53 protein-coding genes and 1 riboswitch (1 of these 54 running past the window's edge) are annotated in these 57,525 nt (G+C 58.4%); of the genes, 16 read left to right on the plus strand and 37 right to left on the minus strand.

The window, feature by feature from the left end:
• Positions 1 to 347, plus strand: partial view of a tRNA (guanosine(37)-N1)-methyltransferase TrmD gene (gene trmD, locus RQI55_RS15090; protein ID WP_243258116.1) — the 3' portion only. 346 nt of this gene lie to the left of the window's left edge; 347 of the gene's 693 nt are visible here — the last part of the coding sequence; the start codon falls outside the window, past its left edge; it ends in the stop codon at positions 345 to 347.
• On the opposite strand, the gene RQI55_RS15095 is transcribed toward trmD, so the two are convergent.
• Positions 338 to 1,084 carry a sulfite exporter TauE/SafE family protein gene (locus RQI55_RS15095; RefSeq protein WP_243258117.1) on the minus strand — a complete coding sequence of 249 codons (747 nt, stop codon included), beginning with the start codon at positions 1,082 to 1,084 and terminating at the stop codon, positions 338 to 340. The two genes, trmD and RQI55_RS15095, sit on opposite strands and share 10 nt — an antisense overlap.
• A 263-nt stretch (positions 1,085 to 1,347) precedes the next feature.
• Between RQI55_RS15095 and rplS the strand changes: the two genes are divergently transcribed.
• Positions 1,348 to 1,914, plus strand: a complete 567-nt coding sequence (rplS, locus tag RQI55_RS15100) for a 50S ribosomal protein L19 (protein ID WP_192065205.1) — start codon at positions 1,348 to 1,350, stop codon at positions 1,912 to 1,914.
• 118 nt (positions 1,915 to 2,032) lie between these two features.
• Here the strand turns inward: rplS and RQI55_RS15105 are convergent, their stop codons facing one another.
• From RQI55_RS15105 to RQI55_RS15115, 3 genes are all read right to left on the minus strand, one after another.
• Complete coding sequence (locus tag RQI55_RS15105) at positions 2,033 to 2,680, minus strand: LysE family translocator (RefSeq protein WP_243258118.1); 648 nt, start codon at positions 2,678 to 2,680, stop codon at positions 2,033 to 2,035.
• Between the two features lie 108 nt (positions 2,681 to 2,788).
• Positions 2,789 to 3,643: an SDR family NAD(P)-dependent oxidoreductase gene (locus tag RQI55_RS15110; RefSeq protein WP_243258119.1), complete on the minus strand. Its 855-nt coding sequence runs from the start codon at positions 3,641 to 3,643 to the stop codon at positions 2,789 to 2,791.
• The gene (locus RQI55_RS15115; RefSeq protein WP_042615617.1) at positions 3,627 to 3,884 is read right to left on the minus strand and encodes a hypothetical protein; all 258 of its coding nucleotides are present in this window, start codon (positions 3,882 to 3,884) and stop codon (positions 3,627 to 3,629) included. Before RQI55_RS15115 ends, RQI55_RS15110 begins: the two co-directional genes overlap by 17 nt.
• A gap of 2 nt (positions 3,885 to 3,886) precedes the next feature.
• Between RQI55_RS15115 and RQI55_RS15120 the strand changes: the two genes are divergently transcribed.
• The gene (locus RQI55_RS15120) at positions 3,887 to 5,110 is read left to right on the plus strand and encodes an argininosuccinate synthase (RefSeq protein WP_042615618.1); all 1,224 of its coding nucleotides are present in this window, start codon (positions 3,887 to 3,889) and stop codon (positions 5,108 to 5,110) included.
• 48 nt (positions 5,111 to 5,158) lie between these two features.
• Here the strand turns inward: RQI55_RS15120 and RQI55_RS15125 are convergent, their stop codons facing one another.
• Together RQI55_RS15125 and RQI55_RS15130 are read right to left on the minus strand one after the other, a co-directional pair.
• Positions 5,159 to 6,337, minus strand: a complete 1,179-nt coding sequence (locus RQI55_RS15125; RefSeq protein ID WP_311273145.1) for a multidrug effflux MFS transporter — start codon at positions 6,335 to 6,337, stop codon at positions 5,159 to 5,161.
• 17 nt (positions 6,338 to 6,354) lie between these two features.
• On the minus strand, positions 6,355 to 6,825 hold the full coding sequence (locus tag RQI55_RS15130) for a MarR family winged helix-turn-helix transcriptional regulator (protein ID WP_192065197.1): 471 nt from the start codon (positions 6,823 to 6,825) through the stop codon (positions 6,355 to 6,357).
• A gap of 168 nt (positions 6,826 to 6,993) precedes the next feature.
• On the opposite strand from RQI55_RS15130, the gene RQI55_RS15135 reads away from it, so the two are divergent.
• The 5 genes from RQI55_RS15135 to leuB all read left to right on the plus strand — a co-directional run bounded on the left by RQI55_RS15135 (position 6,994) and on the right by leuB (position 13,839).
• A complete protein-coding gene (locus RQI55_RS15135) occupies positions 6,994 to 9,060 on the plus strand; it encodes a M3 family metallopeptidase (protein ID WP_311273132.1) in 2,067 nt (688 codons plus the stop codon).
• A gap of 178 nt (positions 9,061 to 9,238) precedes the next feature.
• Positions 9,239 to 11,059: a translational GTPase TypA gene (typA, locus tag RQI55_RS15140; protein ID WP_042615621.1), complete on the plus strand. Its 1,821-nt coding sequence runs from the start codon at positions 9,239 to 9,241 to the stop codon at positions 11,057 to 11,059.
• A gap of 240 nt (positions 11,060 to 11,299) precedes the next feature.
• The gene (locus RQI55_RS15145) at positions 11,300 to 11,806 is read left to right on the plus strand and encodes a GNAT family N-acetyltransferase (protein WP_243258121.1); all 507 of its coding nucleotides are present in this window, start codon (positions 11,300 to 11,302) and stop codon (positions 11,804 to 11,806) included.
• Positions 11,807 to 11,938: 132 nt separating this feature from the next.
• Complete coding sequence (gene leuD / locus RQI55_RS15150; protein WP_243258122.1) at positions 11,939 to 12,544, plus strand: 3-isopropylmalate dehydratase small subunit; 606 nt, start codon at positions 11,939 to 11,941, stop codon at positions 12,542 to 12,544.
• A gap of 182 nt (positions 12,545 to 12,726) precedes the next feature.
• Positions 12,727 to 13,839: a 3-isopropylmalate dehydrogenase gene (gene leuB / locus RQI55_RS15155; RefSeq protein WP_192065189.1), complete on the plus strand. Its 1,113-nt coding sequence runs from the start codon at positions 12,727 to 12,729 to the stop codon at positions 13,837 to 13,839.
• Here leuB and RQI55_RS15160 read toward each other — a convergent pair.
• From RQI55_RS15160 to RQI55_RS15175, 4 genes are all read right to left on the minus strand, one after another.
• Positions 13,820 to 15,046, minus strand: a complete 1,227-nt coding sequence (locus RQI55_RS15160; protein WP_243258123.1) for a cytochrome-c peroxidase — start codon at positions 15,044 to 15,046, stop codon at positions 13,820 to 13,822. The two genes, leuB and RQI55_RS15160, sit on opposite strands and share 20 nt — an antisense overlap.
• A gap of 102 nt (positions 15,047 to 15,148) precedes the next feature.
• Positions 15,149 to 15,529 (minus strand): hypothetical protein, encoded by a 381-nt coding sequence (locus tag RQI55_RS15165; RefSeq protein ID WP_042615626.1) that lies wholly within the window; start codon positions 15,527 to 15,529, stop codon positions 15,149 to 15,151.
• A gap of 10 nt (positions 15,530 to 15,539) precedes the next feature.
• A complete protein-coding gene (yghU, locus tag RQI55_RS15170) occupies positions 15,540 to 16,436 on the minus strand; it encodes a glutathione-dependent disulfide-bond oxidoreductase (protein WP_243258124.1) in 897 nt (298 codons plus the stop codon).
• A gap of 103 nt (positions 16,437 to 16,539) precedes the next feature.
• Positions 16,540 to 17,853, minus strand: coding sequence for a cobyrinate a,c-diamide synthase (locus RQI55_RS15175; protein WP_243258197.1), 1,314 nt, complete (start codon positions 17,851 to 17,853; stop codon positions 16,540 to 16,542).
• A 92-nt stretch (positions 17,854 to 17,945) separates the two neighbouring features.
• Here RQI55_RS15175 and RQI55_RS15180 point away from each other — a divergent pair, with 92 nt between their 5' ends.
• Positions 17,946 to 19,052, plus strand: coding sequence for a cobalt-precorrin-5B (C(1))-methyltransferase (locus RQI55_RS15180; protein WP_243258125.1), 1,107 nt, complete (start codon positions 17,946 to 17,948; stop codon positions 19,050 to 19,052).
• On the opposite strand, the gene cobM is transcribed toward RQI55_RS15180, so the two are convergent.
• The 3 genes from cobM to cbiE are packed head-to-tail and all read right to left on the minus strand — an operon-like array spanning position 19,031 to position 21,449.
• Positions 19,031 to 19,804, minus strand: coding sequence for a precorrin-4 C(11)-methyltransferase (cobM, locus tag RQI55_RS15185; RefSeq protein ID WP_243258126.1), 774 nt, complete (start codon positions 19,802 to 19,804; stop codon positions 19,031 to 19,033). The genes RQI55_RS15180 and cobM overlap by 22 nt on opposite strands.
• The gene (locus RQI55_RS15190) at positions 19,801 to 20,196 is read right to left on the minus strand and encodes a cobalamin biosynthesis protein (protein ID WP_243258127.1); all 396 of its coding nucleotides are present in this window, start codon (positions 20,194 to 20,196) and stop codon (positions 19,801 to 19,803) included. The genes cobM and RQI55_RS15190 overlap by 4 nt, the downstream gene beginning before the upstream one ends.
• A complete protein-coding gene (gene cbiE / locus RQI55_RS15195) occupies positions 20,193 to 21,449 on the minus strand; it encodes a precorrin-6y C5,15-methyltransferase (decarboxylating) subunit CbiE (RefSeq protein ID WP_243258128.1) in 1,257 nt (418 codons plus the stop codon). Before cbiE ends, RQI55_RS15190 begins: the two co-directional genes overlap by 4 nt.
• Here cbiE and RQI55_RS15200 point away from each other — a divergent pair.
• Complete coding sequence (locus RQI55_RS15200) at positions 21,448 to 22,215, plus strand: cobalt-precorrin-6A reductase (protein WP_243258129.1); 768 nt, start codon at positions 21,448 to 21,450, stop codon at positions 22,213 to 22,215. The two genes, cbiE and RQI55_RS15200, sit on opposite strands and share 2 nt — an antisense overlap.
• Here the strand turns inward: RQI55_RS15200 and RQI55_RS15205 are convergent.
• From RQI55_RS15205 to RQI55_RS15235, 7 genes are read right to left on the minus strand one after another with little or no spacing between them, the layout of a single operon-like run.
• Positions 22,182 to 22,943, minus strand: a complete 762-nt coding sequence (locus tag RQI55_RS15205; RefSeq protein WP_243258130.1) for a precorrin-3B C(17)-methyltransferase — start codon at positions 22,941 to 22,943, stop codon at positions 22,182 to 22,184. The genes RQI55_RS15200 and RQI55_RS15205 overlap by 34 nt on opposite strands.
• Positions 22,940 to 23,722, minus strand: coding sequence for a precorrin-2 C(20)-methyltransferase (locus tag RQI55_RS15210; RefSeq protein ID WP_243258131.1), 783 nt, complete (start codon positions 23,720 to 23,722; stop codon positions 22,940 to 22,942). The genes RQI55_RS15205 and RQI55_RS15210 overlap by 4 nt, the downstream gene beginning before the upstream one ends.
• Entirely contained in the window at positions 23,719 to 24,351 is a 633-nt protein-coding gene (locus RQI55_RS15215; RefSeq protein ID WP_243258132.1) for a precorrin-8X methylmutase, read from the minus strand. Before RQI55_RS15215 ends, RQI55_RS15210 begins: the two co-directional genes overlap by 4 nt.
• A complete protein-coding gene (gene cobG / locus RQI55_RS15220) occupies positions 24,348 to 25,712 on the minus strand; it encodes a precorrin-3B synthase (protein WP_243258133.1) in 1,365 nt (454 codons plus the stop codon). Before cobG ends, RQI55_RS15215 begins: the two co-directional genes overlap by 4 nt.
• Positions 25,709 to 29,056 carry a cobaltochelatase subunit CobN gene (cobN, locus tag RQI55_RS15225; RefSeq protein WP_311273133.1) on the minus strand — a complete coding sequence of 1,116 codons (3,348 nt, stop codon included), beginning with the start codon at positions 29,054 to 29,056 and terminating at the stop codon, positions 25,709 to 25,711. The genes cobG and cobN overlap by 4 nt, the downstream gene beginning before the upstream one ends.
• Positions 29,057 to 29,059: 3 nt before the next feature.
• Positions 29,060 to 30,097: a cobalamin biosynthesis protein CobW gene (gene cobW, locus RQI55_RS15230; protein ID WP_243258198.1), complete on the minus strand. Its 1,038-nt coding sequence runs from the start codon at positions 30,095 to 30,097 to the stop codon at positions 29,060 to 29,062.
• Complete coding sequence (locus tag RQI55_RS15235; protein ID WP_243258135.1) at positions 30,091 to 30,510, minus strand: DUF1636 family protein; 420 nt, start codon at positions 30,508 to 30,510, stop codon at positions 30,091 to 30,093. Before RQI55_RS15235 ends, cobW begins: the two co-directional genes overlap by 7 nt.
• Positions 30,511 to 30,620: 110 nt before the next feature.
• Positions 30,621 to 30,830, minus strand: a riboswitch (cobalamin riboswitch).
• Positions 30,831 to 30,935: 105 nt separating this feature from the next.
• On the opposite strand from RQI55_RS15235, the gene cobO reads away from it, so the two are divergent.
• Positions 30,936 to 31,553, plus strand: coding sequence for a cob(I)yrinic acid a,c-diamide adenosyltransferase (gene cobO, locus RQI55_RS15240; protein ID WP_243258136.1), 618 nt, complete (start codon positions 30,936 to 30,938; stop codon positions 31,551 to 31,553).
• 3 nt (positions 31,554 to 31,556) lie between these two features.
• The gene (locus tag RQI55_RS15245; protein WP_243258137.1) at positions 31,557 to 33,014 is read left to right on the plus strand and encodes a cobyric acid synthase; all 1,458 of its coding nucleotides are present in this window, start codon (positions 31,557 to 31,559) and stop codon (positions 33,012 to 33,014) included.
• On the opposite strand, the gene cbiB is transcribed toward RQI55_RS15245, so the two are convergent.
• Positions 33,001 to 33,966, minus strand: coding sequence for an adenosylcobinamide-phosphate synthase CbiB (gene cbiB, locus RQI55_RS15250; RefSeq protein ID WP_243258138.1), 966 nt, complete (start codon positions 33,964 to 33,966; stop codon positions 33,001 to 33,003). The genes RQI55_RS15245 and cbiB overlap by 14 nt on opposite strands.
• Between cbiB and cobD the strand changes: the two genes are divergently transcribed.
• Complete coding sequence (gene cobD / locus RQI55_RS15255) at positions 33,965 to 34,999, plus strand: threonine-phosphate decarboxylase CobD (protein ID WP_243258139.1); 1,035 nt, start codon at positions 33,965 to 33,967, stop codon at positions 34,997 to 34,999. The two genes, cbiB and cobD, sit on opposite strands and share 2 nt — an antisense overlap.
• Here the strand turns inward: cobD and RQI55_RS15260 are convergent.
• From RQI55_RS15260 to RQI55_RS15290, 7 genes are all read right to left on the minus strand, one after another.
• Positions 34,989 to 36,266, minus strand: coding sequence for an L-fuconate dehydratase (locus RQI55_RS15260; RefSeq protein ID WP_243258140.1), 1,278 nt, complete (start codon positions 36,264 to 36,266; stop codon positions 34,989 to 34,991). The genes cobD and RQI55_RS15260 overlap by 11 nt on opposite strands.
• A 52-nt stretch (positions 36,267 to 36,318) precedes the next feature.
• The gene (locus RQI55_RS15265; RefSeq protein WP_243258141.1) at positions 36,319 to 37,329 is read right to left on the minus strand and encodes a zinc-binding alcohol dehydrogenase family protein; all 1,011 of its coding nucleotides are present in this window, start codon (positions 37,327 to 37,329) and stop codon (positions 36,319 to 36,321) included.
• Positions 37,330 to 37,332: 3 nt separating this feature from the next.
• The gene (locus tag RQI55_RS15270; protein WP_311273134.1) at positions 37,333 to 38,154 is read right to left on the minus strand and encodes an amidohydrolase; all 822 of its coding nucleotides are present in this window, start codon (positions 38,152 to 38,154) and stop codon (positions 37,333 to 37,335) included.
• 2 nt (positions 38,155 to 38,156) lie between these two features.
• Positions 38,157 to 39,170, minus strand: coding sequence for an aldo/keto reductase (locus tag RQI55_RS15275; RefSeq protein ID WP_243258143.1), 1,014 nt, complete (start codon positions 39,168 to 39,170; stop codon positions 38,157 to 38,159).
• Positions 39,171 to 39,246: 76 nt separating this feature from the next.
• Positions 39,247 to 40,188: an ABC transporter substrate-binding protein gene (locus tag RQI55_RS15280; protein ID WP_042615649.1), complete on the minus strand. Its 942-nt coding sequence runs from the start codon at positions 40,186 to 40,188 to the stop codon at positions 39,247 to 39,249.
• An 82-nt stretch (positions 40,189 to 40,270) separates the two neighbouring features.
• Positions 40,271 to 41,293, minus strand: a complete 1,023-nt coding sequence (locus RQI55_RS15285) for an ABC transporter permease (protein WP_042615650.1) — start codon at positions 41,291 to 41,293, stop codon at positions 40,271 to 40,273.
• Positions 41,283 to 42,857, minus strand: coding sequence for an ATP-binding cassette domain-containing protein (locus RQI55_RS15290; protein ID WP_311273146.1), 1,575 nt, complete (start codon positions 42,855 to 42,857; stop codon positions 41,283 to 41,285). The genes RQI55_RS15285 and RQI55_RS15290 overlap by 11 nt, the downstream gene beginning before the upstream one ends.
• A gap of 274 nt (positions 42,858 to 43,131) precedes the next feature.
• Between RQI55_RS15290 and RQI55_RS15295 the strand changes: the two genes are divergently transcribed.
• Positions 43,132 to 43,803, plus strand: a complete 672-nt coding sequence (locus RQI55_RS15295) for a FadR/GntR family transcriptional regulator (RefSeq protein ID WP_311273135.1) — start codon at positions 43,132 to 43,134, stop codon at positions 43,801 to 43,803.
• A gap of 34 nt (positions 43,804 to 43,837) precedes the next feature.
• On the plus strand, positions 43,838 to 45,370 hold the full coding sequence (locus tag RQI55_RS15300) for a UxaA family hydrolase (protein WP_042615652.1): 1,533 nt from the start codon (positions 43,838 to 43,840) through the stop codon (positions 45,368 to 45,370).
• Between the two features lie 77 nt (positions 45,371 to 45,447).
• Here the strand turns inward: RQI55_RS15300 and purH are convergent, their stop codons facing one another.
• From purH to htpX, 4 genes are all read right to left on the minus strand, one after another.
• Positions 45,448 to 47,064, minus strand: a complete 1,617-nt coding sequence (purH, locus tag RQI55_RS15305) for a bifunctional phosphoribosylaminoimidazolecarboxamide formyltransferase/IMP cyclohydrolase (RefSeq protein ID WP_042615653.1) — start codon at positions 47,062 to 47,064, stop codon at positions 45,448 to 45,450.
• A gap of 153 nt (positions 47,065 to 47,217) precedes the next feature.
• Complete coding sequence (locus tag RQI55_RS15310) at positions 47,218 to 48,840, minus strand: heparinase II/III family protein (protein ID WP_192065142.1); 1,623 nt, start codon at positions 48,838 to 48,840, stop codon at positions 47,218 to 47,220.
• Positions 48,841 to 49,131: 291 nt separating this feature from the next.
• On the minus strand, positions 49,132 to 50,520 hold the full coding sequence (locus RQI55_RS15315; protein WP_409233740.1) for an RsmB/NOP family class I SAM-dependent RNA methyltransferase: 1,389 nt from the start codon (positions 50,518 to 50,520) through the stop codon (positions 49,132 to 49,134).
• Positions 50,511 to 51,470, minus strand: a complete 960-nt coding sequence (htpX, locus tag RQI55_RS15320) for a zinc metalloprotease HtpX (protein ID WP_192065138.1) — start codon at positions 51,468 to 51,470, stop codon at positions 50,511 to 50,513. The genes RQI55_RS15315 and htpX overlap by 10 nt, the downstream gene beginning before the upstream one ends.
• A 103-nt stretch (positions 51,471 to 51,573) precedes the next feature.
• On the opposite strand from htpX, the gene RQI55_RS15325 reads away from it, so the two are divergent.
• The gene (locus RQI55_RS15325) at positions 51,574 to 51,774 is read left to right on the plus strand and encodes a DUF1674 domain-containing protein (RefSeq protein WP_243258149.1); all 201 of its coding nucleotides are present in this window, start codon (positions 51,574 to 51,576) and stop codon (positions 51,772 to 51,774) included.
• A 54-nt stretch (positions 51,775 to 51,828) separates the two neighbouring features.
• On the opposite strand, the gene RQI55_RS15330 is transcribed toward RQI55_RS15325, so the two are convergent.
• The 5 genes from RQI55_RS15330 to mnmE all read right to left on the minus strand — a co-directional run bounded on the left by RQI55_RS15330 (position 51,829) and on the right by mnmE (position 57,513).
• The gene (locus RQI55_RS15330; RefSeq protein WP_311273136.1) at positions 51,829 to 52,713 is read right to left on the minus strand and encodes a ParB/RepB/Spo0J family partition protein; all 885 of its coding nucleotides are present in this window, start codon (positions 52,711 to 52,713) and stop codon (positions 51,829 to 51,831) included.
• 100 nt (positions 52,714 to 52,813) lie between these two features.
• Entirely contained in the window at positions 52,814 to 53,608 is a 795-nt protein-coding gene (locus RQI55_RS15335; protein WP_042615706.1) for a ParA family protein, read from the minus strand.
• A 16-nt stretch (positions 53,609 to 53,624) separates the two neighbouring features.
• Positions 53,625 to 54,245, minus strand: coding sequence for a 16S rRNA (guanine(527)-N(7))-methyltransferase RsmG (rsmG, locus tag RQI55_RS15340; RefSeq protein WP_311273137.1), 621 nt, complete (start codon positions 54,243 to 54,245; stop codon positions 53,625 to 53,627).
• A gap of 11 nt (positions 54,246 to 54,256) precedes the next feature.
• On the minus strand, positions 54,257 to 56,134 hold the full coding sequence (mnmG, locus tag RQI55_RS15345) for a tRNA uridine-5-carboxymethylaminomethyl(34) synthesis enzyme MnmG (protein WP_279290548.1): 1,878 nt from the start codon (positions 56,132 to 56,134) through the stop codon (positions 54,257 to 54,259).
• Positions 56,135 to 56,187: 53 nt separating this feature from the next.
• A complete protein-coding gene (gene mnmE / locus RQI55_RS15350) occupies positions 56,188 to 57,513 on the minus strand; it encodes a tRNA uridine-5-carboxymethylaminomethyl(34) synthesis GTPase MnmE (protein ID WP_243258152.1) in 1,326 nt (441 codons plus the stop codon).
• Between the last annotated feature and the right edge of the window lie 12 nt (positions 57,514 to 57,525).

The raw sequence follows: 57,525 nt of genomic DNA on the forward strand, positions 1-57,525 counted from the left end.
AAGGTGTCGACCAGCGGGTGATCGATGCCCGTGCGTTGGAAGAGGTCTGCATAGGCGACTATATTCTGTCAGGCGGTGAACCGGCGGCGCTGACGCTGCTGGATGCCGTGGTGCGCATTCTGCCCGGCGTGATGGGCAACGACCTCTCTGGCGTGCACGAGAGCTTCGAGGGCGGATTGCTGGAGCATCCGCATTATACGCGCCCGCAAGTATGGGAAGAGCGGGATATTCCCGCCGTTCTCACCTCCGGCAACCACAAGGCCATCGAAAAATGGCGCCATGAGCAGGCGCTGGCGCTGACGAAAGAACGTCGCCCCGATCTTCTGGCAAAGCCGCCTCAGGTGTGAACAAAATAATAGATCGACAAGACCAGCCCAACCGCGATGACCAGCATGCGGATGATCCATTGCGGTACGCGGCGCGCAATATAGACGCCGCTATAGCCGCCCAAGGCTGACGCCGGGATCATGATCAGCGCCGCTGGCCATGTCACCACACCACCACTGACGAAAACAACGATGGCAACGGCTGCAATGACGACCGCAAGCAGGTTTTTGAGCGCGTTCAGATGGTGATAGGCTCCACCGACCGTTAGGCCCAGCACCGCCAGCATCATGATGCCCATACCAGCACCGAAAAATCCGCCATAGATCGAAGTGAAGAACTGCCCGGCAAGACTTAGCGGGTTGCCCGCAGAGCGTTCACGCTCCGTGCGCGGCCGCAGCCATGGGCCCGCCGCAAACAACAGCGTGGCAGCCAGAAGGAGCCAGGGCACGAGCTGGCGAAATTCCGGATTATCCAGCGACAGAAGCGCCAGCGCGCCAGCAATCGACCCGGCAATGGAGAGCAGGGCCAGAAAGACGGCGCTTTTCCAATGGGTGCGAATTTCCGGCCAATAGGCGATGACAGACGTCACATAACCGGGGAACTGGACGATGGATGAGGTCGCATTGGCAGAAATCGGCGCAATGCCCGCAATCGTCATGGCCCCGAAGGTCAGAAATGTGCCGCCGCCCGCGATGGCGTTGACCGATCCGGATAGAAACCCACTGGCAAATAGCAGCGTGATAATGAAGACTGACATTACGGCCCCTCCCCGAAGCTTTTCCCTGGATATCCGCTGAACAGATTCGTCGCAATCGCGCCGCTGCCGAGAAAATAATTGTGTAAAAGGGATGACAAATGCGCCGTCTTGCTGTAATGGCCCGCGTGGTACTGGGGTTTACTCCTTTAACCACAAGCAAAGAATGGTGAATTCGCTCCTGCCGCAAGGCATGGTCCCGAGACTTGGTTTCAAGGGATGATCGTTGAGCGCTCTGGCTGTTTCAGAAGAACTCAGAGGTTAATATGGTCAACATTATCGAACAGTTGGAAGCCGAACAGGCTGCCAAGATTGAAGCAAAGCGTACGCTTCCAGAATTTTCTCCAGGTGACACCGTTCGCGTCAACGTGCGCGTAACGGAAGGTACACGTACACGTGTACAGGCTTACGAAGGCGTCGTTATCGCCCGTTCCGGCGGCGGCATCAACGAGAGCTTCACCGTTCGCAAGATCTCCTACGGCGAAGGCGTCGAGCGCGTATTCCCGGTTTACTCTCCGCTGGTTGAAGGCGTAGAAATCGTTCGCCGCGGTAAGGTCCGTCGCGCCAAGCTCTACTACCTCCGCGACCGTCGCGGCAAGTCTGCTCGTATCGTTGAAGACACGGGCGTTCGCGCTCGCAAGCTCAACGACGCTGAGCGTCAGGCTGCTGCTGAAGAAAAGGCACGCATCGAAGCTGAAAAGGTTGCAGCTGCACAGGCTCTGGCCGCTGAAAAGGCCGCAGCAGAAGCTGCTGAAGCCAAGGCAGCAGAAGAAGCCGCAGCAGCTAAGGCCGCTGAAGAGGCTGCAAAGCCTGCAGAAGGCGCAGCTGAATAAGCCTATCCCCTTAGGGTTAGGTTACAGATTGAAAAAGGCCGCATTGGAAACGATGCGGCCTTTTTGCTGTGTGCAGATAATGTGAAGATCGGCATCGTGGCCGTTGCAGCGCCCCGCCCTATTTAGCTTGGGCGAAGAAAATCTTCACGGCAAAGGCCGAGAAAACACCGGCGATCGTGTAATCCAGACCACGCAGCACCTTGCGATTGCTTTGCAGCCAGCCAGACAGACTGTCTGCCGCCACGACAATGCCGATACCAATCGGTAGGGCCACGATGATCGACCAGAGACCGAGGAAGATCAGCTTGCCCGTGACATGCGGGTCAGATGCGCTGACAAATTGCGGCAGGAAGGTCATGAAGAAAATGATGATCTTCGGGTTCAGCAGATTGACCCACAAACCATTGAAAAGAGCAGCACTCTTCGACGCCTTCGCAACCTGCTCTTTCGGGCGCTCCATCACGAAATTGGAGCCTTTGCGTATGGCCTGAATGGCAAGCCACGCGAGATAGGCGGCGCCGCCTGTTTTCAGCACAAGGAAAGCCGTTGGCGAAGCAACGATGAGTGCGGCGACGCCGAAGGCAACCAGCATCGTATGCACTGTAATGCCGAGATTGGTCCCCACCAGCGTCATGAAACCGGCGGCGCGTCCCTCACGCAAGGAGCGGCTGATCCACAGCGTCATATCCGGCCCGGGCGTGACCGCCAGCAACAGAATGGCGAGGGTAAAGGCAATGAGGGTTGGCAGGCTGGGTAGGAATTCCACGGGCGTCACCATGCTCTTGAAGGGTCTGATGCAAATGCATATCGCCGTTTCCCCGGCCTGCCAACAGCCACGGACAAGAATGCCGCGCCCTAGAGCGCGGCATGCGGATCAGCTGTTCAGAAACGACTTGAAGGCGTCGCCATGAGCCTCATGCCAGCGCGACAAGGGCGGCCGGTTTTCCACAATGTCACCCGCTGCCCAGAGAATGCGTTTCTCATCGGTCTTGCGGTTCACCTCACCATCGGGGCACAGAATGTAGAAATCGCCATTGCCGATGGCATCGATCATGAAATCGACCGTCTGTTCCGGCGTCCATGCGCCCGATGGCTTTTCGGTGCGGCCATTGGCGGTCAGGCCGGTAAACACAAAACCGGGTATCAGAAGATGCGCCGACAGATTTCCATCCGGTGAGTTTCGCAATTCGTGCTGCAAAGCCTCGGTAAAGGCCTTCACGCCTGCCTTTGAGACATTATAGGCGGGATCGCCCGGCGGTGTGGTGATGCCCTGCTTCGAGCCCGTATTGATGATGAGGCCCGCCTCGCCATGGGCCAGCATGGCGGGGCCAAACACCCGGCTTCCGTTGACGACGCCCATCAGATTGACGCCCAGCACATTCTCCCAGCTTGCCTGCGGCCCAAAAATCGCGCTGCCGGGCTGAATGCCCGCATTGTTCATCAGCACATGCACGCGCCCGAAACGCTGGATGACAGCACGCTCCAATGCTTCCAGCTCATCGAGCTTCGACACATCGGTTGGAATGGAGACAACCTGCTCATTGCCATGTTCTGCAAGGAGCGCGGTTTGGCTTTGTGCAGCGGCCAGCTTTTCCCCGTCGAGATCGACAAGCACCACGCTCATGCCAAAACTGGCAAATTTCCGGGCGGCAGCAAGGCCGATGCCGGAGGCAGCCCCGGTCACGACGGCAACATTGTTTTTGTGAAATGCGTTATGAAGGATCGTCATTGGTTTCTCCTTTTCGCTGCCGTTTCAAATATTCGGCAGCGACGTCCCATGGAACCATGCGTTCTACTGACGCGATGTGCAGTCTAGACGTGCCGGGCCTGTAAGTCACATGAAGATGAAACTGTTCCATCCGCGCCGCCTTTTGCATTTTTGTTGCACGCGCCGATAAACTCGCTAAAAGTGCCGAAATCCCAAGGAAAATGGCGATATCCTGTGTCGCCGGTACGCAAATGGATTTCATTGATGGCCCTTCCAAAAGACGTAAAGAAAGTCGTTCTCGCCTATTCCGGCGGACTTGACACCTCAATCATTCTCAAATGGCTCCAGACCGAACTTGGCGCAGAGGTGGTCACTTTCACCGCTGACCTCGGCCAGGGCGAAGAGCTGGCACCGGCACGCAAAAAAGCCGAGATGATGGGCATCAAGGAAATCTTCGTGGAAGACGTGCGCGAAGAATTCGTGCGCGATTTCGTGTTCCCGATGTTCCGCGCCAATGCCGTTTATGAAGGCGTCTACCTGCTCGGCACCTCGATTGCGCGCCCGCTGATTTCCAAGCACCTGATCGATATCGCCAAGAAGACCGGCGCTGACGCCATCGCCCACGGCGCGACCGGCAAGGGCAACGATCAGGTTCGTTTCGAACTGTCCGCCTATGCGCTGAACCCCGACATCAAGATCATCGCCCCATGGCGCGACTGGACGTTCAAGAGCCGTACCGACCTCTTGAACTTTGCCGAACAGCACCAGATCCCGGTTGCCAAGGACAAGAAGGGCGAGGCTCCGTTCTCCGTCGATGCCAACCTTCTGCACTCGTCTTCCGAGGGCAAGGTTCTGGAAGATCCGGCTGTCGAAGCTCCGGAATACGTGCATATGCGTACTATTTCGCCGGAAGCTGCGCCTGACAAGGCGACCATCATCAAGGTCGGTTTTCGCAAGGGTGACGCCGTCTCCATCAATGGCGTTGAAATGTCGCCAGCAACGCTTCTGGCAGCCCTCAACGATTACGGTCGCGATAACGGCATCGGTCGTCTCGATCTGGTCGAAAACCGCTATGTCGGCATGAAGTCCCGCGGCGTTTACGAAACACCCGGCGGCACCATCCTGCTGACGGCCCACCGCGCCATCGAATCCATCACACTCGACCGCGGCGCCGCTCACCTCAAGGACGAGATCATGCCGCGTTACGCGGAGCTGATCTACTACGGCTTCTGGTTCTCGCCAGAACGCGAAATGTTGCAGGCCCTGATCGACAAGAGCCAGGAACATGTGGACGGTGAAGTGACGCTGAAACTCTACAAGGGCAACGTCATGGTCACAGGTCGCGAGAGCGACAAGTCGCTCTATTCCGACACGCTGGTCACATTCGAAGACGACCAGGGCGCTTATGACCAGAAGGATGCAGCAGGCTTCATCAAGCTCAACGCCCTTCGCCTGCGCACGCTCGCCAAGCGCAATCTCGGCCGTTAAGATTTAAGCGAAGTGATTTTGAAAGCCCCGGTCACCGCCGGGGCTTTTTCATGCCTGCCTGCGTGACAGCAAGGCAAAACCCACGTAGCTCGCGACTGCGCTCAATTCCATCAACGGAATGATGATACCGAAACTCATGAGCGGCGATCCAAGCAGCGCAGCAGCAACACCCGCTGCAAAACCGGCACTCATCTGAATGAACCCCATCATGGCGGAGGCAGACCCGGCAATATGCGGAAAAGGCGCCATGCCCATGGTGATGACGTAAGGCGTGAGCAGTGCAAGCCCGAATGTCGCCACGGCAACCGGCCCCATGATGGATATGAACGAAGGCTGGATGAACTGCACCGATAGAAAGATCAACACCCCACCCGTCGCGGAGAGGCAAAGACCTGCCACCGCACAGCGCCGATCACCCATTCTGCGCGACATGAACCGCAGGGCAATCGAAGCCAGAAAGTAAGCGCCTGACTGCATCAGCATTCCCACACCAAAGGCTGTCGGTGACAAGCCGACATCATTGATCAGCACGAAGGGCAGCATGGTTGCTTGGGCATAAAGCGCCCCGACAGTGCCGCCGAGCACTAAGGCCGACAGCAGGAAGCGTGGCGACGCCAGAAGCTCGCCGTAGGCGCTGAGCAGGCGAGACGGGCGCAGTCGGCTGCGGTCCGGCACCGTCGTTTCGCGCAGCAACCAGATAACGGCCGTCAGCGAGATCACGCCGAAGGCGAGCATCAGCGCAAACACCGATTGCCAGCCGAAGGCCAGAAGAGACAGGCCGCCAATGGTTGGCCCCGCCGCAGGCCCCACGGCCAGCATGATGCCGATGAGGTTAAGAATGCCGGTGGCCTGATGTCCGCTGAACTGGTCTCGCACCACGGCGCGGGCAACGGTAACACCGACAGACGCGCCTATGCCCTGAATAAGACGAGCGGACAGCAGCATCTCGACATTGGGTGCAAAGGCCGCAAGGGCTCCACCCGCAAGATAGATCAGCAAAAACAGGATCGTCGCCTTGCGCCGTCCAAACGCATCCGACATGGCACCGGCAATCAGCTGGGCAATGGCAAAGCCGCCGAAATAGAGCGTCAGACTCATCTTGATGGCGGATTCTGTTGTTGCGAAGGCTCTGACAAGCTCCGGCATGGCAGGCGTATAGATTGCCATCGACACCGGCCCGATCGAGGTCAGCATGGCACCCAGCATCGCGGTGCGCCGCACGGTCATGGGCGTTGTGGATGCGCTCATTCCGGTTCCCGACTGCTCTTGTCGCTCACCGCAGCCTGCAGGTTCTTCTGCACCAGTGCCAGCAATGCATGAAACGTCGATAGATCGCTCTCGCTGAACCCTTCCGTCGCCTGGCCGATGACGCTATCGACCTCATGGCGAACCGCGACCAGCATGTCCGCCGAACTCTGCGTCAGATAGATGCACTTGGACCGCCGGTCATCCGGGTTGGGCCGACGCTCCACCAGCCCGAGCGATTCGAGCCTGTCGAGATAAGTGCAGACCGTCATGGGTTCGAGACCGATGCGGCTGGCAATATCGGCCTGCTTGCTGCCTTCGATGGCGGAAACTGTCAAAAGCGCCCTCGCCTCGCCCGGTGTGAGGCCAAGGCCAGCATTGCTGATCAGTTTCTCAAAAGCGGTGTTGAGAAAACGTGCGCTGCTATTAAGCAGAAATGCCAGTGTTTCTTTTTCAAGGGAGGTGTTCATGGCGCGCCTGTTTCATAAGCCTCCCTTATAAAAAACTTCGCCACCCGCTGGCAAGGCGGCATGAAAATAGTTTCGCCCGCAAGCCATCTGATCCCCATCAGGCATATTGAAACACCGCCGCAGCCATGCCCATATGCACACAAACAGCATCTGCATGAGGACGAACCGATGACTTCCACAGCCGCGCACTATCCCGCCCTGACCGAATGGAACGGACCAAACGGACTGCCCCGGTTCGAAGCTGTGAAAGATGAGGATTTTGCAGGTGCTTTCGATGCAGCGCTCGCCGCCCATGATGCTGAAATCGATGAGATTGCAGGCAACGCAGACGAGCCAAGCTTTGCCAACACCATCATCGCACTGGAAACAGCAGGCGACTCACTGTCACGTGTTTCGGCCCTGTTCTGGAACAAGGCGGGTGCCCACACCAACCCAGATATTCAGGCCCTAGAGCGGGAAATCGCGCCAAAAATGTCGCGCCACTATTCCAAGATCAGCATGAATGCGGCGCTCTTTGCCCGCGTCGATGCGCTCTGGGAAAAACGCGATACGCTGGGGCTTAACGGTGAAGAGCTGCGCGTGCTGGAACGCCACTGGAAGGGATTCGTCCGCTCCGGCGCCAAGCTGGATCGGCCCGAGCAGGAGCGGCTTGCCGCCATCAATGAAGAACTGGCTGGCCTCGGCGCTAAATTCGGTCAAAACGTTCTGGCCGATGAGAAAGGCTGGAAGCTGATCCTGTCGTCCGAGGACGAGCTTGCTGGCCTGCCCGGCTTCCTGCGTGATTCGATGGAAAGTGCGGCCCGCGAACATGGCGAAGACGGCAAGTTCGCCGTGACCCTGTCCCGCTCCATCATCGAACCCTTCCTCACCTTCTCCGAGCGCCGTGACCTGCGCGAACAGGCCTTCAAGGCTTGGGTCGCACGCGGAGAAAATGACGGTGAAACCGACAATCGCGAGACGGTGAAGCGCACGTTGGCCCTTCGCAACGAAAAGGCGACGCTTCTGGGCTATGCCAATTTCGCCGCCTACAAGCTTGATAACACCATGGCAAAAACACCGGATGCGGTGAACAGCCTGTTGATGCAGGTCTGGGAAAAAGCCGTCGCCCGCGCTGGCGAAGAAGAAGCCGAACTGGCTGCCGTCATCCGCGAGGAAGGCAAGAACCACGATGTGATGCCGTGGGACTGGCGCCATTACGCTGAAAAGTTGCGGGCTCAAAAATTCAACTTTTCGGAAGCGGAACTCAAGCCCTACCTGCAACTGGAAAAAATTCTCGAGGCCTGTTTCGATGTGGCGCACCGCCTGTTCGGCATTCGCGCTGTCGAGCTGAAGGACGTGACCGCCTATCATCCAGATGTCCGCACCTTTGAAATTCGCAACGAAAAAGGCGATCTCGTCGCTATGTTCCTCGGTGATTTCTTTGCCCGGTCATCGAAGCGCTCCGGTGCCTGGATGAGTTCTTTCCAGTCGCAGCACAAACTGCCGCTGAAGAGCGGCGCAACCGGCGAATTGCCGATCATCTACAATGTCTGCAATTTCGCAAAGCCTTCACAAGGCAAGCCAGCACTCCTATCGCTGGACGATGCCCGCACCCTGTTCCACGAGTTTGGCCATGGGCTGCACGGCATGCTCTCCAACGTCACCTACCCTTCCGTATCTGGAACAGGCGTCTCGCGCGATTTCGTTGAACTTCCGTCGCAGCTCTACGAACACTGGCTGACGGTGCCTGAGATCCTTGAAACCTATGCGCTGCATTACGAGACCGGCGAACCGATGCCAAAGGCTTTGCTGGACAAGGTCCTTTCAGCGCAAACCTTCAATGCCGGTTTCAACACCATCGAGTTTACCTCCTCGGCACTCGTCGATATGGCTTTCCACACCCGTGGCACAGTCACAGACCCGATGGCCGTGCAGGCAGAGGTTCTAGCCGCGCTCAACATGCCGAAATCCATCGTCATGCGCCACGCCACCCCGCATTTCCAGCACGTGTTTTCAGGCGATGGCTATTCGGCTGGCTACTATTCCTACATGTGGTCGGAGGTTCTGGATGCGGATGCCTTCGAAGCCTTCGAGGAAACCGGCAATCCTTTCGACGCGGACATGGCGCGCAAGCTGAAGGACAATATTTATTCCGTCGGCGGCTCTGTGGATGCGGAAGAAACCTACAAGCTGTTTCGCGGCAAGATGCCAAGCCCGGATGCCATGCTGAAAAAGCGGGGGCTGGTTACGGCCTGAGTTTGCTTGAGAGTCGGGGCTGACGCATGAAAACTGTCATAATTCTCTGCTATGGCGTTTCTGCAAGGGGCTTATGTGGCAGCCCCCCTTTCATTTTTGCAAAAAAAAGGTTATAGGCCCGCCAGACTAAATTGGCGCATTTTAAGATTTGACGCCCCAACCTCAGAGATATTGAACAATGGCAATTCGCAACATCGCGATTATCGCGCACGTTGACCATGGCAAAACGACGCTCGTTGACGAGCTTCTGAAGCAGTCCGGTTCGTTCCGCGAAAACCAGCGCGTTGCAGAGCGCGTCATGGACAGCAATGACCTCGAAAAAGAACGCGGCATTACCATTCTCGCCAAGGCGACGTCTGTGGAGTGGAAGGGCGTTCGAATCAACATCGTCGACACCCCCGGCCACGCCGACTTTGGTGGTGAAGTCGAACGTATTCTGTCGATGGTGGACGGCGCTATCGTTCTCGTCGACTCTTCTGAAGGCCCAATGCCACAGACGAAGTTCGTCGTGTCCAAGGCGCTCAAGGTTGGTCTTCGCCCAATCGTCGCCATCAACAAGATCGACCGTCCCGATGGCCGTCATGAAGAAGTCATCAACGAAGTGTTCGACCTTTTCGCGAACCTTGATGCCACAGACGAGCAGCTCGACTTCCCGATCCTGTACGGTTCTGGCCGCGATGGCTGGATGAACGTCAACCCGGAAGGTCCAAAGGATGAAGGTCTTGCACCGCTGCTCGATCTCGTTCTGAAGCACGTTCCTGAGCCAACGGTTGAAGAAGGCCCGTTCCGCCTGATCGGTACGATCCTTGAAGCCAACCCGTTCCTCGGCCGCATCATCACCGGACGCATCGCTTCCGGCTCGATCAAGCCGAACCAGGCCGTCAAGGTTCTGGGCCAGGATGGCAAGACCATCGAAACCGGTCGTATTTCCAAGATCCTCGCATTCCGCGGCATCGAGCGCACAGCCATTGAAGAAGCCCATGCAGGCGACATCGTCGCTATCGCTGGTCTTTCCAAGGGCACTGTTGCCGACACGTTCTGCGATCCTTCGGTTACCGAAGCGATGACAGCGCAGCCAATCGATCCGCCAACGGTTACCATGTCCTTCATCGTTAACGACAGCCCACTGGCTGGCACCGAAGGCGACAAGGTCACATCGCGCGTTATCCGTGATCGTCTGTACAAGGAAGCCGAAGGCAACGTTGCGCTGAAGATCGAAGAAGCCGAAGGCAAGGATTCGTTCTTCGTATCCGGCCGTGGCGAATTGCAGCTTGCAGTTCTGATCGAAACCATGCGTCGCGAAGGCTTCGAGCTTGCTGTTTCGCGTCCTCGCGTTGTCATGCAGAAGGACGAGAACGGCCAGACCATCGAGCCGATCGAAGAAGTCGTCGTCGACGTTGATGAAGAACATTCCGGTATCGTTGTTCAGAAGATGTCCGAGCGCAAGGCAGAGATGACCGAGCTTCGCCCATCCGGCGGCAACCGCGTTCGCCTGAAGTTCCTGGCACCAACACGTGGCCTCATCGGTTACCAGTCGGAACTGCTGACGGACACACGCGGCACGGCCATCATGAACCGCCTGTTCCACTCCTACCAGCCGTTCAAGGGCGCCATCGCTGGTCGCGTTCAGGGCGTTCTGCTGTCGAATGGTTCCGGTGAAGCTGTTGCTTACGCCATGTTCAACCTGGAAGATCGCGGCCCGATGATGATCGAGCCCGGCGAAAAGGTTTATGCTGGCATGATCATCGGTATTCACACCCGTGACAACGACCTTGAAGTCAACGTTCTCAAGGGCAAGCAGCTCACCAACATCCGCGCCGCCGGCAAGGATGAAGCCGTGAAGCTGACACCGCCGATCCGCATGACACTCGACCGTGCGCTCTCCTGGATTCAGGACGATGAGCTGATGGAAGTGACGCCAAAGTCCATCCGTCTGCGCAAGATGTTCCTGGACGCCAACGATCGCAAGCGTTTCGACAAGGCAAAGCTGGCTGTCTGATTGCCAACATTACAATAACTATCGAAGAACCCGGCCACTGCGCCGGGTTTTTTATTGTCTGGAATTTAGCCCGCCAGCCGGCTGCACTTAATTTGCGGGATTGAGTCGCACGACACTTGCGCCAATGGTAAATATAGCGTTAATTTTTAAGCCTCATCCACATGAATAGGCTGTGGGTAAGCTTGAAGCCGTTAACCTTTATGGCTGGAAAGTTTCCTGTGGCGGGGTCAGAATCGCGTTATGAAAACGTTATCCATAGAGATTCGCCGAGCAGAGCCGGACGATGCGCGTGCCATTTCCGATGCGCACCGATCGGCCTGGCAGCAGGCCTATGAGGGACTGATCCCCCATAAAGCACTCCGGCAGATGGTGGATCGGCGCAACGAGACGTGGTGGCGCAAGGCCGCGCGCGGCTCCGCAACAATGCTGGTCATAGAAGTTGCGGGCGTCGTCGCAGGCTATACAACGCTTGGCCTCAGCCGTGCCCGTGGCCTGCCCTATGATGGCGAGGTCTATGAGCTTTATCTGCGCCCGGAATATCAGGGCATGGGGCTTGGCTCGTCGCTCTTCCTCGAAGCACGCCGCCTCCTGAAGTCGCTCGGCTGCAATGGCGTTGTGGTCTGGTGCTTGGAAGACAGCGATGTCGCCAACCGCTTCTTCCGCTCCCATGGCGGCAGGGACGTGGCAGAGGGCATGGAAGACTTCGCGGGAACGCAGTTGCGCAAGCTGGGCTTCGCGTGGCGCTGAACGCGCCCCTTAGGAACCGAAGCGGCGTACCGCCTTTGCACGGTTTGGCCTTCAAATAGAACGGGTTTTGCGCTATTGCAGCAAAAGCGATAACGATTGGCTCGGCCATTCGTCCTATTTTCGGAGTGAGAGATGGAAAAGTTTACCAAGCTGACGGGTGTTGCCGCCCCCATGCCGGTCGTCAACATCGATACGGACATGATCATTCCGAAGGATTATCTGAAGACCATCAAGCGCACGGGCCTCGGCACCGGCCTGTTTGCCGAATCCCGCTATCTGGAAGACGGCTCGCCCAATCCCGATTTCGTTCTGAACAAGCCTGCCTACCAGAATGCGCAGATTCTCGTTGCTGGCGATAATTTCGGCTGCGGCTCTTCGCGTGAACATGCGCCTTGGGCGCTGCTGGATTTCGGCATTCGCTGCGTGATCTCCACCAGCTTTGCGGATATTTTCTACAGTAACTGTTTCAAGAACGGCATTCTGCCCATCGTCGTCAGCCCGGAAAATCTGGAAAAGCTGATGGACGACGCTTCTCGTGGCTCCAATGCCGTCGTGACTGTCGATCTGGAGAAGCTGGAAATCAGCGGCCCGGATGGCGGCACGATCACCTTCGAACTCGATGAGTTCAAGCGCCACTGCATGTTGAATGGTCTTGATGACATCGGCCTGACGCTGGAACATGCCGGTGCCATCGAAGGTTTTGAAAAGTCCAACGCCACTGCCCGCCCCTGGGCGTGAGATTTCGCGCCCATTTTGATCTGGCACCCGTACCAAATCACCTTGGACCTTCCTTGAAATAGGCCATCTGCAAGGCTAAGAAGCCTCGTCACGCAATGATTTTGTGTGACGTAGGATTTTTGAATGCGCCCGCCGTTTTGAAACCTCCCCATGGTTTTGCGTCGTGGCCAAGGAGGGTTTTCATGACTATGCGCACGCTTTTCCTGCTGCCCGGCGACGGCATCGGCCCCGAAGCCATGGCGGAAGTCCGCAAGCTGATCGATTATCTGAATGCCGAGAAGGCAGCGGGCTTTACGACGCAGGAAGGCCTGGTCGGCGGCTGCGCTTACGATGCGCATGGCGTCGCCATTTCCGATGCAGACATGGAAAAGGCGCTTGCTGCAGACGCCATTCTGTTTGGCGCAGTCGGCGGCCCGAAATGGGACGGCGTGCCCTATGATGTGCGCCCTGAGGCGGGTCTGCTGCGTCTGCGCAAGGATCTGGAGCTTTTCGCCAATTTGCGCCCTGCGATCTGCTATCCGGCCCTCGCCGCAGCATCGTCGCTGAAGCAGGAACTGGTCGAAGGCCTCGATATTCTCATCGTCCGTGAATTGACGGGCGGCGTCTATTTCGGCGAACCCAAGCAGATCATCGATCTGGGCAACGGCCAGAAGCGCGGCATCGACACCCAGATTTACGACACATTCGAAATCGAGCGCATCGCCAGCGTGGCGTTCGAGCTGGCCCGCACCCGTGGCAACCGCGTCTGCTCCATGGAAAAGCGCAACGTCATGAAATCAGGCGTGCTGTGGAACCAGGTCGTGACGGAAACCCACGCGGCCAAGTTCAAGGATGTGGAACTGGAACATATGCTGGCGGATGCTGGCGGCATGCAGTTGGTGCGCAAGCCCAAGCAGTTCGATGTCATCGTCACCGACAACCTGTTCGGCGACATGCTCTCAGATGTTGCGGCGATGCTCACAGGCTCGCTCGGCATGCTGCCATCCGCGTCGCTCGGCGCACCGGATGCCAAAACCGGCAAGCGCAAGGCCATGTATGAGCCCGTCCACGGCTCTGCCCCTGACATTGCCGGCAAGGGCATCGCCAACCCGATCGCCATGATCGCGTCCTTTGCCATGTGCCTGCGCTATTCATTCAACATGGTGGATGAGGCAACGAAGCTTGAAACGGCCATTGCCAACGTTCTCGACAAGGGCATTCGCACCGCAGATATCGTATCCGACGGCAGCCGTCAGGTCTCGACATCTGAAATGGGCGATGCTGTTCTTGAAGAGTTCAAGGCGCTGTCGGCGTAAATGATGCTGCATGGGCAGGGGGCGTCGCGCCCTGCCCGGCATTATCTTTAGACAAGAGAGGCTCATATCTCTTGTCTGTCAGCGTTTTCAGAAACGCGACAATCGCGTCCACCCGCTTGTCATCAAGCGCCGGAGCCTGTGTCAGCTCGGTCATGGCAATATTCTCAGGCACTTCAGGCACGTCCCACGTCTCACCCGTTTCCGGGTTGATCTGACGGCTGGGCTTCTTGCTTTTGTATTTCACGTAAAACAGCACGACCGTGCGCAGATCCTTGAAGACGCCATTGTGCATATAAGGGCCCGTCACCGCGACATTGCGGAGCGTTGGCACCTTGAACTTGCCGCGCTGTGCCGGATCACCCGCAACAGCAGGGTTCTGCGCGAGACCAAGATCCACCGCATCAGGCTTTGAGCCATTGGCCGCCCGCACAGCCTTGTTGGCGGGAACGCCGATGTTGAAATATTTGTGGTTGGTGAAGACCCCGTCGGACAGCCCGTTGCTGCCCCGGATTTCGTGGCAGGTGTTGCAATTGGTAAATTGCGAGGAGGACATCAACACCCGGCCAAGCTCTTCCTGATCGGTCAGCTTTTCCTCACCGCGCAAAAAGCGGTCATATTTGGAATCAAAGGTTGAGAACGTATCGGAACGCTCAAAGGCGGCCAGCGCCTTGGCCATCGCCGCAAAGGCAGCATCATCGCTCTGGAACACATCGCCACCGAACTGGGTGCCGAAGGCCGTCACGTAATCGGGATTTTCCTTCAGCCGCTTTATAAGCGTGCCCTTGTCCGGCATGCCCATTTCAACCGGGTTCAATGGCGGGCCACCGGCCTGGTCTTCCAGCGTGGAGGCACGCCCATCCCAGAACTGCCCGCCCACATAGTCACCGGCGTCATTCTTGCCGAAGGGTGGCGAGAATTTCGCGTAGGCTGCCGTCGGCACGTTGCGGTCGCCCAAAGACGTCCCGTCATCACCCAGCGAAACATCGTGCCCGACCTTGTCGGTCTCTCGCCCATCGGTAAAGCCCAACGCCTCCATGTGACAGGTGGAGCAGGACATGGTGCGGTTCTTGGACAGGTTGGGATCAACAAACAGCGCCGCGCCCAGCTTTTGCAGCGCTGCCGTGTCTTCGGCATAGGCGTGCCCAATGGTCCCCATACCGAGGGCCAGAATGCACACAGCAACAATGGAATTCTTATACTTCATCATGGCTGAGGCCGGTTGTCGTGGAACTGGGTGCTCTATAGCACCTCAATAAAGCGAAGCACAGAAACTTTCCGTGCCCGCTCCACTTTGCCGCAGCAGATTTTTTCAGTCGATCTGGAAATAATTCTCGAAGGATTCCGGGAAATTCTGCCGTGCCACGCGCTCGTCGATGATGAGCATGGCTTCGTAGGACAAGGGATCGAAATTCTTGTCCGCAGGCAGCACTTCGCGCCCGAACAACAGGCTGAGCCGTGCCGCATCCAGATTGCCGCGCTCAAACGGTTCGTTGCCGAACTGGTGCCAGAGCGCATGCAGGAACGCCGCATCGACCTTATGTTCGGGCGAATCATTACGGGCGCGGCGCGGAATATGCTTGATGGGCGTCACGCCGCGCGGGTTTGCGCGGCGTATGGTGAATTGAATGCCCGTGCTCGGCATGCCGGATGGAAAGCCGCGGTGTTTCGTCATTTCAGGCAGCTTTGCCATCGTTTTTTCCTTATGCTTTGCCGATTTTGTCCTGGGTCTTCGTATCGAAGTCGGACGCATCATGGCGTTCGTGCAATTGTTCCGAAGGGTCGCCGTTCATCTTGTTGACCATACGACCCCGCTTGACGGCTGGACGTTCCGCAATCTCGTCTGCCCAGCGCGTCAGGTGCTTGTAGCTTTTCACATCCAGAAACACATCGGCCTTTGGATAGGACTGCCCGCGCACCAGATTTCCATACCACGGCCAAACCGCAATATCAGCAATCGAATACTGCGAACCCGCGAGATAGCGGTTTTCTGCCAGATGGCGGTCCAGCACGTCAAGCTGTCGCTTCGCTTCCATGGCAAAACGGTCGATGGCATATTTGATGTGGATAGGCGCATAGGCATAAAAATGGCCGAAACCGCCGCCAAGATAGGGGCCGGACGCCATCTGCCAGAACAGCCAATTGATCGCTTCCGTGCGTCCCTTGTGATCCTCAGGCAGAAACGCCCCGAATTTTTCAGCCAGATAGAGCAGGATGGAGCCACTTTCGAAAACGCGCGTCGGCTCTGGCGTGGAATGGTCCACCAATGCCGGAATTTTCGAATTAGGGTTTGCCTTGACGAAATCCGAGCCGAACTGATCGCCTTCACCGATTTTGATCAGCCACGCATCATATTCCGCACCAGAATGTCCTGCGGCCAAAAGCTCTTCCAGCATGATGCCGACTTTCTGGCCATTGGGCGTCGCAAGCGAATAGAGCTGCAGCGGATGTTTGCCGACAGGCAGTTCCTTGTCATGGGTCGGACCGGCGATGGGGCGGTTGATATTGGCGAACTGACCACCATTGCCCTTTTCCCATTCCCACACGTCAGCGGGTTCGTAACCGGCAGGAAAGTTGTTTTCGGGGGATTTCTCGGTCATGAAAATCTATCCTTGTTGAATGGATCAAGCGCCAGCACCCAGCGCATCACCACAATATAGGGAGGCGGCGACATTCCTCCACCACACGATCGATGAGAAAAACTTAACCTTTGGCAATGGCGTGAAAAAACGTGCCCGTCACCAGCCCGCGCCTTCCGCCGGAAGGTCCGAGTGGCTTTCCCTGCCCGTCGGCAATCTGCGCAAAGGCCTCATCGCGTCCGGCATCGGTCACGCGGGCATAATGAAACTCATGACCGCGCAGCACCTCGCCCGCCATGCCTAAAAGACCATCAACGGCAATGGTTGCCTGCCGATAGCCAAGGTTCATCTTGCGCTTGGCAAAGCTGGTGGCATGGGACAAAAGCCCGGTCATGGCATGGCTCACGCCATCGGCATCTTCCAGCCCTTCACCCAGCACCATATAGCCACCGCATTCCCCATGGACCGGCTTTTCTTGCGAAAAGCGCGATAGACCCGCCTTGAAATTCATAGCCGCCGCAAGCGTGCCCGCGTGAAGCTCGGGATATCCACCCGGCAGCCAGCACACATCGCAGGAAGCATCAGGCGCTTCATCGGCAAGGGGCGAAAACGGGATGATCTCAGCGCCCGCCTCACGCCAGTGACGCTGAAGATGGGGGTAGAGAAACGTAAATGCGGCATCCTGCGCCAGCGCGATGCGCTGACCGGGCGGGACGATTGCGGCTTCCACCGAGCCCTGCGGCATGTCCACGGGGCGCGCCAGCGATAGAAGCGCATCAAGATCAATCGCCTGCTCCATCGCATCGGCAAGCCGCTCGATATGCGCGTCGATCTCAGGATGCTCGCTGGCCTGCACCAGCCCCAGATGTCGCTCCGGCAACACCAGCGACGGATCACGCATCACACAGCCCGCTACGGCCAAACCGATTTTTTCAATGGCTTGCGAACACAAGGTCCGGTGTCTTTCGCTGCCAGCGCGGTTGAGCACAACAGCGGACATTTTGACATCGGGATCGTAGTGGGCAAATCCGTGGGCAACCGCCGCAGCCGTCTGCGATTGGCCCGATATATCCAGCACCAGCAAAACCGGTATGCCGAACAGCCGCGCAAGATCGGCGGCAGAGCCCGTCCGGTTTTCCGGCACCACGATGCCGTCAAACAGGCCCATGGCGCTTTCAATCAGCACCATTTCCGCGTCCTCAGCCTGCTGGGCGAACAGATGCCGCAGCAAATCCGGCTGCATGGCCCAGCTGTCGAGATTAAGACCCGGCGTGCCCGCGGCAAAGGCATGGAAACCGGGATCGATATAGTCAGGCCCGGTCTTGATGCCCCGCACTTTCACACCGCGTCTGGCAAAGGCGCGCAAAAGGCCGATGGTGACGCTGGTTTTGCCCGAACCGGACCGTGGCGCGCCGATAATGATCGCCCGTGCCGTCATGGCCTGCCCTTTTTCACGATAAGTGGTCTCGACATTCACACTGCCTGTTGTTTACCGATGACGGCCATAGCCGTAACCGCTATAGAAACAGCATGGAAACGGATGGAAAAAACCTGCGTCGCGGCTGGACGACCGGCGCCTGCGCCACGGCGGCGGCAAAAGCCGCATGCACCGCGTTGCTGACCGGTGATGTTCCATACCTTGTCGAGATCGAACTTCCAAGCGGCAAGCAGGTCGGCTTTTCCATCGCAAGCTCAACAGTTGGCGAGGGATTTGCACGCGCTGGCGTCATCAAGGATGCGGGCGACGACCCTGACGTGACCCATGGCGCACTGATCGAAACAACCCTGCGACGCGGACAGGCGGGCACCGGCATCACCTTCAAGGCGGGCAGGGGTGTGGGCACAGTCACCCGTCCCGGTCTGCCGCTCGCCATCGGCGAACCCGCCATCAACCCCGTCCCACGCACAATGATTGCCGCAGCCATCCGCGAGGTGGCTGGCGATGATGCGGATTTCGAAGTCGAGATTGCGGTGGAAAATGGCGAGGCACTGGCGGAAAAGACGCTGAATGGACGGCTGGGCATTGTCGGCGGCCTCTCCATTCTCGGCACCACCGGCATCGTCATTCCCTTTTCCTGCTCCGCATGGATCCACTCCATCTGGCGCGGCATCGATGTGGCCCGTGCCGAAAAGCTTCCGCATATTCTCGGCGCCACCGGCGATACCTCAGAAAAAGCCGGGCAGGCGCTGCATGGATTGCCCGATACGGCCCTGATCGACATGGGCGATTTCATCGGCGGCATGCTGAAATATCTGCGCACCCACCCGGTGGAAAAAATCACCATCGCGGGCGGCGTGGCAAAGATGACCAAGCTCGCGCAAGGCATGCTGGACGTGCATTCCAAGCGCGGCCTTGCCGACCTCGAGGCACTGGCCAACCTTGCCACCGAGGCGGGCGGCGACGACGCTTTGGCGGAAGCCATCCGGCAGGCCAATATGGTGGCTCACGCCTTCACGCTGGCAGGGGCCGTAGGTATCGATCTTGGTCAGGCAGTCGCGCGCAATGCCTGGAAAACGGCGGCTGGCGCTTTGAAAAGACCGGAGACGGACCTTGAAATCCTCGTATTCGACCGCAGTGGAGCGCTAAAGGGACGCGCCCCCTTCACCCCATCCGATCAGCCGTCTGCATTGCTTTGAGGGTTGCGAAAACGGCGCACATAATCGGTGCTGTAAAGCGCGCTTTCACGAAAATCCTCGGATGCAAGACCCTTGCCGACGAAGATCAGCGCCGTGCGCTCCACCGGCTCTTCCGCGAGCTTTGATTCGATATCGCCAAGTGTTCCGGCAATAACCCGCTCTTCCGGCCACGATGCCCTGACAATGATGGCGACAGGGCAATCGGCCCCATAAAGCGGCGTCAGATCCTCGACCACTTTGGCGATGGCGTGAATGGCAAGATGGATGGCAAGCGTCGCCCCCGTCGCACCAAAGGCCTTCAACGTCTCAGTCTCCGGCATCTTCGACGCACGGCCAGACACACGGGTCAGCACAAGGCTCTGCGCGACTTCCGGCACCGTCAATTCGCGCCGCAACGTGGCGGCAGCGGCGGCGAAGGAGGGAACGCCCGGTGTTACGGTATAGTCGAGGCCCAGACGCTCCAGACGGCGGATCTGCTCGCCCATGGCGCTCCAGATGGACAGATCCCCGGAATGCAGCCGCGCCACATCCTTGCCTTCGCGGGCGGCGCTCACAAATTCCGCCTCGATCTCGTCAAGCGAAAGTGCTGCCGTATCCACGATGCGCGCGCCTTCAGGGCAATGTTCCAGCAATGCCTTGGGTACCAGCGATCCCGCATAGAGGCAAACGGGAGACCTAGCGATCAGATCGCGCCCGCGCACCGTGATAAGATCAGCAGCACCCGGACCGGCACCGATAAAATGAACCGTCATTCGTTCTCTCCTAAAGTGGCTTCCTCTTCCAAAGTGGAAAGCGCCACCGTCATATCGCCAATCACCATGCGCGGTGCAACCAACCGTGAACCCGGCCCCAGTGCCGCAAGCGCCGCTGCTTCGCTGAGACTTGGGGACCCCGAATGTTTGAGGCTCGTTGCCGATTGCGTTAGCGTTCTGGCACCTGCCATTTCGAAATCCGCCTGCGCCACCACGACAAAGGCCATGCCGAGCCGTGTTGCGGCCTCCAGCAGAGCCGGCTCGTCCGATTTCATCGGTGCCGTTGCCATGAAATCGATGGTGACGTGGTGCGTCCGCGCCGCCTCTTCCAAAGCGGCAATAACCGCATCAACGGTGACACCCTGTCGGCACCCAATGCCCGCGACAATCACGGCTTAACCCACGCCCATTGCGTGACCGGCATCGAAGGCCGCCAGCCCTGCATGGACCCGACAGGCGAAGCGCGTGTCACCTCAAGCCGGATCAGCGAACCGCCCAGACGCGCCTGCGCTGCCAGCAAAACCGCATCCATTTCCAGCGTCACCGCATTGGCAACCAGCCGCCCGCCGGGCCTTAACGCTGATACCGCCGCCTCCAGCACACCCTCTTCGCTGCCGCCACCGCCAATGAAAATCGCATCCGGCGTCGGCAATCCCACCAATGCAGAAGGCGCTGCGCCCCTGACAATCTGAAGCGCCGGCACACCGAAGGCCTGCGCATTGCGGTTGGCGCGTTCGGCCCGCTCCGCATGCTGCTCGATGCCAATGGCCCGCAGGGACGGATGCGCCAGCATCCATTCGATACCGATGGAGCCGGAACCAGCGCCGATATCCCACAACAATTCCCCGAAACGCGGAGCAAGCGATGATAGCGTCACCGCACGGATCTCCCGCTTGGTCATCTGCCCATCATGCTCAAACAGCGCATCATCCAGCCCCTGCGCAAACGGTAAAATGCGGGGCTTTTCATCCGCAACCACCTCGATGGCGACGAGGTTCAGCGGATCGATATCAACAAAAGAAAAATCAGCCGCTGTAGCCTGCCTGCTCCTCTCCCTCGGCCCACCCAAGGCTTCCAGCAGAATGAACGTTGAGCGCCCGAAACCGGCCTCCGCCAAAAGAGCGGCCAAAAGGGCAGGGGTCTTTTCATCCGCTGTCAGTACGAGAAGCTTCGCACCCGCATGCAGATGCGGGCGGATCAAATCAATCGGGCGACCATGCAGGGAAACGCAGTCGGTTGCCTGCAACGCCCAGCCCAGCCGCGATGCCGCCAGCGAAAAGGCTGATGGGGCAGGGTAGGCGATGGTTTCGTCCACATGCACATGCTTGAGCAGGGTCACGCCCACGCCATAGAGAAACGGGTCACCGGATGCCAGAACGCAGACCTTTCGACCCCGCAGCGCCACAATATCCACCATCTCCACCTCAAACGGCACCGGCCATGGCCGCACCTCACCTCTAATGGCGTCTGCCGCCAGTGCCAGATGCCTGACACCACCGAAGACGAAGTCAGCACCCTCGATGGCAAGCCGCGCATGGGCACTCAAGCCGCCAATGCCATCTTCGCCAATCCCGACGATGGAAAGCCAGCGCGCCGCCTTCTTTTCAGTGGATGCGGCATCCATTCCGGCATATTCAGAGACCATGATACGCTCCATACTCATTCTCGGTGGCACAGCGGATGCCCGCATCATGGCTGGCAAGCTGGCGGACGAATCCGGCTACCGGTTGTTGCTGTCCATGGCGGGCCGCACCCGCGATCCCGTGCCGCAACCGGTGCCGATGCGCAGCGGCGGCTTTGGTGGGGTGGATGGCCTTGCCGCATTCATCGCCGAGAACGGCTTTGATCTCCTGGTAGACGCCACCCATCCCTATGCGGCTCGAATATCCGCCAATGCCGCGAAAGCCGCTGAAATCGCAAACGTGCCGCTGATTGCTCTGGATCGACCCGCTTGGGAAAGACGCGATGGCGATGACTGGCAGGACGTGGCCAATGTCGAGGCAGCGGTTCAAGCTCTGGGACCAGACAGCCAACACGCCTTTCTGGCCCTTGGCCGTCAGGAACTGCCGCCTTTTGAAGCCGCGCCCCAGCACCATTACATCATTCGCAGTGTCGATCCCGTAGAGCCGCCTTTGCGGGTGCCGCACGCCCGCTACATCACGGCGCGCGGTCCGTTTGCGGTGGAGGACGAAATCGAGCTCCTGCGAGAAAACCGCATCGGCTTCATCGTCTCCAAGAACTCCGGCGGCACCGCTGCCTATGCCAAGATCGAAGCGGCGCGAAAGCTCGGCGTCACGGTGCTGATGATAGCGCGCCCGCCGCGCCCAACCGGAATGACGGTGCCCACGATCAACGCTGCGCTGGCCGCAATCCGCCATCAGCTCTCCCTTTTGGATGAGCGTGGCGAATAGACCAGCGGCTCTGCGCCCGGTCTGTCGATCAGGCGCGTTTCCACCGAGCCGACGATGATGCAGGTTGCCATATCCGCCATGTCGCTTCGTGCATCGGCAAGCGGAACAACGCGCATGCGCTCATCCACCCGCCCGGCGGCCCGCCCGAAAATGACCGGCACCGTGCCCGGCAGATGAGCCCGCAAAACATCGAATGCCGTTGTCAGCTGGTGCGGGCGCGCCTTGCTCACCGGGTTGTAGAAGGCCATCACGAAACCGGCCTCAGCCGCCAGAACCAGACGCTTTTCAATCAGCGACCAAGGTTTCAGATTATCCGAGAGCGAAATGGCGCAGAAATCATGCCCCAGCGGCGCACCGGCCTTGGCCGCCACCGCCAGCATGGCGGTCACACCCGGAACAACACGAAAATCGATGCCACGCCAATCGGCAGGACCGTTTTCGATGGCCTCGCAGACGGCAGCCGCCATGGCGAAGACACCCGGATCACCACCTGAGACAACACAGACCTTTCCACCCGCAGCGGCCAGCGTCAGCGCCGCCTGTGCGCGGCTCAACTCCTCACGATTGTCAGAGGCATGGCGGCGCTGGTGCGGCTGCAAGGACAGGCGGTCGAGATAGGGAATATAGCCGAAAAAATCATCCGCCTCGCGCACCGCATCCAGCGCTTCGGGCGTGATCTGCCCCAGATTGCCGGGGCCAAGGCCAACAACGGTCAGCTGCCCGCTCACGGCGTGTCTCCATGAACAGGCCGGTCTTTCCAGCCCGGCACCAGAACCAGCGAGAAATAGGGAGCAGGGGAGCCATCATGCTCGGCAAGCCGCATGGCATGACCATTGGCCATTGTGCCGCGCTCCACATAAAGCGCGCCCTGCAGCTTACCCGCGCGCTCTAAAGCCCGGCGAATTTTTGGCAGATTGCGACCAACCTTCATGATCACAGCGCCGTCCGTACCCGACAGCCGCTCTGTCAGCACTTCCTCACCCAGCGTGCCGGGAAGAACGCTCAAGATGTCGTCGCCCTGCACCAGCGGCAGCCCCGCCATGGACCAGCAGCCGGACATGGCCGTGATGCCGGCCACCACTTCCGCCGGATAGGTTGGTGCAAGCCGCAAATGCAGATGCATATAGGAGCCATAAAACAGGGGATCACCTTCCGAAAGCACGGCAACGCTGCGCCCGGCATCCAGATGAACGGCGATATCCTTAGCCGACTGATCGAAAAAGCCCGCGATAGCACCGCGATAATCATCGCCGTTCTTGTCGCTTTCCACCGTGACAGGATAGACCAGCGGCATTTCCACCGTGCCGGGGCGGATAAAGTTTTCGACGATGCCGCGCCCGTTGCCCGTACTGCCCCTCTTGCAGAAAAAGGCCAGCACATCGGCAGTCTCGATGGCCCGCACGGCCTTCAACGTCAAAAGCTCAGGATCTCCGGGGCCGGTACCGACGCCAATCAGCTTGCCTTTCAACGTCTTGACGGGCTCTGGCTCAAACATCGCAGCACTCATAGGCCCGGCCTCGCCACGGCATTCACAGCCGCTGCCGTCATCGCAGAACCACCCAGGCGCCCCTTGACGATCGCATAGGGAATGCCAAGCGGGCTTTCCTCCAGCGCATCCTTGGATTCCATCGCACCAACGAAACCAACCGGCATGCCGATAATGGCGGCGGGGCGAGGCGCCCCGCGTTCCAGCAATTCCAGCAGATAAAACAAAGCGGTTGGCGCATTGCCAATGGCAACGACAGCGCCCTCCAGCTTGTCACCCCAGAGGTCGATTGCAGCCGCTGACCGGGTGTTGCCGATGGTCTTCGCCAATCCCGGCGTGCGCGGATCGCGCAAGGTGCAGATCACTTCATTACTGGCTGGCAAACGCGCGCGGGTCACGCCATGCGCCACCATTTCCGCGTCACATAAAACAGGCTTTCCAGCGATCAGGGCACCGCGTGCCGCATCGACGAAATCGGGCGAGAACCGAAAATGCTGTGCCGATTCCACCAGCCCGCAGGCATGGATCATGCGGATGGCAATTTCAGCCTGATCCGGCGTGAACGCAGACAAGTCCGCCTCTTCGCGTACCATCGCAAAAGAGCGTTCATAGATCGCGTTACCATCGCGGATATAGTCGTATTCTATCATCGATCTTCCTGTCGGAGCGCCGCGACAATGCGGTCCTTGCCAAGACGGGCAAGCAGGGCGCGGGCATTTTCTCCGGGCTTATGTTCTTTTTCGTATAATCCGGCAAGCCGCGAAAGTGCTGCACGCTGCTCAGGAAAGGGCAAAATCACATCCGCAGGGTCTCCGGCACGCCCGCTATAGCGAAAGGCGAGCCCACCGGCAGAGCCTGAAAAGGTGAGCGGCGCAGATGCCGGATGCGCGCAGCCCTTGCCGCAACCGGACAGATGCAGCGACAAAGATCCATCGAGCAGACCGGACATGTGCCGCGCCGCATAATCGCCAAGCTCATGGGTGGCGATATAGGCCGAGGCGCATGCTGGCTTTCCCGAGCAGACAGCGATGGAAGAACGCGGGTCTTTCGCATCCGTCACAAAACCCGCCTGACGCGCATGGTCGAGAAGCCCGGAACATGCTCCTTCTTCACCCACGAAAAACAGGGCATGCGCCGGGCCGGGCCTAACCGTCCTGATCCCCAACGTGGTGGCCTGGGCGCATAGACTGGCCAGTCCATCTGCCGAAATCTGCCCGAAGGCTGGCGCAACAGACACCGCAAAGACGCCGTCTGACAGACGCGCCAAACCGTAATGTTGTGGTTCAAACACCTCTGAAGCGTCGGAGAAGCTGACATCCTCGACCAGCCGACCCGCGCAGATCGCCTTCACCGTTTTAATGTCCAGATCGCGCCCGCGTGCATCCGATCCCCGGTCAGCGAGGCAGGAGAGGAGATCGATCACGACATCGGCTGCATCTTTCTCACCCAAAGCACCGGCCCGCAGCGCCTTGTCTTGCGTGCCGCCGAGCATCAACAGCCACCACACATCGCGTCCAGACTTCACGGCATTCAAACGAATATCGGCCAACAGGCCACCCATCGAGACGTGCCCGCCGCCATCAACAATCACGGACATTTTTGCCGCAAGCCGCTCGTGCAAGTCTTGGGCAGCGGCATGCTGACATATCCGGTCCATGATGCCGCGCGGATCGGCAATGGCTGTCTCGTCAAACCCTGCCAAGGGCGAGATTTCCACGGCAAGACCCTGCCGCACCGGCAGGCCAAGCGCTGAAACATCGCGCTCCAGCAAAGCGGCACTCTCGGGCGTCAAACCGCGAAACTGCACCCCGCCACGGGCGGTGATATCTAGCAGACCATTGCCGTGTCGCGTTGCAAGGGCGCACAGAGTTTGCATATCCCGTGGTGATATCGCGTCGGTCAATGCCACGCGAGATAAAAGCCCGTCACCGGTCTGCATCGGTGCAGATAAAGCAGGGCAGACGCCCCGGCGCGAATAAGGCTGGACTCTATCAAGCTGCGCATTGCTCATGCGCTGGCCCTTGCCGCATCAGGCGCAATCAGCATTTCCAGCTCGGCATCCACCGCATTGCGGCGGCTGTGCCAGAGGCTGCGATGGCGGGCAGACAGAAAACGCCGCGCCATGGCCTCTGCCGCCTGCGGGTTTTCCCGCAGAATAAACTCACGCACCTCATCATTGCCGAAATAGGCGTCGTAAAGCGCATCGATCAGGGATGACGGCACCGCATGGGTCGTTTCGGCAAATCCGATCAGCCGATCCACCGTCTCGGCAAATTCCGAGGCACCGCGTGGTCCGTGGCGCATCTGCCCGGCGATGAAAAGTGGATTGATGGCACGGGCGCGCACCACTCGCGTTATGGCCTGCGCAATGGAACGCGCACGGGGCCGGGTCGGATCAGTCGTATCCAGCGCCACCACATCTGCCGATTGGCCAAGTGTTGCTTTCGCTGCCGCAAACCCGCCGATGAAAGCCACATCGGAAGACCCATCCAGAATATCCCGTCCGGGATCATCGCCGGTGTGAACCAGCAATTCGGCTTTTTCCACCTGGCCGGCAAAGCTGCCATCGGCATAAACGCTGAGACCATCGGCACCGCCATAGGCATGGCTTGCCGCGTCGAGATAGGCTTGGCCCAGGTCTTCACGCTCATCCCAGCGACCACTCGACAGCTTTTCCTCAATGCCCGCACCATAGGTACCCGGAGCAGAGCCGAAAATCCGTGCCGGTATATGGCCAAGCTGTACGGCCTCTTCGCCCAGAGGGTTGTCGCCAGACGCTTCCTCGCGGCGCGCAATCGACTTGGCGGCAGCGTCCAGCAGCGCAATCAAAGCCGGGAACATATCCCGGAACAGGCCGGAAATACGAAATGTCACATCCACACGCGGCCGCCCCAGCACGGCTGGCGGCAGCACTTCGATGCCGGTCACGCGGCCCGTCGCCATATCGTGGATGGGTCTGGCACCCATCAGATGCAGCGCCTGCCCCACATCTTCGCCACCATTGCGCAACGATGCCGAACCCCAGAGATCGAAGACGATATGTTTCGGCCAATCGCCATGGCTTTGCAGATGGTGGCGCAGAACTTCCTCACCGGCCATGCGGCCAAGCTCGAAGGCCGTCCGGGTGGGCATGGTGCGAGGATCGGCAGCATAAAGATTGCGCCCGGTGGGCAACACATCCAGCCGCCCGCGTGCAGGCGCACCCGATGGTCCCGGCGCAATATGCAGCCCATCCAGTGCCGACAGAAGTGCGGCCTTTTCCGCCAGCGCACTCTGCTGTCGCAGCGAATCCGGCTCATCATCCGCACAGCGGCCAAACACATGCTGGCCATCCTTGATGGCAAAATCCTTGAGATCACATAGAAACGCGTCGATTCGGGACAGCGCCGTATCGGCATCATCGCCCATGTCGATGCCCGCATCGGCTGCCAGCCCGGTCTCCTGAGCCTTCTCGACAATCAGCTTGGCCAGCCGGTCGCGGCGGCGACGGTCCAGCCCATCCGCCTGCGCATATTCATCAACAAGCTGCTCAAGCGCCATCTGATCCGGCGATAGCCCGGCCTCGATCAGAACAGGCGGAACATGGCCGATGGTAACCGCTGCAATGCGCCGCTTGGCCACCGCTGCCTCACCCGGATTGGACACGATGAAGGGATAGATGACCGGCAGCCCACCCGTCACGATTTCGGGAAAACAGGCCTGCGATAGCGCCACCGTCTTTCCCGGCAACCATTCCAGCGTGCCATGGGCACCGACATGGATGATGGCATGGGCTTCAAACCCCTGCTGCATCCACGCGCCAAACGCCACAAGCGCATGGCGTGGCGGCAAGGTCGGGTCGTGATAATCCACACGCCGGTCTTCATTGCGGCCACGATCCGGCGCAAGCGCCACCGTCACAGCGCCAAACTGCGCGGACCGAAAGCAGAATTCTCCACCTTCGAACACATCATCCTCGGCCACATCGCCCCATGTATCGTCAAGCGCCTGACTGGCAGCCGATGGCATGGATGCGCGAAACGCGCCGTAATGATCGGCTCCAAACGACGCGGTGCCAGTTTCGATACGGTCCAGCAATTCACGCGCCGTCTGCGGAATATCGGCAACCGAATACCCGGCATCCCGCAAATCCCGCAGCATTTCCAGCACGCTCTGCGGCACATCGAGACCCACGGCATAGCCGGTGCGCCCCGGTGCTGCGCCGGGATAATCCGGCATCAAAATGACGATACGCCGCTGCGAGGCGGCTGCATGTTTCAGCCGCAGAAAGGCCGAGATGCGGTTGGCAACCTGCTCGATGCGGTCAGGCTCCGGCGTGTTGACAAGGCCTTGCCCGCCATTGGGGTCAGGTTGCTTGAACGAGATGACCCCGGCCAGCATCCGCCCATCCAGTTCCGGCAGCACCACATGCATGGCAAGGTCGGATGGGTTCAGCCCGCGCAGATTGTCCACCCAGCCATCGCGCCGCGTGGTAGCCATGATGACCTGAAACGCCGAAACACCCAGCCGCGCAAACAAGGCTGCGCCGTTCTCATCCGTCTGGCTGGCAAAGGCGGTGGCGGCGATGATGGCGTCAGGTTTCAGAACCCGAAGCGTTTCCTCCAGAAAATGAATGGCATCATGATCCTTCAACCCGCTGACGAAGATCGGCAACGGCGCAAAACCGCGTTGGCGCAACGCCTCAAACAAAGCATCAATGGGCGCAACATCTGCGGCCAGCAGCATGGAACGATAAAACAGGATGGGCAGCAGAGGGGCATTATCAGGGAAGCCGGAAAGCGCCTCTTCAAGCGCCACAAGGCCTTCGCCCGGGCGATAAAAACCGGATTTGGGCAGCGGTTCCGCCACCATATCAGGCCAGGCATCTCCCTTTGCAAAGGCTGAAAGCCCCGCCGCAACACGCGCCATGTTGTCAGCCCCGCCTGCGCGGAAAAAGGCGAGGATGGCTTTCAGCGTCTCAAGATCAACCGTGGAAGCAGCCTCAAGCTTCTCGTCACGCTCGCTGCATTCACCGGGCAGAAGCACCAGCTTTATGCCCCGTTGCCGTGCCATTCTGGAAAGCTGATCCACGCCATAGCGCCAGCGATCCGCACCGCCGAGAATCCGGATAAGGATCAGCTTGGCGTGTTCTGCCGTCTTCTCCATCCACAGGTCGACGGACATGGGGTGGCGAAGCTCGGACAGGTTGGCGCTGACCATCGAGACGCTGTCGCCATCAACAGCCCATCCACGCTCCAGCCCGGCCAGATCGCTCGCCGAAAAGGACATCACCACCACATCCGCCCTCGGCTGGTTGAGATCAACCGGCTCGATCAGGTCGTCCAGAGACGAGGATGTGGTGGCGAGAATATGCATGGATCAGGCTGCCAGCATCCGCTCGATCTTTGCGCGGTCGAGACCCTTCTCACCGATCACGACCAGACGGCTGCGACGCTCTTCACCCGCACCCCAGGGGCGGTCGAAATAGTGGTTGACCCGCGAACCCACGGCCTGAACCTGCAAACGCATTGGTTTTGACGAAACCTCCACAAAACCCTTGATGCGCAGCACGTTTTCGGACGCTGCCGTTTCGGCGATCCTTGCTGCCAGCGCATCCGCATCCGTCACGGCATCCAGTTCCACAACAAAGCTGTCGAACTCGTCGTGGTCGTGGTCTTCCTCGTCATCATGGTGCGTGTGGCGGTTGTCGATATCCTCTTCAACGGCCAGACCCAGACCGATCAGCACAGCCGGGTCGATCACGCCGTTGGATGCAACGATGATCTTGGCAGCCTTGGGCAAATGGGCATTGATATGCGCCTTGGCCCGCTCCAGACCCTCGGCATCCAGCAGGTCGCCCTTGGTCAGCACGATAAGATCGGCGCAGGCAATCTGGTCTTCGAACACTTCTTCAACCGGGTCGTCATGGTCGAGCGCCTCGTCATTCTGGCGCTGGGCAGCAAGGGCCTCCAGATCATGCGAAACCATGCCTTCGGCGAGCGCCGCGCCATCGGCAACGGCCACAACAGCATCCACTGTCACGCGGCTTTTGATGGCTGGCCACTGGAAGGCCTGCACCAGAGGCTTGGGCAGCGCGAGACCCGATGTTTCAATCAGAATATGCTCAACGCGGGGCTCGCGGCTCAAAATCTGCTCGATAGCCGGCTGGAAATCATCCGCCACCGTGCAGCAAATGCAGCCATTGGCCAATTCCACGATGTTTTCTTCCGGGCAGCTTTCAATGCCGCAGCCTTTGAGAATCTCGCCATCGATACCGACATCGCCGAACTCGTTGACGATGATGGCCAGCCGCTTGCCATCCAGTTTCTCCAGCAGGCCACGCAGCAAGGTGGTTTTGCCAGCGCCCAGAAAGCCGGTGATGATGGTGCAGGGAACGCGGTCTAGCGTGGTCATGATGTCTCCTCGGTAAAATGCAAAGGGGGAATGCGGGCCACAAGGCCGCGCTTCAAACTGTCAGGCCGTCCGCGCCACGGCATCAGGCCATCAGGCGCAGACGCCAGAAGACGTGCGCCGACCAGAAGGTCGCCAGCATCGTCTTGGGTCAGGGAACCGAACATATAGGACCAGCCATCGGCGCTGCGCATGGCGGCACTGAGGCCGCGCTTGCAATTGGCAAGGCAATTGACGCTGCGCACATCGACGCCCTCGGCGCGGCCCAGCTCAACAGCGGCCTGTGCAAGCGTCGCGCCGGGGCGCGGCTCTGCATTGGGGTCAACCTCATCGCGACAGCTTCGGCAGACGAAAACGACGACGCCTGCGGCTCCATCTGCTTTCGTGGTCTTGTCTGGTGGGGTCGATGTCAGATCCAAGGTGTCAACTTTCCGCGCCTGCAAATTCTCTAGGGGTGCGGATATCGACGCCACGCGCCAAAGCACGTTTCGCTTGATATGACCGGCTAACCGGAGCACCCCGCCCGGTAGACGCATTTTTCTGAAACGGCAGGTCTCCTGGCTTGCGGCGTGAGACGCCCGACACCGCCTTCCCGAACATAATGTCCAGTGGCTTATGGCGCAGGCTCACCGCATACAGTTGCGGGGGCAGCCACGGATTGGTCCGCATTGCGAACGGAACCGTGTTCCCTCTTAGCTTTTCCCGTTGCCGGAAAAAGACCGTCAGTGGTTAACCCTTATGCCCTGCACGGCTTTTGTGTCAATGCCGCGGCATCATTGCCGTGGAAACGGTTTTGGCTATAGTCGCCGCTTTGACACGCATGCGCCAAGAGGAATGAGACGCCATGAACCGCGATATCAGCGAAAGCGAAGCCGAGCGTCACCGCGCCAAGATGGTCAACCGCAAAGCCGTGCAGGATGCCGAAGTGTCTGAAAAGACGGTCGAAAAAGGCCTGCTGATGGTCAATACCGGATCGGCCAAGGGCAAATCCACCGCAGCCTTCGGCCTGGCTCTGCGCATGCTCGGCACCGGCGGGCGCGTCGGCATCGTGCAATTCATCAAGGGCGCATGGTCCACTGGCGAGCAGCAGGCGCTGGCCCTGTTTGGTGATCGCGTGGAATGGCGCACCATGGGCGAGGGTTTCACGTGGGACACGCAGGATCTGAAGCGCGACGTCGCAGCCGCGACAAAAGCCTGGGAAGAAGCGAAAGTCATGATGGCCGATGAAACCATCAATCTGGTGGTGCTGGATGAGCTGAACATCGCCCTGCGCTATGATTATCTGCCGCTGGACGAGGTGGTGGAAACACTTGTCAACCGTCGGCCTTACCTTCACGTCATGGTCACCGGCCGCAACGCCAAGCAGCCCTTGATTGATGCCGCCGATATGGTGACGGAAATGACGCTGGTGAAGCACCACTTCAAGGCCGGTGTGAAAGCCCAGTCGGGCATCGAGTTTTAAGACATGGCAGCGCGCGTTTTGATGTTTCAGGGCACAGGCTCGGATGTTGGCAAATCCTTGATGGTGGCAGGACTTGCGCGTGCCTTCACAAAGCGCGGGCTTTCCGTCATGCCCTTCAAACCGCAGAACATGTCCAACAACGCCGCTGTTACCGCTGATGGCGGCGAGATTGGCCGGGCGCAGGCTTTGCAGGCGCGCGCCGCAGGGGTTGCCCTGTCCGTTCATATGAACCCGGTGCTGTTGAAGCCGCAAAGCGAAACCGGCGCTCAGGTCGTGGTGCAGGGCAAAGTCATCGGCAACGCCAAGGCCGCCGATTACCAGCACATGAAGGCTGGCCTGATGGCCCGAGTGCTGGATAGTTTCGATCACCTGAAGGCGAAATGCGACCTTGTGCTGGTGGAGGGTGCGGGCAGCGCGTCCGAGGTCAATCTGCGCGCCAACGACATCGCCAATATGGGCTTTGCCCGCGCCGCCACCGCCCCCGTCATCCTCATCGGCGATATTGATCGCGGTGGCGTCATCGCCAGCATCGTCGGCACACAGACAGTTCTGGATACGCAAGACGCGGCCATGATTGAGGGCTTCATCGTCAACCGTTTTCGCGGCGATCCCTCTCTGTTTGATGAGGGGATGCGCATCATCGAAGACAAGACCGGCTGGCGGCCCATCGGCCTGCTGCCGCATTTTGCCGATGCCAGCCGCTTGCCCGCCGAAGATGCGCTCGGCCTCACGGCTCCGGGACAGCGCAAGCCCGGCGCAAAAATCCGCATCGCCGTTCCCATCCTGCCGCATATTTCCAATTTCGACGATCTTGATCCGCTCGAGGCCGAGCCGGATGTCGAACTTCTGCGCATCAGACAGGGAGATGCCATTCCCGGCGATTGCGCGCTGGTGCTGCTCTGCGGCTCCAAATCCACCATTGCCGATCTCGCCACGCTGAAAAAATCCGGTCTGGATATCGATATCAAGGCGCATCTGCGCCGTGGCGGATATGTTCTGGGCCTTTGCGGCGGTTACCAGATGCTGGGAAAGACGGTTGCCGATCCCCACGGCATCGAAGGCACGCCTCATACCGCTGAAGGGCTTGGGCTGCTGGATATAGACACCGTCCTGACCGACGACAAGCGCCTCGTCTCCGTCACCGGCCAAAGCTTCGATGGAATTTCCTTCTCCGGCTATGAAATGCATGTCGGCGTCAGCGAAGGTAAAGACACGGCCCGCGCCTTCGCCACCATCGGCAACCATACCGATGGCGCGATTTCTGCCAGTGGCCGTGTCATCGGCACCTATGTCCATGGCCTGTTTGCCGATGATGACCAGCGCAGCGCATGGCTTGAGCGGCTGGGCGGGCAAAGCTCAATGCTTGATTATGAAGAGCAGGTGGATGCCGTTCTCGACCGGCTGGCGGAGCATCTGGAACAGCATCTCAATCTCGATGCGCTGATCGCTATAGCGCGATAGCCAAGGCCAGTACCCCGAAGAGACCAAGCAGCATGGCATCCGCGATGCGCGCAAGCTTCAACGCCCGGCGAATATCGGCAGAGGTCAGATCCCGCCGCCCGCCTTCACCCATGTACCGCGCCTCGATCATCTGCCCGCCATAGGAACGCGGACCGGCCAGCGCAAAGCCCAGCGCCCCCGCCATCGCGGCTTCAGGCCATCCGGCATTGGGTGAGCGGTGGTGATGCGCATCCCTGATAATGGCGCGGAACGCGTTTTGCGGTGAGGCTCCCTTCACAAAAAAAGCAGCGCCCACGAACAGAAATCCTGTCAGCCGCGAGGCGGGCAGGTTGACCAGATCATCCAGCCGCGCAGATGCCCAGCCGAATGCCTCATGGCGCGGTGAGCGATGGCCGATCATGCTGTCAGCCGTGTTGATGGCCTTGTAACCCGCACCGCCGCCAAGCCCTAAAAGCCCCAGCCAGAGCGAGGGCGCAACAACGCCATCGGAAAAATTCTCGGCAAGGCTCTCAATGGCCGCCCGGCAAACCGCCGCCTCATCCAGCTTGTCAGGATCGCGCCCCACAATCATCGACACGGCCTTGCGACCGTCCTCCAGCCCGTCACGCTCCAGAGCCACAGCGACAGCCTCGACATGCTGCTCCAGACTTTTCTGCGCCGGAAGCGACGCACCAAGGATCGCCACGATCAGAAGCCCGAGCGGCAATTGGAGGAAAAGCGACTGCATTGCCCCTGATAGCAATGCCGTCAGCCCAAGAAACACGATAAGCGCCGCAACGCCCATCAGCTTGCGCCGCGAAAATGTGTCACCCTCCCGGTTCCATTTTCGGTCGAGGAAGGCGATAAGCAAACCTATCCACGTCACGGGGTGGCCGATGCGTTTGAACAGCCAGTCGGGATAGCCGACAAGGCGTTCAATCAGCAGGGACAGGAAAGCGAGAGCGAAAAACATGGGCGACAAGCTACCAGAAAAAGTGCAACCGGCGATCCGCCACGGTGGCAATCTGGGTCGGGCACGCCAGCTTTTTCCGCAGGCGCCCGAACCGTGGATCGATCTTTCCACCGGGATCAATCCGCACTCCTACCCGCATTCCCCCATTCCCGCCAGCGCCTTTGCACGGCTGCCGGAACCCGATGCCTTGGAGAGACTGAAACAGGTTGCAGCAACAGCCTTCAGCGCATCCTCGCCAGCCCATCTGGTGGCCGCACCGGGAACGCAGATGCTAATGCCGCTTCTGGCCGGACTCGCGCTGGATCGAGGCGCAAGACGCGCCGCCGTGCTGGCGCCTGCCTATGCCGAACACGCCAGAACCGCCCGCATGGCTGGCCTTCCCGTCACAGAGGTCGCAGATTTTGCCGATCTATCGGCTTGCGATTACGCCGTCGTGGTCAATCCGAACAACCCGGATGGACGGGTGATCGAGCGCAGCGCACTTCTGACACTTGCTGAGACTATGCAGAAAAAGGGCGGGCTGCTGGTTGTCGATGAAGCCTTCATCGAAACAGGATGTGGTGAAACCATCGTCGACGCCGCCACATCGGACAGCCTCATTGTGTTGAGATCCTTCGGCAAGTTTTACGGCATGGCAGGCGTCCGCCTCGGCTTCGCCATCACCCACCCCGATATGGCAGCGCAGCTGGAAGCCCGCCTCGGCCCATGGGCCGTTTCAGGTCCAGCCCTTCACATCTCAACCGGAGCTTTGGGCGACAGGCCGTGGGCTGAGGCAATGCGGACCAGGCTAAATGCCTGCTCGGAACGTCTCAACAGTCTTCTAAAGCACAAGGGCCTGACCATTGCAGGCGGAACGTCCCTGTTCACGCTCATTCGTGACGAGAGCGTTCCCGTCCTTCACAATCACCTCATGCAGCACGGCATCCTCACGCGCATCTTTGAGGAAAGGCCTGCCGATCTGCGGCTCGGCCTTCCCGCCAATGAAGCGGATTGGGCAAGACTGGAAGCAGCCTTGGCTGCTTTCAACCCTTGAACGTATAAGCCGCGATGGAATCCGGCTTCATTTCAATCGAGAAGCCCGGCATTATCGGAGGCATATAGGCTGCATCCTTGATGTTGCAGGGCTCGATGAAATGCTCATGCAGATGGTCAACATACTCGATCACCCGGCCGTCTTTCGTGCCTGAAATGACGAGATAATCGATCATCGACAGATGCTGCACATATTCGCAAAGCCCGACGCCACCGGCATGGGGCCAGACGGGCAGGTCGTATTTCGCAGCGATCAGCAGCACGGCCAGCACTTCGTTCAGACCACCCATGCGGCAGCTGTCGATCTGGACGACGTCAATCGCACCTTCGGCAATGAACTGCTTGAACATGATGCGGTTCTGGCACATTTCGCCGGTCGCCACCTTCACCGAACCAATGGCCTGCCGGATCTTGCGGTGGCCTGCAATATCGTCAGGGCTGGTCGGCTCTTCGATAAAGAAGGGCCTGGCGAAGGCTAATCTGTTGACCCACTCAATCGCCTGATCCACCTCCCAGACCTGATTGGCATCGATCATCAAATAACGATCGGGGCCGATCACCTCACGGGCGATGGTCAGGCGGCGGATATCGTCTTCGAGATCACGGCCCACCTTCATCTTCACATGGTTGAATCCGGCATCGATGGCCTCCTGGCAAAGGCGGCGCAGCTTCTCATCGCCATAGCCCAGCCAGCCAGCCGACGTGGTATAGCAGGCATAGCCTTCCGCGTTAAGAATGGCAGCCCGCTCGGCCTTGCCCGCTTCTGCTTTCCGCAGGATCGCAAGCGCATCCTCGCGGCTCAGTACGTCCGTCAGGTAACGGTAGTCGACAATATCGGCAATCTGCTCCGGGCTCATATCCGCCACCAGTTGCCAGACGGGCTTGCCGGCCTGCTTGGCCAGCAAATCCCAGATAGCGTTGACCACAGCACCGGTCGCTAAGTGCATGGCACCCTTATCCGGCCCGATCCAGCGAAGCTGGCTGTCGCTGGTCAGATGCCGCCAGTATTTTCCGGGATTATCGAAAACGGTGGAGAGATCCGTTCCCACCACCAGATGCCGCATCGCGTTGATGGCCATGCAGCAGATGTCGTTGCCGCGCCCGATGGTAAAGGTCAGGCCGTGGCCCTTGAGGGCCTCGTCATCGGTATCGAGGATCACATAGGCAGCCGAATAATCAGGGTCCGGGTTCATCGCATCCGAACCATCGAGGCTTTGTGAGGTCGGAAAGCGCAGATCGAAAACGCGCAGATCAGTTATCTTTGTCATGGCCACACTCGCGGTCGGGTTTGATGAAATTCGTTTGTTTGCAGATGGTGGCTCACGCCACCTCCACCATGCCTTTGATGACGCCCGCCTTGGGGTTGGTCAGATCAGCAAAGCGGGCAGGCACCTCGCTTAAGGTCATGCGGTGGGTAATCAGTGCATCAGGCACCTTGCCCGCACGCTGGGCCTCCAGAACAACATCGAAATCCTCACGCGTCGCGTTCCGGCTGCCGAGCAGGGTCGTTTCACGCTTGTGAAATTCAGGATCGTTGAAGCTGATATCGCTGGCCACAATCGAGACCAGCACGTAAGCGCCGCCATGCCCGACAAAGGAAAATCCGCGCTCCATGGCCTTCGGATTGCCGGTGGCATCAAACACCACATCGAAGAAGTCGCCGCCTGATATCTGCGACAACTGCTCCTTGTCACCGTCTCCGAGCGTGACACTATGCGCAATCCCGAGCTGATCCTTGCAGAAATTCAACCGGTCTTCCCGGCTATCGATCATCGTCACCACGCCGCCATTTGAGACAGCGAAAACCGCAACGGCCATGCCGATGGGTCCGGCCCCAACGATCAACACCTGCTGGCCCGCCGCAACAGCACCACGGCGCACCGCATGGGCACCAATAGCTAGAAACTCCGTCATCGCAGCCTGATCGAGCGTCAGTCCCTCGGCGTTCAGCACGAATTGCGAGGGCACTGAGAGATATTCCACCATGCCGCCATCGCGGTGCACGCCCAGCACGCCGATGTTGCGGCAGCAATTGCTCTTGCCCTTCAGGCAAGCGCTGCAATGCCCGCAGGAGATATAGGGAATGACCGTCACCACATCACCTGACGAAAGACTGCTGCCTTCAGGCGCTTCCTCGACCGTACCGGAGAGTTCATGGCCCATGATGCGGGGATAGGACAAATAGGGCTGGTTGCCAGTGAAGATATGCAGGTCCGTTCCACACACGCCGATGCGACGGATGCGGATCAACACCTCACCCTCGCCACGGTGGGGCTTCGGCATTTCCTTCGGCGAGAGAAGTCCAGGTTTATCGCAAAATATCGCCAGCATGGGTCACCTGTCGGAAAGAGAATAAAAACGCATTGCATTAAAACCAAACACCGCCTCATGGTCGGCAGCGGGCACGATATCGCGGCTGAAATCCAGCCAGCCCTGATAATCACCCGCCAGCCGCAAAACCGGCCAGTCGCTGCCAAACATCACCCTGTCAGCGCCAAACAGCTCAAGAATGGTTTCAGCATAGGGACGCACAGCTTCACGGCTCTGTTCACCGCGCTCGGTCAGAAGACCGGAAAGCTTGCAATTAACGTTCGGCAAGGCAGCCAGCGCCGCCATATCCCTGCGCCAATCACGATAATGCCCAGTGGCAATCAGCGGCTTTGCCCCATGGTCGATGACGATGGAAAGTGCCGGATAGCGCTTCGCAAAATTCAAAAGATGCGGCAGATGTCTGGGCAAGACCAGCGCATCGAAAACGAGACCATTCTCGATCAAGGCGTCTACGGCGGGGTCAAGTACGGGATCATCGATCCAGCTTGCGTCTTCGATATCCTGCAACATGGGCCGCACACCCTTGAAGGCGGGATGGGCGGCACGGCGGGCAATCTCGCTGCCTGCATCCGCCGCCTTCATATCCACCCAGCCGACGACACCCTTGATGAAGTCATGCGCATCCGCCAATGCCAGCATGAAATCGGTCTCATCTGCCGTTTCCATGGTCTGCACCAGAACGGTGCCATCAACGCCCGCTTGCTGCATGAGCGGCATCAGGTCGTCGGGCATGAAATCCCGGTAGATCGCATCCAGTGACGCAGGCGGCCACTGACCTTCGCGGTCCTTCAACAGCCAGAAGTGCTGGTGGGCGTCAATCAGCATGGTCAGCTCGCAATTCCTGGAACTGGTGCGCCTTCCGCAAGCAGCCCGCGCCTGTGCAGTTCAGCCCAGAATTCGGCGGGAATCTCCTGCTCGAACCACTCGATATTGGAAGCCAGTTGCTGGGCATTGCGCGCGCCTGAAACCACCGTCACAGAAGCGGCGTGGGCCAACGGGAATTGCAGCGCCGCAGCCTGCAAGGACACACCAAGCTCCTCACACACATCGTGCAAGGCATCGACCTTCGCCAGGATATCGGCAGGGGCATCCGCATAGTTGAATTTGCGGTTACCCGCCAGAATACCGGAATTGAAAGCGCCAGCCACAACAATGCCCACGCCGCGAGACGCGCACAGGTTCATGAAATCGAGACTGCTCTGCTCCAGCAGGGTGTAGCGCCCGGCAAGCATGGCAACATCGATGTCGAACACCTCCATCGCGCTTTTCACGACTTCCCATTCATTGACGCCAAGACCCACGGCACCGGTCGATCCCTCGTCGCGCAGCCTGGCCAGCGCCTTGAAGCCGCCGCCTGTCGTCAATTGGTCCCAATAATACTGGTGCTTGTCCCCATGGGTGAAGGGTCCGATATCGTGAATATAGAGAATATCCGGCTTCAGAATACCCAGCCGCTGCTGGCTGGCCTCAAACGAGCGCATGATACCGTCATGGGAATAGTCATAGACGGGGCGGAAGGGCAAAGGCGCGATATAGGCGTCTTCTTCCGCTCCCACGGTCTCATCCGGCACCATCACGCGGCCCACCTTGGTGCTCAGCGTGTACTCGGCGCGCTCATGCTCGGTCACCATCGTGCCCAGCCGCCGCTCGGATCGTGTATAGCCGTAAAACGGTGCCGTATCGAAATAGCGGATACCGTGTTCCCAGGCCGTATCGAAAGCGCCCTTGGATTCCTCATAAGGCGTGACGCGATAAAGATTACCCATCTGGGCGCATCCAAGCCCCATCAGAGTGACCTCCACCGGACGCTGCGGCAATTTGCGTTTATCGGAAACTTTCATCTCGGACACTTTCGATCGTCAGCTTGGGTGTGAATGGTCGCGGCACGCCGCGACCATCAGATTGTCTTTGGTAGGATCAATAGAGAACGTTCTTGGCTTCTGGCTTGTCGATATTGTCCTTCGTCACCACAACGACGCCCGTATCGACGAACTTCTCGACCTTTTCCTTGGCAATCAGCTTGGACACAGTCTGAACACCCAGTTCACCCATCTGATAGGAGCCCTGAACGACGATGCCAGCCAGCGTGCCATCCTTAACAAAGCCCTGAAGGTCCTGATTGCCGTCGAAACCGATGGCAACAACCTTGCCAGCCTTGCCGGATTGCGCAAGCGCACGGCCAACACCGATGGCCGTTGGCTCATTGGCGCCGAAAATGCCCTTGAGGTCGGAATTGGCGGCCAGAACGTCGGTTGTCTGGTTCAGCGCGGTCGCCATCTGCGACTGCGAATAGTAAGGACCGACGATCTCAAGCTTGGAATTGGCCTTCAGATATTCGGTAAAGCCACCCACGCGGCCAATTTCAGAACCGGCACCGGCCACGTAAGACATGACGGCAACCTTGCCTTCCTTGCCAACCTTCTCGATCAGCGCCTGTGCTGCCAGCTCGCCAGCCTTCTTGTTATCGGTTGCGAGGAACGACTGGTAATATTGCTCGGCACCCTTTGCCAGCTGCGAGTCAACGATCACGACGGGAATACGGGCTTCCCATGCTTTCTTGACCGCTGGAACCAGCGCGTCCGGATCGGAAGGGGCCAGAACAATGCCGGAAACCTTACGGTTGACGGCGTTTTCCACCATGTTGACCTGATCCGCGATGGCGGACTCAGAGGCAGGGCCCTGGAAGGTCATCGTGTTGCCGGTGGATTGCTTGATCGCGGCATCCGCACCCTTCTGAACATTCTGCCAGAAGGTGGAGTTCACGGTTTTCACGATGACGGCGATTTCGCCGGCCTGAACCGTGGAAACGCTCCAGAGGGCAATCGCCGATGTCAAAAGCGTAAGTGTCAGCTTCTTCATGTATTCCTCCATATGCCAGACAGGTGATATCTCCTCGTCACCATCAGGCTTTCCCGCGGAAAAAGGTCCGCACCCTTATCGATCATCGGCGGTTGCGAAGCTGGTCGATCCAGACCGTACCCAGAATGACAAGGCCGATGATAATCTGCTGTGTGAAGGCCGAAACGCCGTTCATGTTGAGGCCGTTTCGCAAAATGCCGATGACGAAGGCACCAATGGCCGTGCCGGAAATGGTGCCAACGCCACCAATCAGCGATGTGCCGCCGATGACCGCACTGGCAATCGCATCCAGCTCATACATCACGCCCTCATTAGGCTGCGCTGTCACAAGTCGCGACATCAGCACGCAGCCGGTCAGGCCAGCCAATGTGCCTGACAGCACATAGGTGAAGTTGGTGACGCGGGAAACATTGACGCCAGACAGGCGCGCCGCCTCGGCATTGGAGCCAACCGCGTAGATATGCCGTCCGAGAACCGAGCGGTTGAGCATGAAAGAGACTGCGATGGCGATAACGATCATCAGGATGACGGGGTAGGGGATGCCCGGAAAGACGACATTGGGAAAACCATCATCGCCAATGGTGACGATACGAAACAATGCGCCATTGCCGAGCTCGCCGAAGGATTCGCCAAGGCCGGATACGGCACGCGCACCCGTGATCTGCAACGCCACACCACGGGCAATCAGCATGGTGCCGAGCGTCGCGATAAAGGGCGGAAGCTTGAAGCGCGTGACCAGAATTCCGTTGATGAACCCACAGAGCGAACCCGTCAGAATGCCGATCAGCATGCCAATCGGCACCGGCATACCCAGTTCCTTGACAGCAAGCGCTGCAACGACCCCCGCCAGCGCCAGGACCGAACCCACCGAGAGGTCGATACCGCCCGTGATGATGACGCAGGTGGCACCGATGCCCAGAAGCGCGATGGACGTGACCTGCAAGGCAATCGTCATGGCATTGTTGACCGTGAAGAACGCATTGCTGGTCGCGGAAAACACGATGGTCAGCAGCACCAGACTGCCCAGAGCGGCAAACTTCTGAATGATGTCCTTCTGCCGGTCGCTGAAGGAAAAACGCTTGGGTGTTTCTGGACTAACCGACATGTTTGTCTCCGCTGCGATAGCCAGAGGCGTAGCGCATGATTTCTTCCTGATTGGTCTTGGCAGTGTCCAGAATCCCGGTCATCCTGCCTTCGTGGAACACGGCAATCCGGTCCGTCAGACCCAAGACTTCCGGCAATTCCGAACTGATGAGAATGACGCCGATACCGCGTGCCGCCAGCTCATCCATGATGGTGTAGATCGCGAATTTAGCACCGACATCGATCCCGCGTGTTGGCTCGTCGAAGAACAGAACCCGTGATTCGCGAAACAGCCATTTGCCGATAATGATCTTCTGCTGGTTGCCACCAGACAAAAGCCGCACCGTCTGCTTGATGGAGGGCGTGCGAATGTTGAGCAGATCGACATAACGCTTGGCGACATCGTCATGGGCTTTGAAATCGATGAGGCCGAGCCGGTTGGACACAGCCTCCATGTTCGCCAGCGACGTATTGGCCGCCACCGACATCTTGATCGCCAGACCATCGGTCTTACGATCTTCCGATAGATAGGCGATGCCATTGGCAATCGCATCCTGCGGAGACTTGATCGACAGCGTCTTGCCTTCAAAGGTGATCGTGCCTGCGTCATAGGCGTCGGCACCAAAGATGGCGCGCGCCACTTCAGTGCGGCCGGCTCCCATCAGGCCCGCAAAGCCAAGGATTTCGCCCCGCCGAAGCTCGAAACTGATATCGTGAAACACGCCGGTTCGCGTCAGGCCTTTGACGGAGAAAATCACCTCATCCCTCGGCTTGGATGTTCTCTCGGGAAACTTCTCTTCCAGCGAACGGCCCACCATGCGCGTGACGATGTCATCAACGGTCACGGCGTTGAAATCATCGGTCGAAATATGCCGTCCGTCGCGCAGCACCGTCACGCGATCAACGATTTCAGCCATCTCATCCAGACGGTGGGAAATATAGACGATCCCCACGCCAGACGCTTTCAGGTCGCGGATAACCTTGAACAGCAACCGCGTTTCCTGCTCGGTCAGCGAGGATGTCGGCTCATCCATGATCAGCACTTCAGCATCGAGCGACAGCGCCTTGGCAATTTCCACCATCTGACACTGCGCAACGGACAATCCGCGCACCAGCTGATCCGGGTTGAGGTCCACACCCAGCCGGTCAAGACAGCGCTTGGCGTCGGCGCGCAGCTTCTTTCGATCAACCAGAAATGCTTTTTTCGGCTCGCGGGCCAGATAGATATTTTCGGCGATGCTCAGATGCGGAACAAGGTTCAGCTCCTGGTGAATGATGGCAATGCCCGCTGCTTCCGATTCCAGAGGCGAGGAATATTGAACCTTCTGCCCCCGGTGCAGGATCGTGCCGCTCGTGGGCTGATAGACGCCGCTGACGATTTTCATCAGCGTCGATTTTCCCGCGCCATTTTCGCCGCACACGGCATGCACTTCGCCAGAGCGAAGGTCGAAACGCACATCGCTCAGCGCTTTCACGCCGGGAAATTCCTTGCTGATATTATCCAGACGAAGCAGGATCTGGCCATGTCCACGCGCAGCGTGACCAGCCAGATCGTCTCCCTGAACAGGCGATGCGCCCTGCGCCATCATGGTCCTCCCTTAGCACCCTAACTCCACCCAGGGCGCTGCAATCTGGCGAAATGGTTAGGCCGCATTTTATTTTTGGTCAAGCCAATTTTAGGGATCGCTCGTTAGAAGACGTACATTGATCATGTATCGCCGCTGAAAAATCAGAATTAATTCATATTTTTCAGACCAATAAACATTTCCTTGCCACCAGGAGGCGGAGGCAGTACGGTAAGGCCAAATCGGCAGAAATGTGCCAATTGCTCAGAAACATTATATTGGTCAGGCCAAAATCATGGAGCCGCGCAGGCTTTATCAGCAGATAGCAGATCAGATCCGCGAATTGATCGACAGTGGCGAGTTTCAGCCGGGCTCACGCCTGCCGCCGGAGCGCGAACTGGCGCAGCGGCTTGGTGTTTCCCGCCCATCATTGCGTGAGGGGCTGATTGCGCTTGAAATCGATGGCAGCGTCGAGATCCGCATGGGCTCCGGTGTCTATGTGTCGGCCGAACCCGCGCAACCTGTGACAAGAACCAAATCCCTTGGCGAGAGCCCGACCGAGCTGATGCAGGCCCGCGCCGCCATCGAAGGAACGACCATCGTTCTGGCAGCCAGCCGGGTGGATGATGCCTCTCTGGAAACCCTGCGCTCCACCCTTCAGGCCATGCGCGCTGAAATCGATGCAGGGCGCAAGCCGCTGGATCAGGACCGTCAGTTTCATGTGCTGATTGCCGAGCAGTCCGGCAACAGTGTCCTCGCTCGCCTCATCGCAGACCTGTTTGATGAGCGCCACAGCCCCATGTCGGCGCAATTCCGGGTCAAGTTCGAAGACAAGGACACATGGACCTTCGCGCTACAGGAGCACGAGGCCATTCTGGCAGCCCTTGAAGCAAAAGATCCACTCTTGGCGCAATCGGCCATGCACAGCCATCTGGATAGCTCCAGACGCCGATGGGTTGAGAATTAAAAACTAAAGCAGGTATTCTCGAGGAGGAGAACCCGTGACAGATAGCTCAGAAGCCACCATTTTGCTCAACGCCCGTGACAATGTCGCGGTCGCCCGCCGCTCCATCCAGCCGGGAGGCGTCACAGGTCGCGGCGATCTCACAGCGCTTGAATTGATCGGGCGCGGCCACAAGGTGGCGCTAAGGACGATCAAAGCCGGCGAAGAGGTTCTCAAATACGGACAGGTCATTGGCGTCGCCACGCAGGACATCGAGCCCGGCCGCCTCGTCCATCTGCACAATCTGGCCGTCGTCGTCTCTGAACACACCCACCAGTTCAGCGTCGATATCGAGGAAAAGGGCATGCTGCCGCTGGATGAGCGTCGCACCTTCATGGGCTTTGACCGTGGGGCAGGCGGCGTCGGCACGCGCAACTACATCGGCGTTATCGCGTCAGTGAACTGTTCCGCCACCGTGTCCCGCTACATAGCCGACTATTTCAACCGCGATGGCGGTCTCGACGGCTTCGACAATATCGATGGCGTCGTCGCACTCACCCACAGCACCGGCTGCGCTATCAACACCAAGTCGGAAGGTTACCGGCTGCTTATCCGCACCATACAGGGCTATGCCCGCCATCCCAATTTCGGCGGCATATTGTTGATTGGCCTTGGCTGTGAAACCAACCAGATCGCGCCCATCCTCGAACATTACAAGATGGAAGAGGGCGAGCGCCTTCGCACCATGACCATCCAGCAACATGGCGGCACCCGCAAAACCATCGAAGCCGCCATCGCGCAGATCAAGGACATGTTGCCGATGGTCAATGCGGCAAAGCGCACTGAGCAGCCGCTCTCTGCCTTGAAGGTGGCACTGGAATGCGGCGGCTCCGATGGCTATTCCGGCATTTCCGCCAATCCGGCGCTGGGCTATGCCTCCGACCTCATTGTGCGCAACGGTGGCACGACGGTTCTTGCTGAAACGCCTGAGATCTACGGTGCCGAGCACCTGCTCACCCGCCGCGCCGTGACGCCTGCCGTCGCTGAAAAGCTGATGCAACGCATCGAATGGTGGCGCGAATATACGGCTCGCAATGGCGACGAGCTGAACAACAATCCATCCCACGGCAACAAGCTGGGCGGGCTAACAACAATCCTTGAGAAATCCTTGGGAGCGGTGGCAAAGGGCGGATCAATGCCGCTGAAGGCAGTCTATGAATTCGCGGAGACCGTTACAGAACAGGGCTTTGTCTTCATGGACACCCCAGGCTATGACCCTGTGGCCGTGACGGGCCAGGTGGCTGGCGGCTGCAATGTCATCTGTTTCACCACGGGCCGCGGCTCCGTGTCCGGCTTCAAGCCATCTCCCTGCATCAAGATCGCCACCAACTCCGAAATGTACGAGCACATGAAGGAGGATATGGATATCAACTGCGGAGAGATCGTCACCGGCGGAGAAACCATCGAAGAATCCGGCAAACGAATCTTCGAGCACATCATTGCGGTGGCATCAGGCGATAAGACGGTTAGCGAGATCTACGACTATGGCGACAATGAATTCGTGCCTTGGCAGGTCGGGTCCGTCACCTAAAACAGTGTCTCACGTGAAACATTCGTCTACGTGAAGGTTGGCGGGTCCTCTTAAAGCACCCGCCAAAACCATTCTCATCAATGCTTGAAGTGACGCATTCCCGTAAACACCATGGTCACGCCATGGGCATTGGCGGCATCGATCACGTCCTGATCGCGCATCGATCCACCCGGCTGGATAACCGCCGTCGCACCAGCCGCAATCGCTGCCAGAAGACCATCCGCAAAGGGATAGAACGCTTCGGATGCAACTGCTGAACCCTTGGTCAGCGGCTCGGCAAGGCCCATGGCCTTGGCCGCATCTTCGGCCTTCTGCGCCGCAATACGGGCTGAATCGATACGGCTCATCTGGCCAGCACCAATACCTGCAGTCTGCCCGTCCTTGGCATAAATGACCGCATTGGATTTCACGTGCTTGGCAATCTTGAAGGCAAACTTCATGTCCTCAAGCTCCTGCGGTGTCGGTGCGCGGTTGGTCACGACCTTGAGGTCGAGATCTTCAACCATGCCGTTGTCACGGCTCTGAACCAGAAGACCGCCGGAAACCGTCTTTGCGGTGATGCCCGGCGCGCGGGCATCCGGCAGACCACCGGCAGACAGAAGCCGCAAATTCGGCTTGCGGGCAACAATCAGGCGGGCCTCTTCGGTCACGTCAGGCGCGATGATGACTTCGGTGAAAAGCTGAATGATCTCCTCAGCCGTTTCCGCATCGAGCGTGCGGTTGAGCGCGATGACACCGCCAAAGGCCGAGACAGGATCACAAGCCAGCGCCCGCTTATAGGCATCCAGCAGGGTCGCACCCGTTGCCACGCCGCAAGGGTTGGCATGCTTGATGATGGCAACGGCAGGAGCAGATTCGGGAAGGAATTCCGCCACAAGCTCATAAGCTGCGTCGGTGTCATTGATGTTGTTGTAGGAAAGCTGCTTGCCCTGCAAAAGCTTCGCCGTGGCAACGCCCGGACGCTTGTCGCCTGTCAGGTAGAAACCGGCGCTCTGGTGCGGGTTTTCACCATAACGCATCTTTTCTTTCAGCACGCCGCCAATTGCGCGGTAATGCGGCGCTTCGATAGACAGCGCTTCGGCAAACCAGTTGGAAATTACGGCATCATAGGCAGCGGTGCGGGCATAGGCCTTGGCGGCAAAGCGCTGGCGAAGCGCGTAGCTCGTCTGGCCATCATCGGCCTGCAATGCTTCTAGCAGCTCTGGATAATCGCTTGGGTCGGTAATGACAGTCACATAGGCATGGTTCTTGGCCGATGCACGGATCATGGCCGGGCCACCAATGTCGATATTCTCAACCGTCGTCGGATAATCGCCGCCCTTGGCGCGGACCTCTTCAAACGGATAGAGATTGATGATCGAGAGATCGATGGCTTCGATACCATGCAGCTTCATCGCGTCGACATGGTCCGCATCATCCCGGATCGCCAAAAGGCCGCCATGGACGTTGGGGTGCAGCGTCTTGACGCGACCATCCATGATTTCCGGAAATTTCGTGATATCGGACACATCCGTCACCGGCAGTCCCGCATCGGCAATCGCCTTGGATGTTCCGCCCGTCGACAGAAGCTTGACGCCAAGTTTGACGAGAGCACCAGCAAGTTCGACAATATCTGTCTTGTCAGAGACCGACAGCAAGGCGGTGCGGATCTTGACCTTATCGGGTGCGGGAATCTTCTTGGAAACGACGGCCATCGGGCAACTCCGTACATGGTGGAGGAAAGGCCGGAAATCTCTCGTTCCGGCGGTTGCCGCCGCGTTAGCACAGCTTCGCCCATTAATAAACAGAACGCAGGCATAAGCGGAACATCAACGCAGATTTTTCACCGATAAGCGATGCTTGGATGCCTAGAGCTTTCTTTCAATAAGCCAACGGATGTCTCGCGTGCCCGAAACCTCAAACCGGATTTCCAACTGTTGCGAGGGGCGTATGCCGGAGGCATCTGCCATAAAGACATCGTCAGAGATGGTCACAGGTTGGCCGGGTGCTGAAAACACCCAGCTTGTTCCGTCTGCAGCACGCATCATCACCGTGTCATCATCCAGCCGCTCAAGCTCGATGGCCGGATGAATATGGAAACGTGAAACAGCCTCGACCAAAGCAGGCACTTGTTTCTGGTCCTCATCTGCCAACCGAACCAGATCGCGGCCTTTGATCTTGTTGCCAAGAGCCGCCAGGGAAAGCTCACGCTCATGAATGTAGCCGAACTCCCTCAGATAGCCATCATGAGACGCTGTCAGCGTATCCGCTCCGTTCGGGTCCGTCTCACGCTGAACCTTAACCCCGCTGATGCCTGCCACCATGATAGGCCCAAGAAGCCGAGAGCGGGACAGACGCGACGAGGACGTATCCTCAATCGTCAATGTAGAATGGGCAGCAGTCGAACGGCTGGCCCGCCGGAAATCCATTGTGGCATAGGAAGGAAAGCCGGAATTGATGATGAACCGGTTGCGGACCGAAGACATCTCGAAAGACAGGCAGCCACAATGGGCTCCCCGCGACAGCGCCATGGACAGCGGCGTACCCGTATCAACGATGATGACGGTGTCTTCCGCCGAGAGACGTTGATAGGCAATATCAGGCAAGGCCCGGGAGGGACGCCCCGAGGTTTCATCATAGCGCAGAACAGAGGCAAGCTCATTCGCAAGCGTCGCCGTAGACCCGTTGAAAAGAGCCAGATCGCCATCCTGATGGCGGAAGAAGCGAAGTGCAGGAAACATGCGGTCTATGGCCGGCACAAGCCCAGGCGGCACGTCATGGCCCAGATTGATGTAGCTTTGCCGAAGCGGCAGCAGATCGAGCAGCAATTCCAGCATGATACGAGGGTTACGAGACACATGCCCACCGTCTGGCCGCACCTGTCGCTCCAGCTCGCGATCAAGCTTCATGCCAATATGCGCCATCCGCGCTGGCCGGTTGGGCAGCGCGATAGACGCAATAGCAAGCGCAATGCGGATCTTCAGCCTGATTTCACCATCCGGCGCATATTTTGCGATGAAGTTGAGATAGGCGACATGATAGCCGAGATTTCGAAGGAAGCGGCGATAGAAGCCCGCATCGGCATTCTGAAGAATGACAGGGGAGTGCGACAGCCACGCAATCAACCGCTGCGCCGTTGTTTCAGGTGCCCACGCAACGCCCTTGATCTTGCGCCCGTGCTGGGACATCCAGTCGGAAACCAACATGCGGGCACGAATGCAGGCTTCCTCGGACTTCGCCACCCGAACATGCCTCAACCAGCTGAAAGCATGCAGCCTTTCTTCAAATGCCAGAGACGGCATTTCCATGGAAAAGGGCGATGCCCCGCCAGTGTCGAGAATACGCCCGCCCAGAGCGATGCGCCCATGGACAAGTTCCTGCGCGACGTAGGGATCGGCAGCCCGCAGATCCGTGGGCGCCGCCACGAGGCCGCGAGGCGCGCGATCTGCGAGCTTCAGGACCTTCAGACGCAGAACCGCAACCTCGGTCATCACATGAGTTCTGAGGGTGCGTAGAAACAAGCCTGCGGTACCGAAGCGACTGTTCAGGGATTTTACCAAACGTGTGTTTCCCCTCCGCGCAAAGATTTATGTTGGCACGAAGACCAAGGGGTTCTGTCCAGCATTGAAACAATCATTTAATCTTTCACGGAAAACTTCATATTCCGTTAACAAAATATACGCAGTCACGACAAGGCTCCAACCCCGGCCAGATCGCTAAGGGCGATATGGCAAGGGCCTCAAAGGGAGCGTCTTGTGTGGGCTGTCGGGAGAATTAGGCTTTCAAACCCGGCGCAGGACCGTGGCGTAGAAGCCATCGACACCACCGAACATGTCAGGTGTCGTGCGAAGGTCGCCATCGGGGTTGACCGCAATCTCCATTCCGGGGAAAGCGTCGACCGTCACAGGCACCCGTTCAAGCGATGTTTCACTGGCCAGAACCTTGGCGACCATCTCTTCACCCTCGGATGGGTCGAGGGAGCAATTGGAAAAGACGACGATGCCGCCCGGCTTGACCAGCGTTATGGCGTGGCGCAACATCTGCTCCTGCAAACCGGCAAGCTTGGCGATATCCTTCTCATCCTTGGTCCAGCAAACATCAGGATGCTTGCGCAGAGTTCCCGTGGAAGAGCAGGGTGCATCTAGCAGAACGGCATCGAAAAGCTCCGTCGGCTGAAACTTGAGCATGTTGGTTTCAACCAGTTCCGCCTGCATTTGGAGGCGGCCCAGGTTTTCACGAAGCCGCTTCAGCCGGTTGCCAGATTGGTCCAGCGCCGTGACCGCTGCACCGCTCAGAATAAGCTGCGCGGTCTTGCCTCCGGGGGCAGCACACAGGTCAGCCACGCGCTTACCCTTGAGATCGCCCATCAGGCGCACCGGCATGCTGGCTGAAAAGTCCTGCACCCACCATTCGCCCTGATCGAAACCTTCAAGCGCCGAGACAGAGCCCTCGAAAGAACCTAGGCGGACAGTGCCATTCGGCATCACCTGGCCGTTCAGCTTTTCGGCCCAGAGTTCAGGCTCAGATTTGACGGTAATATCGATGACCGACGGAATGAGCTGGGCTTGCGCCATGCGCGCTGCGGCGTCTTCACCGTAAACCTTGGCAAGCCTGCTGTAGAACCATTTCGGCAAAACCGGAATGGTGCTGACGGCCTCAAGCACTGCATCTTTTTCACGGCCCAGACGGCGCAAGACAGCATTGACGAGTTTCACGAAACGTTTGTTGCGCGGGTCGCGATGGGCCTGCTCAACGGCGAGATCGACCGCCGAATGGTCAGGCACATCGAGATAAAGCATCTGCGCCGCACCAACCACGAGAACATGGTGCAAGGAGCGCGCACCCTGGGGCAGGGGGCCGTCCAGCAGCATGCCAAGCGCATGCTCGATGCGCGGCAGATGGCGAAGTGCAGTGTTGACGATAGCGCGCACCAGAGCACGGTCCGCCACACTCAGCGCCCGATAGACCGGATTGCCGTTTTCAGCATCCATCATCCCGTCAAGGGAGGTCTGCTTGTCGAGAACCGCCGACAGGATTTTAACCGCAGCAACGCGCGACCCAAGGCCGGGCTTCCACTCACCCTCGAATTCGGATGAGTCGACATTTCTACCAGACGGGCGACGTTTAAACTGTTTTGCCGGTTTGGCAGAGGAATCGGATGTCAAGACCAGGGACCTTTACGCTCATTATTGTCTTCTTTTCCGCCACCAATATTCGGGACGGAGCGTGATTTGCGGACCGGCTTAGCACTTGTAGGCTGATAGGTCGATGGTCGAGAAAATTCCTGTGACATGGCTTGCAAAGCCGCAATCCGGTTTTCGGCATTCGGATGGGTCGAAAACAGGTTGTCCATCTTCTGGCCGGAGAGCGGATTGATGATAAACATATGCGCTGTGGCGGGATTGCGCTCGGCATCCTCATTGTGAATGCGTTGCGCAGCGCCTGAAATCTTCTGCAGCGCCGAAGCCAGCCACAATGGGTTACCGCATATTTCCGCACCGCGACGGTCGGCAGAATATTCCCGTGTGCGGCTGATGGCCATTTGCACCAGCATGGCAGCAAAGGGCGCAACGATCATACCGACGATCACACCGATAAAGCCGAGCGGATTGTTGTTCTCGCGATTGCCGCCCATGAAGAAGGCGAGATTGCCAAGCATCGAAATAGCACCCGCGAGCGTCGCGGTTATGGTCATGATCAATGTGTCACGGTTCTGAATATGCGCAAGCTCATGCGCCATGACCGCCGCCACCTCATTCGGCGTCAATTGCTCCATCAGGCCTGTGGATGCTGCGACCGCCGCGTTCTCAGGATTGCGGCCGGTTGCGAAGGCGTTCGGCTGCGGGCTGTCATAGACATAGACTTTCGGCATCGGCAGATTGGCATTGTGAGAGAGATCACGGATCATCGAGAAGAATTCGGGCGCATTATGCTCGTCAATCTCCTGCGCGTGATAGGCCTTCAGCACCATCTTGTCTGAATTCCAGTAGGAAAACAGGTTCATGCCCGCCGCAAACAGCAGCGCAATCATCATGCCGCCCCGCCCACCGATGAGGAAACCGAGACCCATGAACAAGGCTGTCATGAACGCCAACAGCATGGCAGTACGCATCATGTTCATCAAAAAATCTCCGCAAAAAGTGAAATTGCTTATCAAGCCCACGACTTCTATAATCTGGGTGACGAAGAAACGCTTTTCAATATCGCGTCATGAGGTCTGAGATATGGATACGCCCGATCACGACAATAACGATGATGTCGTCAAAGTCCTGTCACCCGCCGCTGAGCGCGCGCTGGCAGAAGCAGAGCAACGCCGTAAGCAGGCGAAAGAGATGGAACTCCCCCCGGAAACGGGTGGACGCGGCGGCGCCGAGCCGGTGCGCTTCGGAGATTGGGAAATCAAAGGGCGCGCGATAGATTTTTGACCGGCGAGGGCACCGCCCCCGACGATCCTGATCACTAGCTAAGCGGAATAGAGCTTAATTCTGTTCCAGCAGGCGGCAAACGGCTTCCAACTGCTCCAACGTGCGGTAGTTGATGCGGATATGCCCGCCCGTTCCCTTGTGATTGATTTTCACATCCAGGCCGAGAGCGTCGGCTAGCGTACGCTCCAACGCAATCGTGTCGGAATCTTTCTCGTGTTCCGGCTTGCGGGCGTGCATAGGATCAAGCTGCGCCCTGATATCTGCCTGCGCAAGGCGCTCAGCATCGCGAACCGATAGCCCGCGTGACACGATGTTGCGCGCAAGATAGGTTGGATCGGACGTCGGCACGAGCGCACGCGCATGGCCTGCCGAAAGCGTACCCTCAGCCAGCATGTCACGAACGGCATCAGGCAGCTTCAGAAGACGCAGGCTGTTGGCAACATGGCTGCGGCTCTTACCAATGATTTCACCGAGATCGTTTTGCGTATAACCATGCTCGGCAATCAGCTGGTCATAACCAAGCGCTTCTTCGAGCGGGTTGAGGTCCGAGCGCTGAACGTTTTCAACGATCGCAAGCTCCAGCGCCGTCCGATCATCCACGTCACGCACGATGACGGGCACTTCCGTAAAGCCTGCAAGCTGCGCGGCGCGCCATCGGCGTTCACCGGCGATAATCTCGTAACGGTTGGGCTCAACCGTTCTCACAACGACAGGCTGTACGATACCATGCTGCCGGATCGATGATGCCAGATCCTGGAGCTCGCTCTCGTCAAAATGACGACGAGGATTGCGCGGGCTACGAGCGATGAACTCGATCGGGATCATCCGGTCCGGGCTCACGGGACGCTGCTCTCCGCCAACAGGCAGAGGCTGGTCCATCTCGCCAATCAATGCGGCAAGGCCGCGCCCCAACCGGCGTTTGGATAGATCGTCGCTCATGAAAAATACTCCAAAATAACCTGCCAGCCCAAACTGGCTTAACCGCTTACGTCAGGATATCAGAGGCGTTAGCCGTCAACAATCCAGACAGCAAGCCTTGCTACGCCGCCTTCCGCAAGCGTTCACGCTGAATGACTTCGGACGCCAGCTGCAAATAGGCCTGGCTGCCCGCACATTTCAGATCATACAGGATCGCTGGCTTACCATAGGATGGCGCCTCAGACACACGGACATTCCGAGGGATGAGGGTGTGGTAGACCTTTTCCCCAAGATGCGTACGAACATCGTTCACAACCTGTTGCGCGAGATTGTTGCGGGAATCGAACATCGTCAGAACGATGCCTTGAATATCTAGAGCCGGATTGACCGTGCCGCGTATCTGATTGACCGTATCGAGTAGCTGGCTGAGACCTTCGAGCGCAAAGAATTCGCATTGGAGAGGGACCAGAACGGAATGCGCTGCTGCCATGGCATTCATCGTCAGCAAATTGAACGAAGGAGGGCAGTCAACCAGAATGTAGGAATAAGCCAGAGCCTCAGCGGAATGCAACGCGCTTCGCAGCAGAAAGACGCGGTTGGACGAATTCGCCACTTCCATCTCGAAGCCCAGCAAATCCATCGTTGATGCGACAATGTCGAGATTGGGAACGGCTGTTGGGACAACGACTTCGCTGATTGAATTGGCGCCAATCAACAGATCGTAAGATGAAAGCTTACGCTCGCGACGGTCTATGCCAAGTCCCGTGCTCGCATTGCCCTGTGGATCGAGATCAACCAGAAGAACACGCTCACCAATTGCCGCCAAAGCGGTTGCCAGATTGATGGCCGTGGTCGTCTTTCCCACACCACCCTTTTGATTGGCGATCGTAATGATGCGATTTTTTTCAAACATGATGCCGTACCTGACCTGGTCAATCAGCTTTTCGACGTAGATCACTGATTTCGAGCACTACAGAGCTCGCTTCTATACTGCTTTGATGTCTTATCAGATCGAAATCCCAACGAATACGGGCTTTCTGCACCTCGGCTTCGTAATCCCTGCCTTTGTTGAGATAGGAACGCAATTCACCGTTCAAAACGACCCACGGATGGATGTAATCGAACAATGCATCAAGCTCTGCCAGTGCGCGTGTAGAGACAGCATCACAGGGACCTACAAGCGAAGGCGCAGTTTCGATTCTAACCGGATGGACCGAGCCGCGTGCGCCGGTTTCTTTCAGCGCAACGCGCAGGAATCCGGCTTTCTTATTATTGCTTTCAACGAGATGAACCCATCCATCCTGCTGCTCGGCCAGCAGAATGGCCGTGATAATTCCCGGAAAACCCCCACCACTACCCAGGTCTACCCAAGTTCGGGACTGGGAGGACAGATGGAATATCTGGGCACTATCGGCAATATGGCGCGACCATAGCTCTGGAAGAGTGGAGGGAGCCACCAGATTTGTCGTGGCATTCCATTTCTTGAAAAGCTCGACAAAATGCTCGAGTCGTTCTTGTGTTTCACGTGAAACACTCTGGCCGTTTATCATCATGCTAGGACTCGTTATAGCTGTGCTGTGCGCTTTTCGACGGTGGAGGCAGAGCCTTTTCTTACCAAGGCAAGGATTAGCGATATCGCAGCGGGTGTCATTCCATCCACTCTCGCTGCCTGCGCAATGCTGGTAGGGCGGGCGGCCTGAAGCTTCTGCTTCAGCTCGCTCGAAAGGCCGGACAGCTGTGTAAAATCGAAGTCATCCGGTATGGCTCGGTCTTCATCACGCTTGATATCGACGATGTCAGCATGCTGACGCTTCATATAGACCGCGTAGCTCGCTTCGATTTCCAGAACCTCAGCGATTTTCGGAGACAAAGCGGAAAGCTCAGGCCAGACCTGCTTAAGGCTGTCAACGGTTGTATCAGGATAGGCGAGGAGTTCATAAGCTGTTCGCCTCTGCCCATCGCGGTTGAGCTTCAACCCGTGGACGCCAGCTTGCGATGGCGTAATGGACAAATCCTGCAGACGGGTACGCGCCTGGTCAAGGTCATCTACAAATTCACCGTATCGCTTCGCGCGCGATGCGTCGACAATGCCAGCCGCCAGACCAACCGGCGTCAACCGAAGGTCTGCATTATCGACGCGAAGCGATAAGCGGTACTCGGCACGAGACGTAAACATGCGGTATGGCTCTGATACACCTTTGGACGTCAGATCATCAATCATGACGCCGATATAGGATTCGGTCCGGCTGAAATGCAGGGGAGCCCTATTGCTAGCCAGTAGCGAAGCGTTAAGCCCAGCCACAAGCCCCTGCGCCGCCGCCTCTTCATAGCCGGTTGTACCGTTGATTTGCCCAGCCAGAAACAGACCGGGAATTTTCCGGCATTCGAGCGACGGGCGCAATTCTCTGGGATCGACGTAATCATATTCGATTGCATAGCCCGCCTGAAGAATTTTGACCTTCTCCAGACCCGGGATCGTATGAATGAACATCTCCTGCACGGACAGAGGAAGAGACGTCGAAATACCGTTGGGATATATCGTGTCGTCATCAAGCCCTTCTGGCTCGAGGAATATCTGGTGGCCATCACGCTCGCCGAAGCGAACGATTTTGTCTTCGATCGACGGGCAATAGCGCGGGCCGACGCCTTCGATCTGACCAGAATACATGGCTGAAAGGTGGATATTATCCTGAATAATTTTATGACCCGCAGGCGTGGTGCGGGTAACACCGCATTCGATCTGCCGGTTTGAGATCGTATCCGTCATGAAGGAGAAAGGAATTGGATCCTCGTCCGCGCCTTGGCGCTCAACTGCGTCCCAATCGATCGTCCTGCCGTCAAGCCGCGCCGGTGTTCCGGTTTTCAGCCGGCCCATTTTAAGGCCAGCACGCGCCAGAGTGTCCGACAGACCAACGGAAGGTTTCTCGCCAACACGGCCAGCCGGAATCTTTTCGGAACCGATATGGATCAAGCCTCGAAGGAATGTGCCGCTTGTTAGGACGACTGCACGGCAAGCGATCTTCTCTCCACTGGCCAGAACGACCGCAGAAATGACTCCGTCCTTGAACTCGATATCATAGGCATCGCCTTCGACAACGTTCAGATTGCCGATCTCAGCGATCTCGCGCTGCATCGCTTGCTTATAAAGCTTGCGGTCTGCCTGGGTGCGGGGCCCACGAACGGCAGGACCCTTTTTTCTGTTCAGCATACGAAATTGAATGCCAGCCGCATCGGCAACGCGGCCCATCAATCCATCAAGCGCATCGATTTCGCGGACCAAATGACCCTTACCCAAACCACCAATGGCAGGGTTGCAGGACATGATACCGATTGTCTGCGCATTATGGGTGAGCAGCGCCGTCTTTGCACCGTGACGTGCGGCAGCAGCGGCCGCTTCGCTACCGGCATGACCTCCGCCAATTACAACGACATCATATGTCATTATAATAAATCCTTGTTTCTTGAAGCCGCGTCCGGCTCAATGTTTCACGTGAATCATTTTCCGATACAGAACTCGGAGAAAATCACACCGAGCAAATCCTCAACATCGACGCGTCCGGTTATACGCCCCAGCGACATCGCCGCCAATCTGAGATACTCCGACCTGATTGCAAGGTCCATTCCTTCGGAATTCTGCGCATCACTAACATAGTTGAGCGTCTCTTCAAGGCGTTTCTTATGACGAGCGCGAACGGGAGCTAGCCCATGGCTCGAGCCAACGCGCTTTTGAATCTCAGAGGTAATCGCCAATCTCAACGCATCGAGGCCAATGCCGGTCTTGGCGGATATGGCGAGATCACAGTCAGTAAGCACATCGCCACCGAGCAGATCAGCTTTGGTTACCAGGCGTAGGACGGTCGTATCTCCCGCCGTTTCAATTTGTTGCGATTCCGAATCGATATCGCAGAGAAGCAAAACGAGATCAGCCTGGGCCGCAGTTCTGCGGGCTCGAGAAATCCCTTCAATCTCAACTAGGTCAACAGTCTCTCGCAGACCGGCCGTGTCGTAGAGCCGCACAAGGTAACCGGCAATATTGAGGTCAACGTCGATCACATCGCGCGTGGTCCCGGCAATATCAGTCACAATAGCGACGTCACGTCCGCTCAATGCATTCAGAAGGCTTGATTTACCCACATTCGGCGCGCCAACGAGGGCGACTTTGAAACCATCCCTAATGATTTCCGAGGATGCGTTACCGCTCAGATGCTGGGAAATCTCCAGATGCAGTTTACCGACTTCATCCCAGACCTGCGCCGCTACGGAGTCAGGCACGTCTTCCTCATCCGAGAAATCGAGCTCCGCCTCGATCAACGCACGGCAGCGGGTGAGCTTGTTTGCCCAGCCATCATAAACCGCTGACAGTCTCCCAGAAGTCTGCTCGACGGCGAGCCGCCTTTGCATTTCCGTTTCCGCTTTCAGAAGATCTGCCAGACCCTCGACTTCCAGCAGGTCCATCTTGCCATTATCAAAGGCGCGCTTAGAAAACTCTCCGGCTTCGGCAGGTCGAAGCCCGGGAATGGCGTCCAACTCGGCAAACACCGCGTCAACAACCGCAAGGCTTCCGTGAAGCTGGATTTCCACGCAATCTTCGCCGGTAAAAGAATTAGGACCGGGAAACACAAGGACAAGAGCCTGATCCAAAACCTCATTGTTTCGGTTTCGAATCGTTTTAAGGGACGCATTCCGAGGTGAGGGCAGTCGAGGACCGATCAGCGCTGCCAGCGCATTAAACGCTTCCGCTCCGCTGATGCGTAGTACAGCGACACCCGCTGGCAGGCGCCCACTTGAAAGCGCATATATTGTACTTTCCGAGTGCGCCATCTGGTTCTCCCT

Origin of the sequence: Rhizobium sp. WCS2018Hpa-16 (assembly GCF_031843705.1) — a bacterium.
Classification (GTDB): Bacteria; Pseudomonadota; Alphaproteobacteria; order Rhizobiales; family Rhizobiaceae; genus Agrobacterium; species Agrobacterium tumefaciens_C.

Coding starts and splice junctions, on each gene's coding strand:
- RQI55_RS15095 (WP_243258117.1), bottom strand. CDS start 1,084: ATGTCAGTCTTCATTATCACGCTGCTATTTGCCAGTGGGTTTCTATCC.
- rplS (WP_192065205.1), top strand. CDS start 1,348: ATGGTCAACATTATCGAACAGTTGGAAGCCGAACAGGCTGCCAAGATT.
- RQI55_RS15110 (WP_243258119.1), bottom strand. CDS start 3,643: ATGACGATCCTTCATAACGCATTTCACAAAAACAATGTTGCCGTCGTG.
- RQI55_RS15115 (WP_042615617.1), bottom strand. CDS start 3,884: ATGAAATCCATTTGCGTACCGGCGACACAGGATATCGCCATTTTCCTT.
- RQI55_RS15120 (WP_042615618.1), top strand. CDS start 3,887: ATGGCCCTTCCAAAAGACGTAAAGAAAGTCGTTCTCGCCTATTCCGGC.
- RQI55_RS15125 (WP_311273145.1), bottom strand. CDS start 6,337: ATGACCGTGCGGCGCACCGCGATGCTGGGTGCCATGCTGACCTCGATC.
- RQI55_RS15130 (WP_192065197.1), bottom strand. CDS start 6,825: ATGAACACCTCCCTTGAAAAAGAAACACTGGCATTTCTGCTTAATAGC.
- RQI55_RS15135 (WP_311273132.1), top strand. CDS start 6,994: ATGACTTCCACAGCCGCGCACTATCCCGCCCTGACCGAATGGAACGGA.
- typA (WP_042615621.1), top strand. CDS start 9,239: ATGGCAATTCGCAACATCGCGATTATCGCGCACGTTGACCATGGCAAA.
- RQI55_RS15145 (WP_243258121.1), top strand. CDS start 11,300: ATGAAAACGTTATCCATAGAGATTCGCCGAGCAGAGCCGGACGATGCG.
- leuD (WP_243258122.1), top strand. CDS start 11,939: ATGGAAAAGTTTACCAAGCTGACGGGTGTTGCCGCCCCCATGCCGGTC.
- leuB (WP_192065189.1), top strand. CDS start 12,727: ATGACTATGCGCACGCTTTTCCTGCTGCCCGGCGACGGCATCGGCCCC.
- RQI55_RS15160 (WP_243258123.1), bottom strand. CDS start 15,046: ATGATGAAGTATAAGAATTCCATTGTTGCTGTGTGCATTCTGGCCCTC.
- RQI55_RS15165 (WP_042615626.1), bottom strand. CDS start 15,529: ATGGCAAAGCTGCCTGAAATGACGAAACACCGCGGCTTTCCATCCGGC.
- yghU (WP_243258124.1), bottom strand. CDS start 16,436: ATGACCGAGAAATCCCCCGAAAACAACTTTCCTGCCGGTTACGAACCC.
- RQI55_RS15175 (WP_243258197.1), bottom strand. CDS start 17,853: ATGACGGCACGGGCGATCATTATCGGCGCGCCACGGTCCGGTTCGGGC.
- RQI55_RS15180 (WP_243258125.1), top strand. CDS start 17,946: ATGGAAACGGATGGAAAAAACCTGCGTCGCGGCTGGACGACCGGCGCC.
- cobM (WP_243258126.1), bottom strand. CDS start 19,804: ATGACGGTTCATTTTATCGGTGCCGGTCCGGGTGCTGCTGATCTTATC.
- RQI55_RS15200 (WP_243258129.1), top strand. CDS start 21,448: ATGATACGCTCCATACTCATTCTCGGTGGCACAGCGGATGCCCGCATC.
- cbiE (WP_243258128.1), bottom strand. CDS start 21,449: ATGGTCTCTGAATATGCCGGAATGGATGCCGCATCCACTGAAAAGAAG.
- RQI55_RS15210 (WP_243258131.1), bottom strand. CDS start 23,722: ATGAGTGCTGCGATGTTTGAGCCAGAGCCCGTCAAGACGTTGAAAGGC.
- RQI55_RS15215 (WP_243258132.1), bottom strand. CDS start 24,351: ATGATAGAATACGACTATATCCGCGATGGTAACGCGATCTATGAACGC.
- cobG (WP_243258133.1), bottom strand. CDS start 25,712: ATGAGCAATGCGCAGCTTGATAGAGTCCAGCCTTATTCGCGCCGGGGC.
- cobN (WP_311273133.1), bottom strand. CDS start 29,056: ATGCATATTCTCGCCACCACATCCTCGTCTCTGGACGACCTGATCGAG.
- cobO (WP_243258136.1), top strand. CDS start 30,936: ATGAACCGCGATATCAGCGAAAGCGAAGCCGAGCGTCACCGCGCCAAG.
- RQI55_RS15245 (WP_243258137.1), top strand. CDS start 31,557: ATGGCAGCGCGCGTTTTGATGTTTCAGGGCACAGGCTCGGATGTTGGC.
- cobD (WP_243258139.1), top strand. CDS start 33,965: ATGGGCGACAAGCTACCAGAAAAAGTGCAACCGGCGATCCGCCACGGT.
- cbiB (WP_243258138.1), bottom strand. CDS start 33,966: ATGTTTTTCGCTCTCGCTTTCCTGTCCCTGCTGATTGAACGCCTTGTC.
- RQI55_RS15260 (WP_243258140.1), bottom strand. CDS start 36,266: ATGACAAAGATAACTGATCTGCGCGTTTTCGATCTGCGCTTTCCGACC.
- RQI55_RS15265 (WP_243258141.1), bottom strand. CDS start 37,329: ATGCTGGCGATATTTTGCGATAAACCTGGACTTCTCTCGCCGAAGGAA.
- RQI55_RS15270 (WP_311273134.1), bottom strand. CDS start 38,154: ATGCTGATTGACGCCCACCAGCACTTCTGGCTGTTGAAGGACCGCGAA.
- RQI55_RS15275 (WP_243258143.1), bottom strand. CDS start 39,170: ATGAAAGTTTCCGATAAACGCAAATTGCCGCAGCGTCCGGTGGAGGTC.
- RQI55_RS15280 (WP_042615649.1), bottom strand. CDS start 40,188: ATGAAGAAGCTGACACTTACGCTTTTGACATCGGCGATTGCCCTCTGG.
- RQI55_RS15285 (WP_042615650.1), bottom strand. CDS start 41,293: ATGTCGGTTAGTCCAGAAACACCCAAGCGTTTTTCCTTCAGCGACCGG.
- RQI55_RS15290 (WP_311273146.1), bottom strand. CDS start 42,857: ATGGCGCAGGGCGCATCGCCTGTTCAGGGAGACGATCTGGCTGGTCAC.
- RQI55_RS15295 (WP_311273135.1), top strand. CDS start 43,132: ATGGAGCCGCGCAGGCTTTATCAGCAGATAGCAGATCAGATCCGCGAA.
- purH (WP_042615653.1), bottom strand. CDS start 47,064: ATGGCCGTCGTTTCCAAGAAGATTCCCGCACCCGATAAGGTCAAGATC.
- RQI55_RS15310 (WP_192065142.1), bottom strand. CDS start 48,840: ATGACCGAGGTTGCGGTTCTGCGTCTGAAGGTCCTGAAGCTCGCAGAT.
- htpX (WP_192065138.1), bottom strand. CDS start 51,470: ATGAACATGATGCGTACTGCCATGCTGTTGGCGTTCATGACAGCCTTG.
- RQI55_RS15325 (WP_243258149.1), top strand. CDS start 51,574: ATGGATACGCCCGATCACGACAATAACGATGATGTCGTCAAAGTCCTG.
- RQI55_RS15330 (WP_311273136.1), bottom strand. CDS start 52,713: ATGAGCGACGATCTATCCAAACGCCGGTTGGGGCGCGGCCTTGCCGCA.
- rsmG (WP_311273137.1), bottom strand. CDS start 54,245: ATGATGATAAACGGCCAGAGTGTTTCACGTGAAACACAAGAACGACTC.
- mnmG (WP_279290548.1), bottom strand. CDS start 56,134: ATGACATATGATGTCGTTGTAATTGGCGGAGGTCATGCCGGTAGCGAA.
- mnmE (WP_243258152.1), bottom strand. CDS start 57,513: ATGGCGCACTCGGAAAGTACAATATATGCGCTTTCAAGTGGGCGCCTG.